Source organism: Myxococcus sp. AB036A, assembly GCF_006547355.1.
Taxonomy (GTDB): Bacteria; Myxococcota; Myxococcia; order Myxococcales; family Myxococcaceae; genus Myxococcus; species Myxococcus virescens.
Genome location: NZ_VHLC01000052.1, coordinates 1 through 57,671, shown reverse-complemented (window position 1 = coordinate 57,671; position 57,671 = coordinate 1). Strand labels below are relative to the sequence as shown.

Below are 57,671 nucleotides of genomic sequence, written 5' to 3'. Positions count from 1 at the left end.
GGAGCTGCACCGGCCGCGTCGTCTGGGAAATCTCCGGCGGCTCAGGCGGCCCCACCAGCGGGAGCTTCAACTTCAGCGGCAGCAACACCAACAGCGCGCAGCAGAACACCACCAACCACGACGTCGCCATCGCCGCGGGCAAGAGCATCACCGTGGCCACCTGCGGCGTGACAGGCGCGACCTTCACGGGCGACACCTACCTGCGCCTCTTCGCCGGCGCCACGCAGGCGGCGGTCAACGACGACGCGTGCAGCGGCCGTGGCTCCAGCCTGACGTACACCTCGTCCACGGCCACCACCCTGCAGATTCGCGCGGGCTGCTACTCCAGCGGGAGCTGCACCGGCACCGTGGTGTGGAACATCCAGTAGTCACCCCACAGCGGCGTTGAACCCCCGGGCCCGAGCCGTGGCAAGCGCCACCGCTCGGGCTCGCGGCGTCAGTAGGCGTTCTTCGACAGGAAGCCGCCCAGCGCCGTGCGAACGAGAATCTTCAGGTCCATCAGCAGCGACCAGTTCTCGATGTAGTACAGGTCGTACTCGATGCGCTTCTCGATGCACGTCTGGCCGCGCAAGCCGTTGATTTGCGCCCAGCCGGTGATGCCCGCCTTCACCTTGTGCCGCAGGTGGTAGCGCGGAATCTGCCGCTTGAACTCCTCGATGAAGACGGGGCGCTCCGGGCGCGGCCCCACCAGGCTCATGTCGCCGCGCAGGACGTTGAAAAACTGAGGGAGCTCGTCCAGGGAGTACTTCCGCAGGAACGTGCCAATCACCGTGCGCCGCGGGTCGTCCGGGCAAGCCATCATCGCGCCGCCGTGCTCGGCGTCGATGCACATGGTGCGGAACTTGAGGATGGGGAAGGTGCGCCCATCCATGCCCATGCGCTCCTGGCGGTAGAGCATGGGCCCGCGGCTGGTGAGCCGCACCGCCAGCGCGGTAGCGGCCATGAGCGGCGCGGTGATGAGGATGGCCAGCAACGAGAAGAGGATGTCGAAGGCCCGCTTGGCCACCCGGCTCCAGCCCTCCATCGGGTCGCCCTGGAGACGGATGATGGGCAGCCCGCCGAACTCCTCCAGGCCACCATAGAGGGTGATGTACTGGTACAGGTCCGGCACCACGCGCACGTCCACGGTGCGCAGGGCCAGCTTGTCCATCAGCGCCTTGACGTGGGCATGGCCCTCCAGCGGCAGCGCGAGGATGACCTGGTCCACCGGGTGCGCATCCAGCACCTCGTTCACCTGATCCACGAGCCCGATGACGCGCACGTCATTCACGTACTGGCCCACCTTCTCCGGGTGCAGCGTCAGCACGCCCATCACCCGAAAGCCCAGCTCGCGGTGGTGCTCCACCGTCTCGATGACCCGCTGCCCCAGGTCCCCCGCGCCGATGACGAGGATGGACTTGAGGTTGTGGCCCCGGCGCCGGATTTCACTCACCAGATAGCGAGTCACCAGCCGGCTGCATGTCACCAGCGCGAACGCATAGACGATGAAGATGGCCAGCGTGAGGCGCGAGTAGCGCTCGCGCACGAAGTACGTCACCGCCACGAGGATGAGCGCCGCGGTGATGGTGGACTTGAATACCTCGAACACCTCGCCCGTATTCGTCCGGGAACGGTTGGTGCCGTACAGGCGTGACTGGTGGAACGTCACCGGGAAGATGACGAGCACCATCAGCAGCGAAAAGAACGAGTCCGTCCAGGGAGGAATCCCCTCCGTGACGGGCACGATGCCGGAGAAGCGCGTGGCGTACGCGAGGACGAATGCCAGCGCGAGCATCACCATGTCGGCGACGACTTTGATCGACGTGTAGAAACGCTGGAGACGACTGAACACCGAAGTACTCCTGTGGCGTAATCAACGGGTGGCCACCCCTGTGCAAGACTCGCGCCCTCTTCATCCGGACACGCAGCTTGCCCATCACCGTTTGATAGCCGCGCTTGCTAGCACGAAAAAATTCGTGAAAACAATGGGTTGCGACTGCCCCGCCCCCCCAGCCAGGGGTGGTGTCCACCTGTTGCCCACAAAAGACCAAGACAGGAGCGACAGCGAAGTCACAGTCCCGCTGCGGGGCCTGGGGAATCTGGCAACACCTCCCCCAGCACCGAGCGAATCTCTCGAAGAATGGCACTTTGGAAATGCGCGCGACCGAAGCGCTCGGCCTGCGCGCGAGCGGCTTCAGGCCGAAAGCCTGCTTCCCATTCGTCGAACCGGCGCACGGCGGCGGCGAGCGATTCCGGTGTCTGTTCTGAGAAGAACATTCCCGTCCGCGCCGTCACCGTCTCGAGCGCGCCACCCTCCCCGTAGGCGATGACGGGCCGGCCCGCCGCCTGGGATTCCAGCGGGGTGATGCCGAAGTCCTCCTCGGGCGTGAAGATGAGCGCGCGAGCGTCTCGGTAGAGCGCCGGGAGAGACGCATCCAAGACATTGCCAAGGAAGCGGATATTTTCAGGCAGGTTTCCGGCGCCCAGGCGCGCGGCCTCCTGGCCCGCTCCCACCACCCAGAGCTGTGCATCCAGGCTTCGGAACGCCTCCAACGCCACGTCCAATCGCTTGTACGGCGCGAAGGCCCCTAGCCAGAGGAAGTAGCCGCCCTGGCCTCCGCCCTCTAGAGGGACCTGGGCGAAGCGCTCCAAGGAGACGGGCGGGTGGATGACCGATGCCTCGCGGCCCCAGAAGCGCTGCACCTTGGCGGCGATGTGTCGGCTGTTGGCGATGAAACGATCGACCCCCGCCGCCGTCCGGCGGTCCCACCGGCGCAACCAGGGCCGGACGGCATGGGCCGCCGCGCGCACCGGGAGGCCCGTGCGTCCGGGTCCGAAATAGTCGTCGAACAAGTCCCACATGTACCGCATGGGCGCGTGCACGTAGCTCAGGTGCGGCGTACCCCGCGGCGTGCGCAGGCCCTTGGCCACGCAGTGGCTGGAGGAGAGGACCAGGTCGTACTTCCCCTGGAGCTGGAGGGACTCGATGGCCTTCGGCATCAGCGGCAGGAAGTGCCGGTAGCGCGCGTGGATGCCGGGGATGTGCTGGAGGAAGGACGTGAAGATGCGGCGGGACTCGATGGCCGGCGACTGGGAGCCCGGCTTGTGGATGAGCGTGTAGATGTCCGCGTCTGGCAGGACTTCGCAGAGGGCATCAAGGACACGCTCGCCACCTCGGTGGGTAACGAGCCAATCGTGGACCAGGGCAACCTTCACGGCACGGCTTCTAGCACTGGGTGCACGCGGCGCGGCAAGCGTCGATGAAGCCCCGCGTGCCCGCCCGCCCCCCATGGAGGCCGCGCGTGTGGTACGCGGAGGCCGTGGCCCACGTCCTCCTCGACCTGCGCATGGTGCGCGGCCGGCTGCATGGGATTGCCCGTTACGCCCTGGAGCTGGCGCGGCGGATGCCCGTGCTCGCGCCCGACCTGCACTTCTCCGCGTTGGTGCCCCCCGAAGGGCTCGCGCCCGATCTGGGTGAGCTGACGCCGCGCATGCCGCTGCACCGCGCGCTGGCCGGGTTTCTTTCGCCCCTCGAGCAGCCGGCGCTCGCGGCGGACCTGGTGAAGCTGGCGCCGGATGCGTTCCACGCCACGTCCTTCTCACTGCCCCTCTTCTGGAACGGGCGGCTGGTGGCCACGCTCCACGACGCCAATCACCTGGCGCTGGCAGACCAGTACACGCCGGCCCAGTCCATCTACTACCGCGTGGTGGTGGGCCCTCGCGCGAAGCGGGCCACCGCGCTGGTGACGGTGTCCGAGTTCTCGCGCGACGAGCTCGCGAAGCACCTCAAGCTGTCGCCCTACCGCCTCCAGGTGATTCACAACGGAGTGGATACCCGCTTCCAGCCGCCGACCCAGGCCGAGGCCGCCGCGTTCCGCGAACGGTACGAGCTGCCAGCGCGCTACGTGGCGGCGGTGGGCAACGCCAAGCGCTTCAAGAACCTGGCGCTGCTGAAGGATTTCGCCGGGGAGCTGCCGGTGCCCGTGGTGCTGCTGGCGGGCAAGGGCGCGGTGGCGCACGAACTGGGGCTTCACGAGAACGTGGTCGATCTGGAGGAGCTGCCCGAGGACCAGATGCCGCTGTTCTACGGCGCGGCGGCGGCGCTGCTGCTGCCCTCGCGCTACGAAGGCTTCGGGCTGCCGGCCCTGGAGGCCATGGGCGCGGGCTGCCCGGTGCTGGCGTCGGATACGACGGCCCTGCCCGAGGTCGTGGGCAACGCGGCGTTGAGACTCTCCCCGGACGACGCGGCGGCGTGGCGTGAAGCGACGCTGCGCGTGCTTCGCGACGACGCGCTGCGCCGGGAGCTGGTGGAGCTGGGCCGGGAGCGCGTGGCGCGCTTCACCTGGGACGACTGTGCCCGGCGCACCCTGGCCGTCTACCGCCGCGTGCTGGAGTCCCCGGCGCCTGGAGGCTCGCGCGGGACGCCTCGCCGCTAGGGCGTGGGCCTGGACGCGCCTTCCATCTCCAGGAGCCCCTGACGGGCCTCCCGGCCGCGCAGGCGTTCACTGCCCTCGCACAGCCCCAGTCCCCAGATGAGCGAGAAGGACAGGTACACGCTGGAGTGGAACGGCAGGTAGTGCACCAGCGCGAGGATGTGGAAGCCCACCCAGGACAGCAGCGCGCCCGTGGCCGCGATGGAGCCCTCGCGGTAGCGCCGGATGAGGGCGCGCCCCAGCAGGGCGTGCATCGCCAGCATCAGCAACAGCCCCACCAGGCCCGTCTCCGCCCACACCGTCAGCCAGAGGTTGTGCGAATCAGTGGCCAGCAGGTCGGTGATGCCCGTCTCGTCCTGCGTGGCCAGGGCCGCTGGCTTGTGGTTGCCGAAGCCCACGCCCGTCAGCGGGTATTCACGCACCAGGCTCCAGCCCACGGCCATGGCGTGCTCGCGCTCTCCGCCATAGATGTTGCCCAGCGCCTTCTCCAATCGCGTGCGCCAGGCCGGGCTCATGGAGACGACGGCCACCAGCGCGAACAGGAGCGCCAGCCCCATCTTCCGCGCGGAGCCCTGGACCAGCAGCAGCAACGCCACCACGCTCACGAGCAACGCCGCGCCCAGCGCCGCTCGCGCGAAGGCGTTGTAGATGGAGATGAGCATCCCCATCACCACCGCTCCCGCCAGGATGCGCCGCCGCGCCTGGTCCGCGCTGCCCAGCACCGACAGCGCGGGCCCGAGCGCCGCGATGGCGCCGTGCGCGAAGCGAAGCCGGTGGGAGAAGAAGCCACCCGCCGCGTAGCGCGGAGACTCCTCGGTGCCGAAGTTCTCGTGCAGTCGCCCCAGGTTGAGCTTGAGGAAGGAGGGCAGCTCCACGGACCAGCGCACCCGGTTCTGGAACATGCCCAGCAGCGCGGCCAGCAGCCACCCTCCCGCGAGGACGCCCGCCAGCAGCAGCCACGGCACGCCCACGGCGCCAATGCACGCGGCCGCGGCGCCCGCCACCGAGTCCAGCACCTGGCCGTACCGCGCGCCGCGCGGCCACGACTCCGCCGCGCCCGTCAGCAGCGCCACCGCGGGCGACGCCGCCTGCCACAGGCACAGCACCCCACTGGCCCCGACGTAGGCGCGCACGTCCGGCGCCAGGCGGAGCCGCCCTCGCACCAGCAGAATCAACGCCAGCAACACCGCCGCGCCCGTCGCCACCTGGAGGACGACCTCCGCCAGCACCAGGCCCACGGTCCACAGCACGAGCACGGCGTTGATGGCGCGGCGCCAGCGCAGGTCCAGCGGAAGCTCGGACGCGGTTCCCATGAGCGCGGACACGCTATCTCACCAGCAGCGAACGCCGCGGCAGGTGCAACCGGCCCTCACGCTGCAACCACACGGCGCCCGCGATGAGGCCCAGCAGCACGGTGGGCGTCCACGCGGCGACGCCAGGAGACAACCGCTCCGTGAGCACCAGGGTCCGGCACACCATCATCAAGCCCCACATCGCCACCGCGGTCAGCAGTCCCTCGATGATGGCGGCCGTGAGGTGCCCTCGCCGGTTGGCGCGCAGGGCCAGCCCCACCCCCAGCAGCGCCGCGGGGAACGCCGCCATCGGGTAGGCGAAGCGGTTGTGCAGGGCCAGCTCGAACTGCTTCGTCGCCAGGCCCACGTCGCGGCGCGCGACAATCTGCTCGCGCAGCTCGGACGCCCGCATCTGCTCCGGACGCCCCGGCCGGATGCGGAATGCGGTGACGGCCACGCCCAGGTCGTACTCCGCTTCCGGGAGCTGCCGTACGGACGTCCTCCCCTCGCCGTCGAAGGTGCGCTCCACCACGTCCGTCAGGCGCCAGCGCATGCCCTCCACCGGGAACATGCCGGATGCGTCCAGGCGCCGCTGGAGGTCGAAGGACTCCGTCACCGTGAAGACGGACACGTCCTGGAAGCCCTCCTGCGCGCTGCCGCCCCGGAGGAAGAAGATGTTGTCCCCACGCCGGAACCACTGCTTCGGCGTGTAGTAGAAGCGCCAGTCGCCCCACTTGTTGAAGCGCTGGGTGGTGATTTCGTCCACGCGCCGGCCGGAGTACGTCGCCACCCGCTCGTCGAAGGCCACCAGGCCCACGCAGGCCACGAACGACGCCACGAGGATGGGCAGGTACAGCGCGGACGGGCCGAAGGTCAGCGCCCGGATGGCTGTCACCTCGCCCTGCTTGCGCAGCGCTGACACCGTGGTGCCCGCGGCCAGCAGCAGCGCCGCCGGCCCCAGTTGCTGCACCGACATCATCGCCTTGTAGAAGTAGAGCTCCGCCGCGTCCCGCACCCAGCCCGGGCCCGTGTACAGCTTCGCGCGGTCCACGAAGTCCACCATCACGAACACCAGCACCAGGCCCCCGAGGATGCCCAGGGCGAAGCGCAGGTACGTGCGCAGCACGTAGATGAAGAGCGTCCCCCTCACTTGACCGTCCCCGAGCGGCTCACCCGGTACAGGGCCACCAGCCCCACCGCGACGAACATCAGATTGGCCATCTGCCCCGCCAGGCCCACGGGCATCTGGCCCTTCTGCCCCATCTGCTCGAAGACGCGGCTCAGCAGGTAGTAGAGGACGTAGCCCCCCAGCGTCAGCAGGTAGCCCCACGCCCGGCCCGACTGGCGCCGGCCCATGGCCAGCGGCGTGCCCAGCAGCGCGAAGGCGATGGGCGCCAGCGCGCTCCCCAACCGGCTGTGCAGCGCCATCCGGTACATGCGCGCATCCTCGCCCTGCGCTTCCGCCTCGCGCGCCGCCTCCATCAGTTCGCCGGGCGTCAGCTCCTCGCGAGAGAAGGAGAAGCGGCTGCGCTTGCCCATGGAAGTGCCCACGCCCACGCTGATTTCGGCCTGGTCGAACCGGATGATGCTGTACTCCTCCGTCTCGCGGCCCGCGGAGCGGTGCACCTCCCCCGCCTCTAGCGCGAAGCGCAGCACCTCGCCGCTGGTGGACGTGCCCACCTGCCCCCGCTGCGCCAGCACCAGCAGCGGCGAATTCGCCTCCCGGTCGTCATGCAGGAGCACGTTGGTCCACTTCCCATCCGCGGACACCTGCTCCGCGTACAGCGTCAAGTTGCTGAGGTCCTCGTAGAAGACGCCGGACTTCACATCGCCCACGGCGTTCTTCCGGATGACCTCGCTCACCAGCACCTTCAAGCCCGCCAGGCCCCAGGGCTGCGCCGTGGAGGTGATGACCAGCATCAGCACGCTGAGCGCCACCGCGATGCCCATTGGCGCGGCCAGCAGGCGCACCGGCCCGATGCCCAGCGCCTGGAGCGCAACCAGCTCCCGGTCCTCGCCCAGCCGCCCCAGCCCCAGGAGGATGGCCAGCAGGAAGGCGATGGGCAGCGCCATCATCAGGAAGTGCGGGGCCAGGTACGCCAGCAGCCGCGCCATGTCCACCAGCGTCACCGACGAGCCCAGCAGCACGTCGGTGCCCCGCAGGAACTGCATGACGAAGAGCAGCAGGAACATGAACGCCACCCACACGCCGAGCGGGACCAGCAGCTCCCCGAGCAGGTAGCGCGAAAGGCGGTTCACGGGGCGGCCTTTATCCCTCGCGCGCCGATGTCCCGGCGGAAGTGCATGCCCTCGAAGCGCACGGCCGCCACCGCTGCGTAGGCCCGCTCACGCGCCTGCGCCAGGTCCTCGCCCCGCGCGCACACCGTCAGCACCCGGCCTCCGGCCGTCACGACGCCGCCGTCACGCGCCTCCGTGCCCGCCAGGAACACCGTGGCGTCGGGTGGCACCGCGTCCAGCCCTTCAATCCGCTGGCCCTTCTCCGGAGCGTCCGGATAGCCCCGCGCCGCCAGCACCACGCCCACCGAGGCACCAGGCGCGGACACCAGCGTCCGCGGCGCGAGCGTGCCTCGGGCACACGCGTCCAGCAACGGCAGCAGGTCCTCCCCCAGTTGCATCATCAACACCTGCGTCTCCGGGTCACCGAAGCGCGCGTTGAACTCCAGCACCTTCGGGCCGCTGCGCGTGAGCATCAGCCCCGCATACAGCACGCCCCGGAAGGGAATTCCGCGCCGGCGCAACACGGCCAGCGTCGGGGCGACCACGCGCTCGCCCACCTCGGCGAGCTGCGCGGCGGACAGGAAAGGCGCGGGGCTGTACGCGCCCATGCCGCCGGTGTTCGGCCCGGTGTCGCCTTCGCCCACGCGCTTGTGGTCCTGGGACAAGGGAAGCATGGCGTAGCGCTCGCCATCACACAGCGCCATCGCGGACACCTCTTCTCCCTCCAGCAGCTCCTCCAGGACCATCGTCTGGCCCGCCACGCCCATGGCCCCCACGGCGCGCACCGCCGCGCGCGCGGCCTCCACGTCGTGGGCGACGATGACGCCCTTGCCCGCCGCCAGGCCATCCGCCTTGACGACGATGCGGCCCTGCTCCACTGCGTAGGCTTCCGCCGCCGCCATGTCGGTGAAGGTCTGGAAGGCGGCGGTGGGCACACCGGCCTCGGCCATGATTTCCTTCGCGAAGGCCTTGGACCCCTCGATGCGCGCGCCCGCCGCCACGGGCCCGAAGCAGGCGATGCCCGCGTCGGCCAGCGCGTCAGCGACCCCCGCGACCAGCGGCGCCTCTGGCCCCACCACCACCAGGTCCACCGCCTCGCGCTTCGCGAACGCGGCGACTTCCTCCGGAGCATCCGCGCGCAGGGCCACGTTGGTGCCCAGCTTCGCCGTGCCCGGGTTGCCCGGACCGCACAAGAGCTGGGTCAACAAGGGGCTCTGCGACAGCTTCCACGCGAGCGCGTGCTCACGGCCACCGGAACCGAGCAGCAGGACCTTCACATCCACCTCACCGTTCCAACAGGTAGAGCATCCGCTTCGCGGGGAGGTATGCCGGATCCAACCCCACCACCTTCACCAGGGTGTCTCGCGCCACGTCCTTGCCCCGGGCCGACTCCAACTGCGCCAGTCGCGCCTGCGCCGATAGCAACGTGGGCGCCAGGGCCAGCGCGTCCCGCAGCGCGCGCTTGGCCGGCTCCACCTGCCGGGCCTCCGCCAACGCCAGGCCGTGCGCCAGATGCGACACCGGCATCTGCCGCCCCGCCGCCGCGGCGCGTTCGCCCAGGCGCCGGGCGTCCGCGGTAGCGCCTCGCTGCAGCGCGATGAGCGAGCGGTAGGCCAGGGCCCCCGCGTTGTTCGCGTCCACCTCCAACACACTGCGCAGGTGACGCTCGGCCGCGTCGAACTGGTGCTGGTGGAAGCGCAGCAGGCCCTCGTACAACAGTGGGGACGGGTCCTCCGGTCCCTCGGACAGCGCGAGGATGGCACCCTCCACGCCCTCCACCGTCTCGCGCGGGCGCAGCCAGTACGCGGACGTCGCGGGCCGCGGCTCCAGCCGGAGCGGGTCCGACTGCAGCGCCTGGTGCAACGCGCGGAAGGCATCGTCCCGTCGCCTCGCGCTCGCCGCGGCGACGCCCGCCAGCAGCTGCGCGTCCAGCCGCCGCGCGTCCAGCTTCACTGCTTCCTGGAACGCCTCCAGCGCCTCCAGCGGCTTCTTCTCCAGGAGCAGCAGCCGGCCTTCCAGCACCTTCTCCAGCGCGCCGTCCTCCAACTGCCCGCGGAAGCCCGGCAGATGGGTCCGTGCCTTCTCCGCGTCGCGGCGGCCCAAGGCCACCAGGAAGAGCTGGAGGTGCGCCTCCGGCAGCCCCTTCACGAGCTGCAGGGCCTCTTCCGCCGACTTCACCGCCGCGTCCTGACTGCCCGCGGTGCGCTCCGCGGCCGCCAGGTGCACCAGCACCTCGGCAACCTCGGGCCCGTCGTAGCGCGCCCGGTTCTTCATCAGCGCGCGCAAGTCCCGCACCGCGCCCGCGGCGTTGCCTTCCGCCTGGTAGCGCAGCATCGCCAGCGGCAACAGCGCGCGCAGTTCGCCAGGCTCCGCCTTCACCCGGGCCTCGTACAGCTTGCGCGCCTCCGCGGGCTCACCCACCTCCTGGTAGATGCGGGCGGTGAGCGCCAGGCTCTCCCAGTCCTTCGGGCTCGACTCCAGCCGCTTGCGCAGCGTGTCCAGCGCGGCGGAGTACTCACCTCCCGACACATGTGCGAGTGCGCGGTAGTAGTGCAGCCGCTTGATGTCCGGCGACAGCTTCTGCGCGGAGTCGAAGTGGCTGCGAGCCAGCTCGCGGGACGACGACAGCCACGTGCGGCCCAGCACCAGGTGCGCTTCGGCCTTCTGTGCGTCGGGGAGCTCCGCGCGGGCCAGCAACTCCTCCGCGAGCGGGCGCGCCTGCTCGGGCTGACCGGAGCGGGCCAGCAGGAGGTTCGCGTGCGCCAGCAGCAACGGCGCCGTGCGGCCGGACCGCGACTCCGCCGCCGACAGCAGCGCGCGGGCCTCCTGGAACGTCGCGTCGTCCATGCGCGCGCCGCGTCCCAGGGCCAGCGCCTGGACGTAGCCCGCGATGGCGGCATCGCTGGTCGGATCCAGCACCAGCGCCTGCTGGAAGGACTCCTCCGCCTCCGCGTACGCGAAGCGCTCGTCACGGGCGAGCTGCTGCTGCCCCTGCGCGAGCCGTTCCGCGCTGGTGCCCGGAATCTCCAGGTACTTCAACTTCCAGCGAGGCAGCACCGCCTGCACCGCGTCCGGAATGGCGGCCACGGGCGGAGGACCGGCCTGGCGGCGCGACGCCTCCTGCTGCTGTTGGTACAGGAAGTAACCGCCCACGCCTCCGCCCACGACGACGAGCCCCACGAGGCCCGCCACCAGTCCGCCCTTGCCCCCACGGGAGCGCCCATCCGTGACGAGCACCGGCGCGGAGCGCGAGCCGCTGCGAGGCTCCGCTCCCAGTTGCGGCGAGGAGGCGCGGAGGCCACTGCGAGGCTCCGGCCCCATGTCCGGAATGATGTCGGTGCTGATGGGCACGCGCGCGCCACTACGGGGCTCGGCACCGGGCGCTGGCTCCGAGGCTTGCGCCACCGATGCGGAGCCCCCACCCAGGTCCGCCATGGGCGGCAGGAAGTCCGAGCTCCCAGCCGGAGCGGCCGGACGGCTCGCGGCGGGTGGCGCCTGGGCGGAACCCGGCTGGCGGCAGTCATCACAGATGCCGAGCGCCTGGTCGAAGGAATCCGTCAGCGGCTTCTGGCAGACGCGGCAGCCGGAGGTCGCGGGCTTCGCGGCGGCGGGCTTCGCCAGGCGCGAAGGCTGGGACTCCAGCCCCTGCGGCGCGGAGGGCGGCGGTCCCAGGAAGTCGAGCAGCGGGTCCTCCGCACCGGCCCCACCGCCTCCCGAAGCCGGCGCCCCCACGTTCGCGAAGGGGTCCACGGGCGGCGCGGACGCGGGAGCAGGCGAGGGCATCGCCCCGAAGTCGCCGAACAGGTCCGAGGCCGAGCGGCCCTCCCCCCGGGCGGGCTTGGGAGCCAGAGCAGCGCCAGGTGCGGGCGCGGCGGGCGGCGGCGCCCCGAAGTCGCCGAAGAGGTCGTCCGCGGGATTCGCCGCGGGCGCGGCGCCGGAGACAGGCGTCAGCGTGACGGGCGCCGCGGGCTGTGATGCCGGCGCGCCAGCAGCGGGCACGGCCGAGGGATCGCGCCGGACCAACTGCAGGTTCCGGCAGCGAGGACACTGCGCGCGAACGCCCTTGGCGGTGATGAGCTTGTCATCAATCGCGTAGGCGGCCGCACATTTCTGACAGACGATGCGCATGGCTCAGTGCCGGAAGTGTCGCACTCCCGTCAGCACCATGGCCATCCCATGTTCATCCGCGGCGGCAATCAACTCCGCGTCACGGACCGAACCGCCGGGTTGTACGACACAGGTGGCCCCCGCCCGGGCGGCCTCGTCCAGCCCATCCCGGAACGGGAAGAAGGCGTCCGAGGCGACCGCGCTGCCCCTGAGGGCCGCTCCGCCGCGCTGCATCGCGATGCGGACCGAGTCCACCCGGTTCGTCTGCCCCCCACCCTGCGCCAGGAGCTGGTCACCGGAGGCGAAGACGATGGCGTTGCTCTTGACGTGTTTGCACACCTTCCAGGCGAAGCGCATGGCCCGCTCCTCCTCCGGCGTGGGAGCCCGCTTGGAGACCACCTTCCACGACAGCGGCGGCTCCACCGAGTCCCGGTCCATCAGCAGCATGCCACCGGACACGCTGCGAGCGTCCAGCTGGGCACGCGGCCGGGCCTGGGGACTGGCCAGCGCGGGGCCCGCCTCCAGGAGCCGCAGGCTCTTCTTCGCCGCCAGCACCTGCAAGGCCTCCGGGGAGTAGGACGGCGCGATGACCGCCTCCAGGAACGTCTCCGCCATGGCCTGGGCCGTGGCCGCGTCCACCTCGCGGTTGAGCGCGACGATGCCCCCGAAGGCGGAGACCTCGTCCACCGCGCGGGCCGTGCGATAGGCCTTCACCAGGGCGGCATCCACCGCCACGCCGCACGGCGTGTTGTGCTTGATGATGACGGCCGCGGGGGCCTCCGGGAACTCCAGCAGCAGGCCCAGCGCCGCGTCCAGGTCCAGGATGTTGTTGTACGAAAGCTCCTTGCCCTGCAGCACCTTGGCGAAGGCGACCGTCGGCTCCTGGGGCGCGGCGTGCTCGCGGTAGAAGGCGCCGCGCTGATGCGGGTTCTCCCCGTAGCGCAGGTCCTGCGACTTCTGGAACGCCAGCGACAGCTCCCCCGGGAACGGCTCGCCCGCCTGCACGGACAGCCACGCGGAGATGGAGGCGTCGTAGGCCGCCGTGTGCGCGAAGGCCTTGCGCATCAGCCGGCGCCGCGTGTCCTCGCTCACCGCCTTCTGCTGCTCCAGCTCCGCCAGCACCGCCGGATAGTCGTCCGGGTCCACCACCACCGAGACGTGCCGGAAGTTCTTCGCGGAGGCGCGCACCATCGCGGGCCCGCCGATATCAATCTGCTCGATGACCTCCGGCTCCGCGGCGCCCGAGGCCACCGTCTGCCGGAAGGGATACAGGTTCACCGCGACCAGGGAGATGGGCTCGATGCCGTGCGCCTTCATCTCCTCCCGGTCGGCCTCCAGCTCCAGCCGTCCCAGGATGCCGCCGTGGATGCGGGGGTGGAGCGTCTTCACGCGGCCACCCAGAATCTCGGGGCTCTGCGTGTGCTCGGACACCTTCTTGACGGGCACCCCCGCGCCCTTGAGCGCCTCCAGCGTGCCCCCGGTGGACAACAACCGGAAGCCCAGGCGGACGAGCCCCTGGGCGAAGGGAACCAGACCTCGCTTATCAGAAACGCTCAGGAGAGCCAGCACGTGTGGGCCTCGGTGTGCGGGAAGCGGCGGTAGTAGCAACCACCCCCTGGGGTGTCAACGCAACACGTCGGCCCTCCGTTGGCGGGTGGAAACCACCCGCGAACATCAGGGCTTACGAGCCGAAACCGGCGGCTCGGCTTCGGTGGCTTCGCGCAGCTTCATCAGCCCGCGCGTCTCCACCTGGCGGATGCGCTCACGGGTGAGGTTCATGATCTCTCCCACCTCCTCGAGCGTGATGCCGCCCTTCTCCGCCACGTCCAGGGCGCAGGTGTGCTCCAGCTCCCAGATCTCCTTGTCCGGGAAGTTGAGCTTGATGGACCCCGTCTCCGGGTTCACGTCCAGGTAGAGATTGTGCTTGCAGGAGACGAAGTTGCACGGCCGGGGACCGTTGATGCAGTCCGCGCGCGTACGCGGCCGCGTGTCGTCCATCTGCTTCAGCAGGTCGGCCTCTTCGGGGTCCACCTGACCTGTGAGGCGACGCCTCCGCAGGTCGCGCGCCATCTCCTTGCGCGACATGGTCTTGGAACGGCGGCGCTCCTGCGCCTGGTCCGATTCCTGGTCCCCCCCCTCCTCCTGTAGCTGCTTCACTTCCGACATGTCCCCTCCACGTGAGGCCAGTCTACCCGGTTCCCGGGTATTCTATTGCGAACGGATGGTTTCGTCTGCGCGTGCGGTCACGGCGCTACCGAGCCGGGCGACATCCCGGACCAGATCCTGCGCTCTTTGCCGCAAGGTTGCTAGCTGTGCCTCAAGCGTACGCCGATGCTCCCCCCCAAAGGCGCGGTCCCCCAGTTCCTCCTGGAATCCGTTCAGGAGGCCTGCAAGGTCCCGTTCCAACTGGTCGATGTAGTTGCTGTGGAAGACATAGGACCGCTTGATGTCCTCCAGGGTGTGCCCCTCCGCCATCATCTTCTTGATGACATTGATGCGGCGCACCGCCTCCACCGGGTAGAGCCCAACGCTCCCCTGATGCTTCCCCTTCCGGCCCACCCGACGGCTCCTGGGTAGCAAGCCCGCCTGCACGTACTTCCGGAACGTCGCCTCCGACAGGCGCACGCCCCGTGGCCGAAAGATTTCCAGGATGGCGCTCGCGGGCAGACCGCCCGCGTTCTCGCGCTCAATCCGAGCAATCTCCTCAGGAGCCAGCAGGTCCATGGATTCCATTGAATATAATCCACTGAGTGGGGGCCACTGAGTGCCAGAACGGGCGGTTGGGTGTCAAGGCAGACCACCAGGCAGGCAAGCGGCGACGGACGAATCGCGCGCCTTTGAACAGGCGGAGCGGCAGGTGGGACGAGGTAGGCGTGACAGCCCGAAGGCAGCCCCGCTGAGTGCGAGGCAGCAGCGTTCAGGAGTGGACGTTGGGGGTGCTCAAGCGGAAGCGAGCACGGGCACGGCGGGTGACTTCGGACCTGGGCTCAGGTTGCGGCACGGCTGCCGGTGAGGCCGCCGTGCCGGAAGCCAGCCTGGTTCAGCGGCCCCTGGGGGCGCGGAACTCGCGGCTGACGGTGCCGCCCGCGGTGACGGTGACGTCGTAGCGGCGCTCGCCGGACGGGTGCTGGAAGACGAGCTTGTGGTTGCCGACGGGCAACCGGTACGACGCCCGCCCCGTGACTTCGCCCATGCGCTTGCCGTTGATGAACACGGTGGCATAGGGCGCGGCCTGGACCTGGAGCGTTCCGCTGGCCGGCGCCGCGCGCACGCGCTCCGGCTCCTGGTGGGTGCCGGCCGCACTCGGCGCGGGGTCGGAGGCCGGGGGGGTGGCGGCAGCGGCGAGCACCTCCTCGCGCATCAGCCCGTCCACCTCGGATTCGGTGTCGGCGGTATCGGCGGGCCCGGTCTCCCCGCCCTCGGCGTTCCCAGGGACCGCGGAAGGCGCGGGCTGCGCGGTCGGCACGGGTTCATCCACAGCGGGGGCGGGAACCACGGGCTCTGCTGGCACCACCGGAGGAGCCGCTTCGGTCCCCCGCATCACAGCAACGCCGCCTCCGACGACGGCGAGCCCCAACGCCACGGCCAGTCCCAGCGCCCACGGACGGCGCGCCGCCGGCACGCCCACCGAGGCCACGGGGCCGGACGCACGGGCACCCGCCTCGAGAGCCTCGGGGCCGGACGCATGGCCACCCGCCGCAGGCACTTCGGCTCCGGAGCTCCGGGCACTCTTCCCGAGTCCCCCGGATCCGGACGCATGGGCGCCCGCCGCAGGCACCTCGGCTCCGGAGCCCCGGGCACTCATCCCGAGAACCCCGGATCCGGACGCATGGCCACCCACCGCAGGCACCTCTGCTCCGGCGCTCCGGGCACTCGTCCCGAGAACCCCGGATCCGGACGCATGGGCACCCGCCGCAGGAACCCCGGTTCCGGACGCATGGACACCCGCCGCAGGGCCCTTGAGGCCGGATGCACGGGCACCCGCCTCAACAGCCTCGGATCCGCCAGGCACGGCTGCCCACATCCCGGGATGCGCCTCAGGCTCCGTATTCGACGGGGTACCTTCCTCGTCGTCGTCCTCATCGTCCCAGGCGCTGGCCAGCTTCAGACTCCCGGATGGCCCTGACGGTGACGCGACGGCGGCGATTCCTTCCGGACGACTCGGGGTCCGCGCGCTCCCGGACACCGCCGGAACGCCTGAGCCCCTGCTCGGCGTCTTCTCGGCCCGTGCATCCTCGCTGGAGGCGGCACCGCGAAAATCCTCGGCCCCGCCAGAGGGCGGCCCCGACACCGCGACCACGCCCTCCGGACGGCTCTGCCGGCCCGAAGTGGAAGGCGTGCCTTCGAAAGAAGCACCGCGAGGCACCGGCGACGACGCCACCGCCGGCAGCGGCATCATCGGCGTGGCCATGGGCGGCAGTGGCGCCACATCCAGCGCGGCCTCCTCGCCCCTGCGCGGCAACACGAAGGTCGGCGCATTGACGTCTTCGTCCGGAGACGTCGGCAACGCCAGGCCGCTGCGGCCAGCAGACACCATCACCGCGGTGGGCTCGCGCGGCACGGGCGACGCCTCCGCCCCAGGTGCCGGCTCCCCTTCCACGACGTGTGTGCGCTCCTGCACGGTGGGAATCGCCTGGGTGAGGCTGGTGGGGAACAAGCGGCGCATGAAGGCGCTCAGGTCCGTGTCGTCCAAGGACCTCGCATGCGTCAGCACGCACTGGGCCAGGGCGCGCTCGAACTCCGCGGCCGTCTGGAACCGGAGCGCGGGGTCTCTGTCCAGAGCTCGCACCACGGCGGCATCCAGGTCCGCAGGCACGTCCGGATTCAGCCGGGCCGGAGGTGGAATGGTGCTCTGCTGCACCGCGCGCAGCACCGCCACCTCGGAGTCCCCGTCGAACAGGCGGCCTCCGGTGAGCATCTCCCACAGCACCACGCCCAGCGCGAAGATGTCCGTGCGCGCATCCACGGCCTCGCCCCGGGCCTGCTCGGGCGACATGTACGCGAACTTGCCCTTCAGCACGCCCGGCTGCGTCAGCTTGTTGCCGGCCTTGGCGATGCCAAAGTCCGTCAGCTTCACCGCGCCATCGAAGGACAGCAGCACGTTGTGCGGCGTGACGTCCCGGTGCACCAGGTCCAGCGGCTGGCCATTCACGCGGACGCGGTGCGCGTAGTGCAGGCCCCGGGCGACCTCCGCGCCGATGTGCGCCACCAGCATGGGCGGCACCGGCTCCATCAGCTCCTTGCCGCGCTTGCGCAGCTCCCACAACGAGCAGCCGCGCACGTACTCCATGGCCAGGTAGTACGTGTCCTCATGCTTGTCGAAGTCGAATATCTGCACCACGTTCGCGTGGTTCAGCCGCGAGGCCAGCCGGGCCTCGGCGATGAACATCCCCACGAACTCCGGGTCGCTGGCGAGGAAGGCGCGCACCCGCTTGATGACGACTTCCTTCTCGAAGCCCTCCGCGCCGCGCGCCGTGCACAGGTAGATTTCCGCCATGCCGCCCTCGGCGAGCTTGCGGCGGACGACGTACTTGCCGATGTGAGTGCCGGCTTCGAGCGTCACGGGAGCATCCAAGGCATGTGCTATTCGAACTTCACGCTCACGACGTTGAGGTCGATGGGCTTCACCTCGATACGTCGACTGAGCGTCTTCTTGAGGTCGGGGTTGACGAAGCGGCAGTCATAGCTGCCCACGCGCAGCTCCACGGCCTCGAAGGGCGTTTCGCCCAGCCGCTTGCCACCGCACGTCACCTCCGCCCAAGGGTGCACGATGAAGCGCACCCGGGCCAGTCGCCCCTCCTGCCGGGGCTCGGGCCGGGCCGGACGCTCGCGTACCACCGCCGCCACGGGCGCAGCAGCCACCGCCCGGGGCTCGGGCGCCAGCGTGAAGCGCGCCACCTGCTCCGCGTCCTCACTCAACGTCACCGTGCGCGTCTGCGCCTGGTGCCGGTCGGCCTCCACCCGCACGGCGACCTGCTGGCCCACCGCCGCTTCGAGCATCACCGGCCGCTCGTCGTGGCGTTGGCCATCCACCAGCACCACCGCGTCCGCGGGCTGCGTCTCGATGCGCAGCCGCACCGGCGCCGGCGCGGTCTCCGCGGGAGACTGGGGCACCACGGGCGGGGGCCGCAGCTCCGTCGGAGCCTGGACCGGCGCCTCAGCCTTCATGGGCACGGGCGCGGGCACCACGGCCTCCGGGTCCAACGACACCGGCATGGGCTCCGGCGACCGCATCGACCAGAGCACCACGCCCACCGCCACGACGACCAGCAATACCAGCCCCACGTACAGCCACGTCTTGCTACCCGCGGCCGCCACGGGGCGCTTCGCCGCGCGTGACATGCCCAGCGACAGCGTGGGGGCGTCCTCCTCGAGCGGCTCCCCGTCCCGCAGTGGAATCACCACCCGCGCAGGCCGGCCCGTCTCCATCATGGCGATGGTGGGCGCGTCCTCCTCCACGACGAACCCACCCCGCGCCTGCGAGCGCGCGCCAGCGCGGGCATCCACCGTGGGGGCGTCCTCGTCATCCATGGGGAGGACCGGCGCACCCAGGTCGAAGCGGCCCGTGCCGCCGAAAGGCCGCGGAGCGCCACGAGGCTCCGTCGGCGCGGCAGCAGCGGCCCCGCCCAGCTTCACGTCCGTCCGAGTCACGGACGCGGGCGCGCGCGCATCCACCGTGGGTGCGTCCTCCTCCACGGGCGGCGGCAGCGGAGGCGTCACGTTCATGCCGGAGCGCGAGGGCCGCTCGGGCTCCACCGCCCGGCGCTGTCCCGTCAGCCGCGGCGCGGGCTTCTCCGGCTCCAGTTCGAAGCGGCCTGTACGGGACGCCGGTCGCGGACGCAGCGCCGCCGTCGCGTCGTCCTCCGGAGACATCGACGGTGGACGCGGCGGCAACGCGGGCCGCAGGCCGGTGCGGCGCGGCGGAGCCTCCTGCCTCGACGTCCCCGAATCCAAGTCCTCGCCCAGCACGTCGCCCGCCCGGGCCTCCTCGGCCAGCCGCTCCGCGAAGACCTCCTTCATGAAGGCGGACAGGTGCGCGGACGTGGCGGGCGCCTGGTGCACGCGCAGCCACTCCTCCAGCGCGTGTTGGAGGTGCGCCGCTTCCTGGTACCGGTCCGGCAGCTCCTTCGCGAGCGCCTTGAGGACGATGGCGTCCAGATCCGCCGGCACGCGCGACGTCACGTGCGAGGGCGGCAACACCCGGCACTCCGACACCGCCGTCAGCGTCTGGATGTCGTTGGGGCGCTTGAACAGGCGCGTGCTGGTGAGCAGCTCGTACAGGACGATGCCCAGCGCGAAGATGTCCGCGCGGCAGTCCACCCGCATGCCTGCCGCCTGCTCCGGGGACATGTACGAATACTTCCCCTTCAGCACGCCGGAGCGGGTCACCGTGGCCTGGTCCGCCGCCTTGGCGATACCGAAGTCCACCACCTTCACCCCGCCCTCGAACGTCACCAGGATGTTCTGGGGGGACACGTCCCGGTGGACGATGCCCAGCGGACGGCCCGTCGTCGGGTCCGTGCGCTTGTGCGCGTAGTCCAGGCCGGCGCAGGCCTCGATGAGGATGCGGCACACCAGCGGCACCGGCAGCGGCTGGCCCATCAGCTCCGACTGCCGCCACAGCCGGCGCAGGTCGTCGCCGTGGATGTACTCCATGGCGATGAAGAAGGAGTCGTCCTGGGCGCCCAGGTCGAAAATCTGCACCACGTTGGGGTGGTTCAGCCGGGCGGCGATGCGCGCCTCATCCAGGAACATCTTGACGAAGTCGTCGTTCTCCGCGAGGTGCGGAAGGATCCGCTTGACCACCACCCGCTTGTCAGGCTCCGCGCCCTGAGGCCGCGCAAGATAGATCTGCGCCATCCCGCCCGTGGCGAGACGACTCAGGAGCTGATACCTGCCATAGGTTTCGATGGACACGGCGACCTGACCGGCCCCTGGACAACCACCCTTGGAGTGGCCCCGAGTTCCGGGCGCGGGATGGCCCCGAGCGTAAGCGCACCGGGAAGGAGGGTCAAACCCCCAACTGCTCCGGAAACGGCCTTTGTGGCTACCTCCGGGCGGCCCGCACCTCGCGAGTCTCTCGCATCAGGGCCTCCAACTCGTCCAGGTGCCGCTTCAGCACCGGCATCAGTACCGGCGCCACGTCCACCCGGTCGAACAGGTCCAGGACCCGGTCCACCTTCCGCTCAATCTCCCCCGCCCGCGCCGGGCTGATTCGCCGCAGCAGCAGGTCCGCCCCGGCCTCCATCAGCACCCGGGCCACGGCGTCCCGGGAGGCGAGCGGCTCCTCCCTCCGCTTCCCTTCTCCCTTGATGACGCGCAGTCCTGGAGCCCGTCCAGAGGGGCGGGCCGCGCTCGTCATCGTTCCTTCAAAATCCTGGGAGTTCACCGGGTGCCTCCTCGGCAGCTGCAGGTACGACCTCAGGGTACACACCGCGAGGTGACCTCCAATTTTCTGGTCATCCGCACAGGCGGAAGCAGACCTGTAGCACCGGGGACTGACACCACTGTGGAGGGCCGGATGTCCGGCCCTCCGGGTGCGTTCGCTACATCGCGTCGCACGAGCGGCGGTAGTTGATGGCGATGCGGGTGCCCGCTGGCGGCACGACGTCGAACACCACGCTGTTGGTGGCCGCGTCGTAGGTCCAGCCGGACGCGGACGGCGTGCCATTCACCGTCACCGTCACGGTGCCGGGCTCCGGCATGTCGCTCAGCGGGAAGCGCTCCTGCGCGGAGAAGGCCTTGTCACCCACTGCCTGCAACAGCGGCCGGTAGTCTTCCGCGCAGACGCTCACCACCTCGCCTCCTGTGCGGGAGGTGGCCTGCGCGTAGCGCGTACCGGCGCCGCCCGCCGTCGCGCAGCCTTCAGCCGGCGGAGCGATGGCATAGAAGGTCGCGCGCTGCGGCTGGTTCTGCCCCTTGAGCTGCTGGGCCCAGTCCACATAGGTGTCCACCGCGTCGGGCGAGTGGTCGTCCTCGTCGCTGACGAACAGCACCACCAGCGCGGCCTCCTCGCGCAGGAAGCCCACGTTGCCGTCGTTGGGCAGCGGCGTGCGCGGATCATCCGCGCTGTTCACCAGCGGCCGGGACAGCGCGCGGCGCATCGCCTCGAAGCCCTGCTCCACCTCCGCGCACCGGCCTACCTGCACGTTCTGCTGGAGCTGCTGGGCCAGGTTCGGCGTCGCGCTCGTGAGGATGCGCGGCAGCGAGTTGTCCACCGGGAAGAAGCGGCCCGCCTCGCCCCCCTCCGCACCGCCCGGGCACGCGTTGGCCGGGTCCGTCGGCGTTACCGGATGGATGCCCGTCGTCGTCACCGCCACGTTGAGGCTGACGCCCCGGTCCAGCGCCGTCTGCACGAAGGTCGGAATGGCCTCCACCAGTCGCGGATGCTCCACCGCCATGGAGGCGGTGTTGTCCACCACCAGCAGCACGTCCACCTTGCTGACGTCCTGCTGGATGAAGTTGTCCGTCTTCTCCACGCGCATCGACGACTCGCCCACCAGCGGAACCATCAGCGGCGCCGGCAAGTCACTGGAGCCCACGTACAGCGGCGACAGGTTCATGCCCGGCACCAGGCCGAAGTACTCCACGCCCACCGTGAAGGCCTCGTTGGGCGGCAGCACGAAGGGGATGGAGGCCGGCACCGCCGAGAACCCGAACTCCGAATCCGTGGTGCCCGGCCCAATCCACACGTCGTTCACCGTCACCGGCGCGGCGCAGGCATTGAGGAAGTTCACCTCCATGGGCTCGGCGGGGCAGTCCGGCCGGGCCACGCCCCAGTCCATGTAGCGGCGCGAGGCCACCAGGCACACCGCCTGCGTGTTGGCCACCAGCGGCACCAGCAGCACCGGGTTGGCCGGCTGCATCTGTTCAATCTGCACGGTGCCGGTGAAGTGGCCGCCCGCCACGGGCGCCATGAAGGCCACCTGGAAGCTGAACCAGTCGCCGGGGTACATGATGCCGCCGTAGATGTCGCCGCCCGGCAGCGTGAAGACGCCGCCGCCGTCGTCTCGCAGGCGGAGGTTCTTCACCGGGCACAAGTCGGTGCCGCGGTTCTCCAGCTTGAGTCCCAGCACCGCGCCCTGCCCCGGCGGAATGGTGCCGAAATCCAGGGCCTGCGGCGTGAGCGTGAGCTCGCAGGGCGCGTGTGCCTCCGGGTTGCCGCGGAAGTCCATCTGCACCATGGCCGCGGAGAAGGCGTTGGTCGTCATCACCAGCGAGCCCTCCGCCGCGCGCAGCTCGGTGGGCTCGTAGAAGACCTCCAGGTTCACCTCGCCGCCGGGCGGCAGCGTCACCGGCAGCGCCAGCGGCGTGTGGTTGAACTGAGGCGCCCCACCTTGCTGTGGCAGCCAGTCCAGCGTGTTGATGGTGAGCCCGCCCTCGTTGGACGCGCCGCAGTTCTTCACGTTGATGATGACGCGCACCTTCGCGCCGAGCGGCTGCGTGCCGAAGTCGTAGAACGACGGGGACACACACAGCTCCGGCGCGCCGCCGTAGCCGCGCAGCTGCACGGGCGTCGTCGGATGGCGGCGGCTCTCCACGTGGTACAGCGCGGTGTCCTGCGCTGCCCCCTGGTGGTCCGGGCTGTAGCGGAACGTGAAGGTCCGCACCTCGCCCGGCTGGAGCACGAAGGGGAAGCCAGCGTTGTTCTGGGTGAAGGACGCGTCACGGCCCTCCAGCGTCAACTGCGTCACCGTCACCGGCTCCGTGCTGATGTTGCGGATGCTCGACTCGCGCACCGCGTCCCGGTCCACGGGCACCGCGCCGAAGTCCAGGACCTCCGGCTCGGCCACCACCGCGCGCTCCAGCGCCTCGGCGGCCACCTGCACCGTCACGTCAGCGCAGCCGCGGCAGGGCGACACCGCCAGCGCCACCTGCTTGCGGCCCACCCGCACCGGGTGGAACGTCACCATGAGTTCGCGGCTCTCACCGGGCGCCAGCGTCACCGGCTCCACGCTGAATTCGTCGCGGTCCGCGCCCACCAGCCGCGGCGTCACCTCCACGGATAATTCCGTGGGGTTCTCCAGCCGCAGCGGCAGCGTCTTCGTGGCGTCCGCTTCAATGCGGCCGAAGTCCAGCCGACGCGGCGACACGCGGGCCCAGGCATCCACACCGGTGCCCGTCAGGGGAATGCGCAGCAGGGGCTCGATGCGCGTATCCGAGCGCACCACCAACACCCCCGGCAGGGAACCTTCGGCGGGCGGCGCGAAGCGCACGCGCAGCGAGCACGCGCTCCCGGGTTGCAAGCTGTGCGGCCCCTCATGGGTGAACTCGGCGCGGTAGGCCCCCTCGGGGCCCTCCACCCAGACCTCGTTCACGTCAACGGGTGCGCGACCCACGTTGCGCAGCGAAATCTCCGCTTCGCGCGCATCGAAGATGGCCACCCGCTCGAAGTCGACGCCACCCGGCGTCGCCGTCAGCCGTCCGTCCGCCAGCGCCGAGCGCTCGCGATCCGCACAACCGACCAGCAACCCCACCACCGCGAGGGCGACCCAGCCCAAGCGCCCTGTCATGGCCCACCCCTTCCCCACTACCGTCAACCTTGGCCGCCGCGCGCCCCACATGGGGGACGGCGGAAGGAACGGTGGCGAAGCTAGGCACCCACTTCAGGGTGGGCAACCGGCCATGCGTGGGTAACCCCGCGCCCAGGGGTGGGTGGGTGTCCGCTATCAAATCTTCGGGATGCGCAATGTCTTGCTGATCATCGCGCTTCCGCTGGCCACGTACATCAGCGCCAACGGGTGCAGCACCAAGGGTCCCAGGCGCCACTCACCACCCCACAAGTCAGGACCGATGCGCCCCGCCCACGTCGCCGCGGCCATCACCATCACCAGCGCCAGGCTGGTGGGAATGGGGGTTCCCTCGAAGTACTTCACCTTCCCGGACTCGTCCGACAGGTCCGCCGACGTGACGTTGAAGCGCGCCAGCCGGCTGATGCCGCACGCCACGAAGTAGAGGAGCGCCGCCACGTCCAGGGAGCCGCGCATCCCCACCGCGAAGGCCAGCGCCGCCGGCGCCATGCCGAAGGAGATGACGTCCGCCAGTGAGTCCAGGTCCGCGCCCAGAGGCGACTTCTTGAAGCGCCAGCGCGCGATGCGCCCGTCCATGACGTCCATCACCAGCGCCACCGGCATCAGGCCGAAGGCCACCCACAGCCAGCTCACGTCCCCGGAAGCCAGGTACTGCATGGAGGAAAGGATGGCGCCCGCGCCCGCGAAGCCGTTGCCCAGCGTCACGAAGTCAGCGAGCACGAACGTGCGAATCATCGAAAAGTGACGGCGCGGGCGGCGGGCACGGGACGGCTCGGTCGACATATGCGCGATTTCCTACCACACCCCTCCCGCTCGGCCGGAAGCTCGTTCTTGCCACACTGCGTTGTGCCCGGCGGTGTGAGAAACCATTCCAGTTTCAGAAACATTTTGACGGTGTGATCAGCCACTCCCTACGCTCGACGACTGTCATGCACCCCAAATCTCCCTCGCCCCTCCGGCGCGGTGTGCTCCGGCGTACGCGGAGCACCCGCTGGCAGTTCTCCCTTCTCGCAGGCGTGAGCCTGCTGTTCAGCTCCGCCTGTGGTGACGACGACGAAGGCACGCCTCCGACCCCGACGCCCACCTACGAAGTCACCATCCGCCGCACCGCCCACGGCGTCCCCCACATCACCGGAAAGGACATGGGCAGCGTGGCGTACGGCAATGGCTATGCCTTCGCCCAGGACCACGTCTGTATCCTCGCGGATCAGATCCTCAAGGTGCGCGGCGAGCGCGCCCGCTTCATGGGCATGGGCCCCGGCAGCACCTACGCGGGCAGCGACTTCGCCTACCGCTCGCTGGGCCTCCACGCGCGCGCCACGGAGCGCTTCAGCACGCAGCCCGCCACCCTCCAGGCCATGCTCAAGGGCTACGCGGCCGGCTTCAACCGCTACCTCGAGGAGACGCCCAAGGATCAGCTCCCCGCGCCCTGCACCGGCGCCAAGTGGGTGCGCCCCATCTCCGAGGTGGACCTGCTGGCCTACGCCTACAGCGTGGCGCTGACGGGCAGCAGCTACCAGGTCGCCCTCGCCCTCGCCGCGGCCACGCCGCCCGACGTGACGGCGACCACCGTGGGCACGCCGGACCGCGACTACGTCAAGGTCCAGCGGCCCGAGCTGCACCAGGTGGGCAGCAACGGCTGGGCCATTGGCCGCGACCGCTCCGCCACCGGCCACGGCATGGTGGTGGCCAACCCGCACTTCCCCTGGGAAGGCGAGCTCAAGCTGTGGGAGAGCCACCTCACCGTCCCCGGTGAGCTGGACATCTACGGCGTGGGCCTGCTGGGCGTGCCCGCGGTCCTCATCGGCTTCAACAACGACGTGGCCTGGACGCACACCTTCTCCTCCGGCCAGCGCATGACGCTGTACGGGCTGCGCCTGGTGCCGGGCAAGCCGACCTCGTACTACTACGACAACGAAGAGCGGGAGATGACCTGGAAGGACATCACCATCCTGGTCCTGCTCGACAACGGCACGCTCGTCAACGTCACCCGCCGCATGTACAGCAGCCACTACGGCCCCATCATCTCCATCCCCGGCACCGCGGAGTGGACCGAGCAGTCCGTGCTCACCTACCGCGACGCCAACCTGGAGAACGACACCCTGCTGGCGCAGTTCCTGGGCATGAACCAGGCCCGCAGCATGGATGAGTTCAAGGCCGTCTACGCGCGCGAGCAGGGCATCCCCTGGGTCAACACCATGGCGGCCGACCGCGCGGGCAACACCTGGTACACGGATGCCACGCCCACGCCGAACCTGTCCCAAGCGGCCCTGACCACCTGGAACATCGCCCGTCAGGGCGCGGACCTGGCCACCACCGCCATCTGGCAGCAGATGGGACTGGTGCTGCTCGACGGCAGCAACAGCCAGAACGAGTGGCAGGACGAGCCCGGCGCCCGCAGCCCGGGCCTGGTCCCCTTCAGCAAGGTGCCCAAGCTGGACCGCACCGACTTCGTCTTCAACGCCAATGACAGCTACTGGCTGACCAACCCCGCCGCGCCGCTCAAGGGCTTCTCGCCCCTGCACGGCCTGGAGGACGTGCCCCAGACGCCGCGCACGCGCCTCAACGCCGTCATGCTCACCGAGCAGGGCGAAGGTGGCGCGTCCGGCGCGGACGGCCTCTTCACCCGCACCGAGCTGCAGGACGCCATCCTCAACAACCGCGGCATGATCGCCGAGCTGCTCGTCGACGACGTGGTGGCCCGCTGCACCGGCCACACGACGGTGCCCTACGGCGCGGACACCGTGGACATCAGCCAGGCGTGCTCGCTGCTTGCCCAGTGGGACCGCCGCTATGACTTGGACAGCGTGGGCGCCATCGTGTGGCGCGAGTTCGCGGGCACGTTCACCATGGGCGAGCTGCAGGCGAGCCCGGCGCTGTACGCCACGCCCTTCGACCCGGCCAACCCCATCGCCACGCCCCACACGCTGGCGCCCGCGCCCGCCCAGGGCACCGACCCCGTCCTGACCAAGCTGGCCCAGGCCGTGACCACGCTGACGCGCGCGGGGCTGGCGCTGGACCTCCCGCTGGGCGAGGCGCAGTTCACCCCCCGCGTGAGCGGCGAGCGCATCCCCATCCACGGCGGCGGCAACTACGATGGCGCGGCGAACATCGTCGGCTTCGGCACGCTGAAGTCCACCACGCCCAAAGCCGAGGTGGGCAGCGCCACGCGGACCGTCGTCAACGGACGCACGGCCCTGGCCAACGGCGGCTACGTCATCAACAACGGCAGCAGCTTCATCATGGCCATGGAGTTCACGCCCACCGGCGTTCAGGCCAGCGCCCTGCTGACCTACAGCGAGTCCAGCAACCCGGCCTCGCCGTACTACGCGGACCAGACGCGGCTGTTCTCCCAGAAGCAGTGGCGCCCCATCCTCTTCACCGCCGAGGAAATCGCCGCCGCGCCGGCTGAGCAGATCACCCTCACCGGCAACTGATGTCCCCGCCGGCCCCCGATTCGTCGGGGGCCGGACACCTCGCGGCCCGGCGGGGCAATGTCGGGCCGCGGATGTCCGCCCTCCAGTCTGATTCCGTCTGCTCCAGGGACGCGCGCCAATGGGTGCGCAGACCGCCAGGCGCCGCCGTTCGTTCCTGGCGAAGGGGCACCGGGATTTCCCGGTGGAATCACCGCGGCAGCAGCAGGGGGACATCATGGCCACATCCGTCTACAAGACCGCCATCATCGGCAGAGTGTTCTTCCTCCGCTGGGAGGCACCACCCAGTCAGGAAGAAATCCACACCGTCTTCCAGCAGATGAAGGGCGCGCACGAGCAGCTTCAGCACCCGCTCGTCCTCGTCGCCAGCCTTTCACCGAAGTCTTCCGTGCCCAATTCGGAGCAGCGGCGCAACCTGTCCACCTTCCATTCGGACGCGCGCCCCCTCTTCACGGAGATTCACGCCATCGTCGAAGGCAATGACCTGCAATACAACCTGCAGCGGGTCATCATCTCTGGCATCAACCTGGTGACGCGCACCTTCGACGAGGCCTTCCACCGCGTGCACAAGCACGCCGACCTCGTCGCCCCCTACCTGGGCAAGAGCCTGGGCGTGGACGGCGTGAAGGTCATCGAGGAGGCCCGGGCGCGCGGCGTGGTGTGAGCGCGGCCCGTCCTTCCGTCCAGCGACGTCAGCTCGCGGCCGGGGCACCTCCGGCCCGCGACGCCGGGACCGCCCGCCGCGCCAGGGCCGACGCGGCGGTGCCCCGGACGAAGCTGTGGTCGAAGAAGTCCACATAGAGGTACTCCGGCCACGACACCATGGACCGGGGGCCCCGCATCACCGCGCGCGTCAACTCCGTCACCATCATCCCCGCAGCGCTCGTCGCGCCCACCACGCAGGTGGGGGCGTGGCCCTGGCCCTGGAAGCACGCGTCCATGTACTCGCGGAGCATGTAGCTTCCCAGGTGGGGGATGATGGCCGGCAGGTCGATGCGCCCATCCGGCAGGATGTAGAGCGCTTCGTACAGCGGCGCGTCCGGCTGGAAGACGTGCAGCGCCGCGCCGAATCCCAACATCAGCCCCGTCATCACCGGCACGCCACGCTGGCGGCAGGCGCGGTGGAGCACCTGCTTCTCATGCGCCCCCGCGATGTCGATGACCTCCACCACGTAATCCACCGGCCCCAGCGCACCGCCCCCGCCAAGCACGTCCTCCACGTTGGCCTCGGTGATGCCCTCCGGCACTTCCCGCAGCCGCAGGGCCGGGTGGATGTCCCGGCACATCCGCCCCACCACCTCCACCTTGGAGCGGCCCAACGTGCTTTCGAAGCAACCCACCTGCCGGTTCATGTTGTGGCGCTCGTAGACGTCGAAGTCCGCCAGCGTCACGCCGCCGAACCCCAGCCGCGCCAGGTCCACCGCGCACTGGCCACCCGCGCCGCCCACGCCCGCCACCAACACATGCGTGCGTGACAGTTTGTCCAGCGTCTCCGCATCCACCACGCCCAGATTGCGCTGGAACCGCTGCTCGAACATGGGCCGCCTCACGTTGAAGTCTGGCTTCCATGTGCCCCCCACCCAGGAGGGTGGCGAGAGCCCCACGGGCGCGTGTGTTCAGCACCCCTCCCACGTCACCTGGTGCCGTTCGGACCCCGTCAGTCCACCCGTACTGGAGAGCTAATCGGTTCTTGCCCGTTCTGGTCGCCTGTGGTCATTTGCGCGCGCTCGTCACCCACGCCTCTCAATCCCTGCTGGGTTCCTCGTGACGCCCCGGAAGCCGCACCGGTGATGCGCGGGCTTCAGCGATGAAGCACGCGCCGAAGTACCCCACCTGGCAGGGGATGTCAGAGGTTCGATCCACAGTGGCATTCACCCATGAAGTCCCTGTCTGGATAACACTCCAGGAGTTACAGGGGTTTAATGATTGGCGTGAATTCTGCTCGGGGGGGCGACACGTCAGGGGCGTCATGGGCCGGCGTAACTCGACTCCCCCGAACCTCTTCAGCCGATCCGAGGTCTGTATGCGTTCCGTGTTCTTCCTCTGCGTCTCGTTGGCATGTCTGTCGTTGGCTCGAACCGCCGAAGGGGCTCCTTCTGATGACATGCGACACGCTGTCTCACGGGCCGCGGCACTCCAGGGCGTGGCGCTGGCGGAAGGCGCGCCGGTCAGCGCCGCGCTCCTCGGTTCCAGCAATCTGGGAGGCAGTGAGCGGGTGGCGCTGTTCGGCGACGTGGCCCACTACCGCCACCGCCTGCAGGTGGGGCCGTCGCAGCAGGACGTCATCACCCTGCACCGGGTGGTGCGGGAGGACCGGGCGTGGCGGCCGGCGCGTGCGACGCGCGCGGTGTTCATGGTGCACGGCGACGGGTGGGGATTCGAGGCCGCGTTCCTCTCCAGCATCGGCTCCGCATTCGTTCCGCCGGAGCAGTCCATCGCCGCGTACCTGGCGAAGGAGGGCGTGGACGTGTGGGGCATCGACCTGCGGTGGGCAGGCGTGCCGCAGGACACGCAGGATTTTCGCTTCATGAAGAACTGGACGCTGGAAACGCATGCGGCCGACGTGGGCGTGGCGCTGGGGGTGGCGAAACTGCTGCGGCTGGCGGGCGGCAACTTCATGGGCACCATGCACCTGCTGGGCTGGAGCCGGGGCGCGGTGGTGGGCTACGCGTACCTCAACCGCGAGGCCCGGCTGCCGCGCGCGCTGCGCCTGGTGGACGGCTTCATCCCCATGGACATGGCGGTGCGCTTCTCTCCAGAGGACGCGCAGCAGCAGGCGTGGGCGTGTGAGCGCTATGAGGCGCTGAGCAATGCCCGCCAGGAGGGCCAACTGGAGGGGGGCCTGCTCGGGCCGGCGCCGGGCATCATGCTGCAGGCCATTGGCCAGCTCGCCGCGGTGCAGCCGGCCGCGCCGTCGCCGCTGGTGCAGGACGACATCTTCGGGCCGGGCACGGGCCGGCCCTCGAACCGCAAGCTGGCCCTGGTCGCGGCGGGCGCGACGAGCGTGCTCTTCGCGCCGTTGCAGCCGGTTGTCCCGGCCTACCACCTGATGGGCAGCACCCCGGACACCCTGGGCCTGCCGGAGCGGCTGGCCTTCACCCACGAGGGCTACCTCTTCGAGTTCGGCCAGCGCGCCGCCCCGTACCAGAGCATCAACGAGGTGGTGGAGACGGAGGCGTGGGCCTGCGGGAAGCACGTGCCCTACGGCGACCGCCTGCGTGACGTGAAGGTGCCGGTTCTGTACGTGGGCGCCGCGGGCGGCGTGGGCCGCTACGGCGAGCACAGCGTCACGCTGCTGGGCAGCCGGGACGTCACCCTGCTCAACATCAGCACGCTGCCGGAAACCGCGCGCGCCCTGGACTACGGGCACGCGGACCTGTTCCTGGCGGACGACGCGCGCGTGCGCGTCTGGAAGCCCATGCTCCAGTGGATTCGCGCCCACTGAGGCGCAAGTGCTAGGTGTCTCCCTTCCACAAGCCGTGGCGCCGGACCCGCCGGCCCAGCGTCACCGGGTCCATCCCCAGCGCCACGGCCGCGCGCCGCAGCACCCCGCCGTGGCGCTCCAGGGCCTCGCGGATGAACTCCCGCTCCACGCGATCCAGCCGCGCGCGCAGCGAGCCATCCCCACCCGGCTCGTTGCGCAGGGCCAGGGTGGAGCCCAGCACCGGCGGCAGCAGCCGCCGCGACACCACCTCGCCCGGGCGGGAGAGCAGCACCGAGCGCTCCATGACGTTGCGCAGCTCGCGCACGTTGCCCGGCCAGGCGTAGGCCCGCAGCGCGTCCACCGCGTCCGGCGCGATGCCGCTGGCTGAGCGGCGCAAGGTGCGGTTGAACAGCTCCAGGAAGTAGAGCGCCAGCTCCGGAACGTCCTCCGGCCTGTCCCGCAGCGGGGGAATGTCCACGGTGAAGCTGTTGAGCCGGTAGAAGAGGTCCGCGCGGAAGCGGCCGGCGCGCACTTCCTCGCCCATGTCCTTGTTGCTGGCGGCCACCACGCGCACGTCCACGTGGCGCACCTGGGTGCCGCCCACCGGACGCACGTCTCCCGTCTCCAGCACGCGGAGGAGCTTGGCCTGGAGGTTGGCGGTGGTGTTCTCGATTTCGTCCAGGAAGATGGTGCCGCCGTTGGCGAGCACGAAGAGCCCGGGGTGGTCCGCCACCGCGCCCGTGAAGGAGCCCTTCACGTGGCCGAAGAGCTCGCTCTCCAGCAGCGTCTCCGACAGCGCGCCGCAGTCCTGCACCACGAGCGGCACATCCCCCCGGCCACTCAGCCGGTGGAGGATGCGCGCCAGCACCTCCTTGCCCGTGCCCGTCTCGCCCTGGAGCAGCACGGCCACGCGGTGGGGCGCCACCAGGCGCACCAGCTCCATCACCCGCTGCATGGCGGCGCTGCGGAAGCCCACCTCGTCCCCGCCGCGCCCACCGGGGGCCGGCGGCAGCTTCTGCGACAGGGCGCGCTCGCGCAGCAAGCTGCGCTCCAGCTCCAGCGCCATGCGCCACTGCTCGGTGCGCACGCCGTGCTCGCGCCCCGCTTGAAGCACCGCCTGGTGCAGGGCCTCCCGCGTGGGTGAAGGCCCGAGCGCGCGGAAGATGCGCCCGGCGTTGAAGAGGGCCACCAGCCGCTCCGGCGCGGCCGGCGCGCAGTAGACGATTCGCGATGCCAGGTCACTGGGCGGCCCCGCGCCGGAAGGGTCCGCATCCGCGCGGCGGGCGGCCAGGGACTCCACCAGGGCCAGGGCCTGCTCCTCGTCCTGACCGCACACCACCAGGCACGCCGCGTCCCCGCGCGTCACCAGCGCGTGGGCGTCCGACGGGCTGGCGGCGAAGTGGAGCTTGGCCACCCCGTCCAGCGCGGCCGTCACCGCGCGCGCCTCCTGCTCCGTGGCGAAGGCCACCACCACCTGGAGGTGCGACGAGGCGAGGTAGCGCGCCAGCTTCACGCCGTCCGCTTCCTCGAAGGCGCGGAAGCTCACGCCCATGGCCGCCACCGCGCCGGACGCGTCGTGACGCCAGCGCACCACGCCGCGCACGCGGATGTGCTCACCGGAGTCCGGAAGGGAGAACGACAGCTCCACGTCCTCGCCCTCACGCGGCCCTTCGGACGGCGTGTGCGGCGTGGCGATGAGCCCGATGCCCGTCTCACTGATGTTGACGGCCCAGCACCCATGGAGCGCGGGCTGCGTCACCACCTTCACGTACAACGGCTTGCGTTCGCTTCGAGGGGCGTAGGCGGACACAGGCCGCGTCATGACCACCACAGTCTACTTGAGGGATGAAGCGGCGTTGACAATTTGCGACGCGAGAAGATTCGCCAGCCATCACTCGACCTGGATGTAGGTACAGGTCATGAACGACCGGGCGGCGGAAGGTATCAACAAGCAAACGAGCCCGTCTCGCGGCATGAGACACGTCCTCGCGCTCCCCCTGCGCCGCCGCTGCTGGCATGCTGGAGCCGTCTTCATGGCCATCGCCGCAGGCACCCCCAGCTCCGGCCCGACGCTCCGGATTGCCCAGCGAGTCCCCCGCACGGAAGCGGAGGGCCCCGGTGTGCGCTACGCCCTCTGGGTCCAGGGCTGCCCCCTGCGCTGCCCGGGGTGCTGCAACCCGGAGATGTTCGCGACCGAGCGCGGCACCGTGGAAACGGTGGAGGCACTGGCCCAGGCAATCCTGGCCACGCCCGGTATCGAGGGACTCACCCTGCTGGGCGGCGAGCCCTTCTCCCAGCCCGGTCCCGCCGCCGCGCTGTGCGAGCGCGTCCGCGCCGCCGGGCTGAGCATCATGGTCTTCACCGGCCACACGCTCGCGGAGCTGCGGGCCCAGGCGCGAGACGACGTGGACCGGCTCCTCGCGACGGTGGACCTGCTGGTGGACGGCCGCTTCGAGAAGGACCAGCCGGAGACGGCGCGGCGGTGGATTGGCTCGCGCAACCAGGTGATGCACTTCCTCACCGGCCGCTACGCTCCGCACGACGCGTGCTTCACCGCCCCGAACACGGCGGAGGTGCACTTCGTCGGCGGCAAGCTCGTCATCAACGGCTGGCCCGCGCTCGCCGACCGGCTCCGTCCATGATTCGCGTCGCTCCGTCCGAGCTCGAACTGCTCACGCTCGCCCGCGCCATCGTCGGCCTGGGGCAGTACGCCCCCGTGGAGGACCTGCTCCGCAACCGGCACGCCGTCCCAGCGAAGCTCAGTCCCGGCGCGATGCAGGTACTGCGGGACACGCTCGCCAAGGGCAGCGTGATGGCGCTCGCCCGATGCGGCGGCTGGCGCCAGCAACTCACGGTGCGCGACGGGCAGGCACGCACCGGCCGGCTCTGGGAGCGGCATGCTCCGCCCCTCCTGCGCTTCTCCCCCCTCACCTTCCACGTCCTGAAGTGGCTTCTGGAACAGCCCCTGACGAAACACGGAGCCATGCCGCTGGAGGTGGACGGAACCCCCACGCTCGCCGACGAACTCATCCTCTTTCTCTGCTGCCGTCTGGTGGCGGGCACCCCCTGTGCGCCGGCCCTGGGCGCACAGCACCTCTTCCGCCGCTCCGCCCTCTGCTGGCTGGGCTTCCCGGAGCAGTTCGGGACGCACCGTCCGGAGTTCGATGCCACCGCCTTCGCGCCACTGCTGGCGGACGGCGCGTGGCTGCTGGAGGCGCTGCGGCTGGAGCTCGTGCTGCGTTGGCGTGGGTTGGAGGAGTCCAAGCGTCACATCGCGTCTCCCGAGGAGGCCCTGGCCCTGGGCACCGCGCAGGAGGCCGTGCTCGCCGCGTTCCTCGACGCGGTGGATGGCGCGGGCCGAAGGGACCTCGCGGGCTTCCTCCTCGAAGCGGCGCGCCCGTTGCTGGAGCAGCCCGCCACGCGCTGGGTGGAGGGGCTGTCTTCCTCGACGACGTTGTCCTCGCGGGCCGCGGCGGCTCGTGCCGCCGCCGCCTTCCTGCGCGCGCTGGGACGGATGTCGCGCTGGGACGCGGAGCACCGCGCCGTGCGTTTCTTCGACGACGACTACGACGCCGCCCAGCACCTGCTGTCTGAATGGAACGCCTTCGGTGAAGCAGGCTTCCGCCGCGCCGAGGACCACGCCCGGCAGTTGGCCACCGCCCTCACCAGCGCCAACGGCGCCTCCGCCACACCTCCACCTTCCTCCGCCGGGAGCGCTTCATGAGCCGCGCCTACCGAGTCTCCGTCTCCGAGTCCCTCAACCGCGTGGTCCAGGCCGAGGACGGCCTCTGCTCCAAGCTGGAATTGCTCCCCCTCCTGTCGCGCGAGGAACTGGCCGGGCTGCTCGCGGCCGAGCTGGCGAACCGGGGCTTCACGCAAGAGGGCGACGTGGCCCTGCGCACCGAGGCGGATGGTGTCCGCATCGCCATCGACGTCACCACCGGTGACGTCAGCGTCACCCTCAGCGGCGAGCAGGAGGTGGAGCTGAAGGCGCGTGGCGAGCTGGCCGTGGAGAGCCCTCACGAGGTGGAGCAGGCGAAGCTGCGGGCCCAGGACCTGGCGCGCGCGCGGCTGGAGGACGCGGCGGACGCCGCCACGGACACGCTGCGACAGCAGGTCACCCAGAAGCTCGAAGGCCGGCTGAAAGACCTCAAGTCGGAGCTGGACTCCATCTCCAACAAGGTGACGGCGGAGGCGCTCAAGGTGCGCGCCGGGCAGCTCGGCACCATCGAGGAGGTCCACGAGGACGCGGCGACGGGCTCACTCACCATCAAGGTGCGCGTATGAGTCAGCGCATCCCCGAGGAGTCACTGCCCACGGAGCTGTCGCCCTTCGCCGCCGTCGAGGCCGCCTACCCCGCCGAGCTGAACCGTGTCTGCGAGGCGCTGCTGCGCGGGCTGCCCGTCATGGTGGAGGCGGACAAGGAGCTGACGCCCTACTTCTACAAGTGCCTGCGAGACAGGCTGAAGAAGGACGGCAAGCAGTTCCTCTACCTGGACGGCCGCACCGCGCAGGAGCCTCCACCGGGAATGCCCGCGCCCAGCATGATGGCCACGCTCATCGCGCAACTTCGGGACGCGGTGCGTGGCGCGGTGCGCGAGCGCATCGTCGTGCTGCCTCACCTGGACCTGCTCACCACCAGCAGCGGCGGGCTCACCAGCGAGGCGCGCGAGGTCATCCCCCTGCTGTACGAAAACCCGGAGATGGTCTGGGTCGGGTTCAAGGACCCGTCCTTCCCCGTGCCGCGCGTCATCGAGAACCTCTTCCCCCACAAGGAGAGCATCCTCGGCGTGGGGCGCGACCGGCTGCGCTACCTCATCACCCAGCGCGAGTGCCGCAAGTTCGGAAGGGGCCTGCAGCCCTACGCGCTCTACAAGCACGTCTCCGGCGTCAACGCCGTGCGGCTGCGTCGCCTGCTGGGCGCCATCACCGGCGAGGACTACCCCGCCAACCCGAAGCCCGCGTATGCGCAACTGCGCTCGGCCACGCTCACCGGTTCGCTCAGCGTGCCGGAGCTGGAGCTGCACGCGGACATCGGCGGCTACGCCAAGGTGAAGCAGCGGCTCCAGCAGGAGATTCTGGACGTCCTGGCGCACAAGGACACGCTGAGCGACCCGGAGGCGGTGAAGCGCGTGGAGGCGCTGTTGCCGCGCGGGATGATTTTCTGGGGCCCTCCCGGCACCGGCAAGACGCTCTTCGCCAAGGCCATGGCCTCGTCGCTGGGCGCGGCCGTCCAGGTGGTGAGTGGCCCCGAGCTCAAGAGCCGCTGGGTGGGCGAGAGCGAGGAGAACCTCCGGCAGATTTTCGTCCGCGCGCGGCAGGCGGCGCCCAGCATCATCGTCTTCGACGAATTGGACTCCTTCGCGTCGGCGCGTGGCACGTACACGGGCTCGGGCGTGGAGCACTCCATGGTGAACCAGCTCCTCACGGAGATGGACGGCTTCCGCAAAGAGGAGCTGGTCTTCGTGGTGGGCACTACCAACTTCGTGGAGTCCCTGGACCCCGCGCTGCTGCGCCCGGGCCGCTTCGAGTTCCAGCTCTGCATCCCCTACCCCAACAGCGCGGACCGGCGCGCCATCCTGTCCATCTACAACCAGAAGCTGGGCCTGGAGATGACGGAGCGCGCGCTGGACTACGCGGTGAAGCGCACGGGCGACCGGGTGGAAGGAACCGGCACGCGCTTCTCCGGCGACCACATCCAGGCCCTGTGCCGGGCACTCGCACGTCGGCGGTTGCGCGATGGCGCCCAGGGCCCCACCGAGGCGGTGGACGTGGAGCGCGCCCTCACGGAGTTCCTGGACCGGCCGGAGCTCACGCCCATGGAGGAGCGCGTCGTGGCCACACACGAGGCGGGGCACGCGGTGTGCGCGCTCTTCTGTGAGCACGCGCCCGCCATCGACCGCATCAGCATCCGGGGTGACCTGGCGGGCTCGCTGGGGCACGTGCAGTACGCGGACCCCGCGCACCGGTACGTCGTCACGCGAGGCCAGTTGCTGGACAGCATCTGCATGCTCTTCGGCGGCCGGGAGGCGGAGGCGCTGCTCCTGGATGACCTCTCCCTGGGCAGCGCACACGACCTGGAGCGTGCCACGGAGATTGCGCGCGAGCTGGTGGAGGACCTGGGCATGGGCGGAGACGGCGTGCCCGTGCGGCGCTTTGATGCACCGGGACGGCAGGGGGACCGGCATGCCCTGTCCGACGCGACGCGAAGCACGCTGGAGGCCGCGATACAGGAAGTCCTGGCCGTCCAACGGGCCCGGGCCCGCGATATCCTCCAGCGCGAGAAGGAGCGGGTCGTGGCCCTGAGAGATTTGCTCATCGAACGCAAGGTGTTGGACCGCGAGGCCTTCACCCATCTGGTGCCCGCGCCCGTGGCGCCGAAGAAGGAGCCCGCGCTTGGCTAGCCTCATCCTCCGTCTCCAGGTGGACCCGGCGACGGGCCGCAAGGACGTCATCATCCAGTACGAGAGCGACGCGGACGCGCTGCCCATGGAGCACGAGGACGAGCACCGGCGGCTCGTGGACTCGCTCATCCAGGGTGGCACGCTGAAAGCCTCCGAACTGGGCCGCGTCATCGTCCAGCGCGACACGCCGTCGGGCAAGGCGGCCGAGCCCACCTCCACCGCCGAGGATGCCTCCGAAAAGGTCGGCCAGAAGGCCTGATGTCCATGCTCGTCTTCACCAGTGAGGAGGCGCTCCACCTGGCGCTGACCTCCGGACTCGTCCCCGCCGAAGTCCAGGCCGCACCCGCCCGCTTTCATCGGACGCCCGACGGCGCGCTTCACGTCCTGCCGGAGGTGATGCCCGCGAAGGAGGTGCTCGCGCACCTCGCGTCCCTCGGCGTGCAGGCGACGCGGAGCCGCGCGAAGGAGGCCACACCGGTCCTCTGCTGGGCGGAGCTGGTGACGGCGCGGCGCGTGCCGCTGGAGAGCGCACCGACCGGCCCGGTGCTGTTCCTGCCCCCGAGCGCCGATGCACTCCTCCCCTTGGCGGGCGAGATGCTGCGCCTGGGGTGCGACCGGCAGGAGGTGTGCTTCGCCCAAGCCTCGGGGGGAAGCGGACAGCGCGCCTTGCTGCGCGCGATGGCGCCGCCCTACTTCACCCTCACCAGCGCGCTGGACGCCTCGGGTCCGCTGCGCGCCTTCGTTCCCGCTGTCCCAGGGCAACACTCCGTCTGGGTCGAGGTGGGCTACACGCATCCACTCGCGCGCACGCTGCAAGCGCCCGCGGGGACGTTGCTGCTCGTCCGCGGCGAAGGCCCCTGGCTGACCGCGCCGGACGGCCCGTGGACGGACCTGTACCAACACACCGACCTGCGGCTCCCAGCCCCGGGCGAGGACTGGACGCCCGCGCCCACCCCGGGCCGGCTGACGGTGCCGCTGCGCCTCACGCGAGCCGCACGTACGGAACCCGCGAGCCTCTGGGTGCTGCGCGAGAATGCGCTCGCCCAGGTGGAGTCCCTGGTCCACACGGTGCCAGAGCCGCTGCTCGCGCAACTTCGCTTCGCCGTCACGGGGCCACCGGAGGCGCCGTGCATCGTGCTCCGTGCCCGAGCGGGCCGGGAGCGGCCCCCGGAGCTGGGCCTGTCGGGCATGGCGTACGCGCCGCTACCTCAGCTCGCGGACCTCTACCTGCCGTGTGACGGACTGCTGGAGCCCCCCGTGCGAAGGGACCGCCTGCGCGCGCTGCTCGTGCCCCAGGCCGATACCGTGACGTGGCTCCACCCCACCGGGGGTGGAGGCTTCCGCGCGGAACGGCTGCCGGAATCCGCGTTCCAGCCGCTCGACACATGGGTGGACTACGTCGTGGATGCCGACGCCGACGCACTCATGCCGTGGGTCCGGAGCGCCAGCTTCGACTTCGCCGCCTTCGAGGCCGCGGAGGGTGAATGGCAGAGCGCGGCCCGCGCGATGCAACCGGACGAAGACGACGACCGGAGCCCGCGAGGCGCGCGCCGTAGCCGCCGTGAAGTGCCGGCGCCCCCCGTGACGCCCGCGAGCCCGCCCCCCATTGTCGCGGTCCGCGTCGCCCAACCCGTGCCCACCGGCGTCCGCCTGGCGCCGCTCACGCCCGCGCAATCCAGCGCGGTGGAAGAGGAGCTGAGTTCTCTGGAGAAGGCGTTCCTGGCCCTGGAGGTGCCCGCCGATTCGCCGCAGCGGCAAGAGCTCTGGACTCGCATGGCGGAGCTGAACGGACGGCTGGGCCGCAAGCGCGACGCGAGCCTGTGCTGGACGCGCGCGCTGTGGTCCGCGTCCGACGCCGAGGCCACCGAGCTTGCTCGGCGCTGGTCCGATTCAGAAAACGAAGGAGGCGCCTCCCCTGCCGAACGGATGGCGTCACCCGCGCCCACGGGCGATGACGTGCGCGGCGTCGCCAGCAGCCTGGTGCGCGCGGTGTGCGTCCCAGGTGCGCCCGCGCCTGTCGATGTGGCGGCACTTCAGCGGTGGTTGGACAGGCACGACGCGGAGCTCGACGTCCGGGCGCTCTGGCTCACGCGGACGGCGCTCGACACGCTGGCGGGTGGCGATGCGCTCGGACTTGCGCGAGCGGGCGACCGGCTGCTGGAGCTGCTTCAGCGAGGCCTTTCCCTTGCGAGAGACGTGCCACGCTTCCTGCGAGGTGGCACCGATTCGGCCCATGCGCCCCGGGTGCTGGCCCAGCTCGAAGCCTTGCTGGAGCGGTTCGAGCACACGCCCCGCCGCCGCTCGTCCATCGAAGCGGCGCCCGCCCTCACGCTGGCCTATGTCCGCTATGTCTTCGCCGTGGGACTCGCGCGGCTCGGGCAGGCGGACCGTGCCCGCACCCTGGCGTCCGCGGCGGCGGAGGCAGTCGATGCGAAGGAAGCCATCCACGGCTTCCTTTCCCGAGCGTACGGCGCGCGCGTGGCCCAGTCCCTGGAGGGCCAGCCGCCCGAGACACCGCTGCCCTCCGACATCGCCGCCGAACTGAATGCCCTGGGGACCTTCCAGCGGTACAAGGTGGATCGGCTGCGGCAGGCCTCAGCGCTGTTGGAGCCCAGCGAGCGGCTCGACCCCGCGAGGGCCTTCGGGCGCGGTGCGAGGGACTTGCGCGGAGAGGAGTTCGCCTCCCTCCGCGACTTGAAGGACCCGGCGCAGGTGGCGGCGCAAGTGGAGGCACTGACGGGTCGGGCCACCGATGCGACGCTGCCCGCCGAGGAACGGCAGCGGCTCATCGGAGGACTGCTGGACACGCTGCCCCGCGTCGCGCCGGCGCGTGCGCTTCCACTCCTGAACCGGCTCGTCTCATCGATGGAGGCGCTTCCCGGTGAAGCCCAGGCCGTGATGCTGGGGGATGCCCTGACGCTGGCGGCCCTCTTCGGCCGCGCGGACCACGCGATGACGCTGGCGGCTCGGCTGCGCAAGGTGCTCACGGCGCTGGCTCCCACGTCGCCCGCATGGGGTCAGGGCATCCTGGGGGTGAGCCTGCGCGGCCTGCGCCGGGTCGGCCTGTCTCGCGAAGCCGCCGAGCTGGTGGACGCGGCGCAAGAACGCCTGACGGGGCCCAAGACACCGCTGACGGCGCGGCTCGGCGTCGCGGCGGGCCTGTCCATGCAGGGGCGCACGGCCGAGGCCGTCGACGTGTTCGACGCCGCCTTCGAGTCACTGGGCGCGGCGAAGGGCGGACTCCCTGAGCGGCTGGCGCTGATGCGCAGCCTCGCGAGCGCACTGGCACATGCCCCCGTGGAGCTGGCGCTTCCGGGGCTGGCGCGCATCTCGGAAGGGCTGCCAATCATCACGGACAGCTACAACACCAACAGCCACTTCTGCCTCTCCGTGGTGGAGCTGGCGGACGCACTGGTGCAGGGCCACGTGGAGGTGGCGCAAGGCACCGGAGAGCGCGCACGAAGCTGGCTCGACGAAGACGAATTCCTGGTGCGACGGCGCATCCATCGGGAGCTGGAGGAGCGCACATGAGCAGTCTTCCCGCCATCTCCGAGCTGACGCTCGACGCGCTCTCGAGCGAGGCCCACGGCCTTCGCGAGCGCCTCAACCGCTTCCGCCTGGCGCTGGGCCGTCACTTCGTGGGCAAGCAGACGCTGGTGGACCTGATGACGGTGGCGGCGGTGGCGCAGGAACCGCTGCTGCTGGTGGGCCCACCAGGCACGGCCAAGTCGGACCTGGTCCTCAAGTTCCGGGACGCGCTGCGCATCCCCAACGAGGATTACTTCGAGTACCTCCTGACGCGCTTCACCGAGCCGTCGGAGGTGCTGGGCCCCATCGACATCAACCTGCTGCGCCAGGGCCGCTACATCCGGCGCGAAGGCGGCAAGCTGCCCACCGCACGGCTCGTCTTCCTCGATGAGGTCTTCAAGGCCAGCTCCGCCATCCTCAACGCGCTGCTCACCGTCATCAACGAGCGCAAGTTCTACCAGGACGGCGCGCCGCAACCGGTGAAGCTGAAGGTGCTCTTCGCCGCCACCAACGAGCTGCCCGAACACGCCGAGCTGGGCGCGCTCAAGGACCGCTTCTGCCTCAAGGCCGCGTGCCGTCCGGTGCAGGACCGCTACTTCCTGGAGCTGCTGGACTCCGGCCTGGATTCGCAGACGCACCGGGAGATGAACCAGAAGCCCTGGGCGGAAGGACACGCCACGCTGGACGACGTGCTCAAGGCCCACCGATACCTCACGCTGATGATGGGCAAGCGCGAGACGGGCCCGGACGGCCGCGAGCTGCGCGACCGCGACCTGTTCTTCCGTGACGACCTGCTGCGAGAGTTCCGCCGCGTGGTGCAGACGCTGACGCGCGAGGACGGCGTGTTCATCAGCGACCGCAAGCTGGTGAAGCTCTACCGCCTGCTCCGGACGCGGGCGTGGATCTTCCACGGCGGCGCGGTGGAGCGGCAGGACCTCCAGCTCCTCTCGTACCTGGGCGAGACGCGGGAAGAAGTCGACCTGCTGGAGGAGAAGGTGCCCCGGCTGCTGGGCCTCTCGTGAGTCGCGGATGAGCACGGAGCTGAGAAGCCCTCAGGACACGGAGCGCTGGCTGTGCGCGGGGCTGTGCCTGATTCGGCACGAGGACCTCACGGCCGACGCGTTGCCCTCGGCCGTGCCGTGGCTCCTCGCCACGCTCGCGGAGTCGCCTGCCCTGCCCCCACCCGCCTTCATCGCGGACCTCGGCCGGCTCATCGCGGGCGTTCCGCTCGCGCCCTCCGCGCCCGTTCCCGATACCCAGCCTCGGCTGCGCGCGGCGGTGCGCGCGTATGACGACCACGTGCTGGCGCGCCTGGCCGCGGAGCCCCACCTGGAGGCGGTCTCCGCCGCCCTCGCACGGTTGCCCGAAACGCTCCGGCCGCGAGGTGTCGCCTTCCTCGTCGCGCGCGTCCTGACCCGAATGGGCTTCAACGCGGGAAGCCCGGTGAGCCCCGCCCTGGCCCGGCGCGTCCTGGAGCGTCCGCCCACGGAGCTGCTCCAGGCGGGCTACACGGCCCTGCGCGAATCAGGAACCAGCGCCGCGTTGGAACGGCTCACGGAAGGCTACGAAGCCCTGGCGAGCGCGGCCCGGCGCGCCCATGCCCTGCTCGGCGACGCGGAGTCCTTCACGCTGGAGAACCTGGAACACCTCCAGGGCAAGGCGCAGCGGATGGCCTTGGAGCAGGCAGTGGAGGCGGCCGAGGCCCTGTCGCGAACCCTGCCGCCCAAGCTCCGCGCCCGTCCGGTGAGCACCGCACCGCTCCCCATGGCGTTGGAGGACGAGGCCGCCTTCCCACAAGGTGGATTCTCCTCCGTGTCCAACGTGGGCAGCCTGGAGAACCTCGTCACCTCCGAGCTGGTCTACATGGAGGACGAACCCAACCTCGACCTCTTCGACGTGCGCTATGTGGAGGGCGAACTCCTCTACTACACGCGCGACGAGAGCATCTCCGTTCGCCGCCGGCGCGTCATCACCTTCGTCCTGCCGCCGGACCTCGTGGATGCGCGCGTGAAGGACGCGGGGGTCCGCTGGCAGCGCGTCGTGGTGTCGATGGGCCTGCTGCTCTGCCTCGTGCGGCGGCTCTCCCTCTGGCTGGGCAGCGAGGAACTCCACTTCCGCGCCGTCTTCCTGCACGCCCATGACGGCTCGGCGCCCCTGGAGGCTGAACGCGGCCTCTGCGAGCTGCTGCTGCGCGAGTGGCGCGCCCGTGGCACGGCGGAGGTCCTCACCGCCGCCACGCTCGACGACGTCCTGACGGATTCGGAAGCGCGTGCGAAGCGCGCGCGGGTGGACCTGGTGCTGCTCGACGCAAGTAGTCAAGTCGAGAAGGTGTTTCATCCCGGCGCCTCCCGCGTCGAGCGGCACGTGCTCGACCTCAGCGGCCCCTCCCCCCGTGTGCGGACCATCCGAGACAAGCGAGAAGACCTGGATTCTCGAAAGTCGGAAGCGCCGCTGGGCGCCGCCCTCGGCAGCGCGCATTGGGAGGCATGGGTCGGCGTAACGCTTGAGCTTGCGCAAGGGCTTCTCTAGCGTCCGTCTCACAACGCGCCCCACCCGGCGCAACGGACGAAGGACGGGCCATGCCGCGGTACGAGTTCAAGGAAGGCAGCTCCAGCAAGTTCTGGGAAATCAACCTCTCCGGCAACAGCTTCACCGCGCGGTGGGGCCGCATCGGCACCGACGGCCAGGAGAAGACCCAGACCTTCGGCTCTCCCGCCGAGGCCCAGAAGGAGCACGACAAGCTCGTCCGCGAGAAGGAGAAGAAGGGCTACGTCCTGGCCGACAAGAGCGACGGTGACGATTCCGAAGGCGGTGGGGGTGAGGAGCCTGCATCCAATCCGGAGCTCGAGGCCGCCATCCTCAAGGACCCGGACAACGTGGACGCGTACCTCGTCTACAGCGACTGGCTCCAGGGCCAGGGCGACCCGCGCGGCGAGCTCATCGCCATCCAGCACGCGGCCTCCCAGGCCAGCGGCACGGAGGCCAGCGACCTCAAGCGCAAGGCCACCGCGCACATCAAGAAGTACCAGACGCTGCTGCTCGGCGAGCTGGCGGCCGGGGTGAAGTCGGAGGAGCTGTCCCTGGAGTGGCACCTGGGCTTCATCCGCTCCGCGCGCGTGGGCCAGAAGGAATACGACTCTGACTTCAACGTCCCGGAGATGGCTGGGGCGCTGCTCAAGCACCCCTCCGCGCGCTTCATCCGCAGCCTCACCATCGGCATGGCGAGCTTCGACGGTGAGAACGAATACGGTGAGACCATCCAGGCGCTCGTCGAGGCCGGGGGCTCGAAGACGATTCAGGAGCTCTTCATCGGTGACTTCGAGTACCCGGACGACACCGAGATTTCCTGGACGCACCTGACCGACATCTCCGCCCTGCTCAAGGTGCTGCCCGACCTGCGCAAGCTGCGGCTGCGCGGCGGTGAGCTGGAGCTGGGCGCCATCGACCTGCCCGAGCTGCGCGAGTTCACGGTGGAGACGGGCGGCCTGCCGCTGGCGGCCGTCAAGTCCATCGCCAACGCGAAGTGGCCGAAGCTGGAGCGCCTGGAGGTGTGGTTCGGCAGCGACAACTACGGCGCGGAGGGCGGCGTGGAGGACATCCAGCCCATCCTCGACGGCAAGGGCCTGCCGAACCTCAAGCAGCTGGGCCTGCGCAACTCCGAGTTCACGGACGCGCTCGCCCAGGCGCTGCCCACCGCGAAGGTGCTCCCGCAGTTGGAGACGCTGGACATCTCCATGGGCACCCTGTCCGACGAGGGCGCGCGCGCCTTGGCGGACAAGGCGGCGGCCTTCGCCCACCTCAAGCAGCTCGACGTCACGGAGAACACGCTGACGGACGAAGGCCAGGCGCTGCTGCCCAAGGCGATTCCCCAGGCCAACGTGGGCAACCAGCGCGACTACGAAGAGGAGTACCGCTACTCCGCGGTAGGCGAGTAGCGTCGCGGCGAACTCCAGGGGGACACACCATGCCGCGCTTCGAGTACACCGAAGGCACGTCGAGCAAGTTCTGGGAAATCGAACGGAAGGACACCGTCGTCACCACCCGCTGGGGCCGCATCGGCGCGGAGGGCCAGGAGAAGACCCAGAAGTTCAAGCAGATGTATGAAGCGCGGCAGGCGTACCAGAAGCAGGTTCTGGAGAAGACGAAGAAGGGTTACACGCGCATCAAGCCGAAGGACACGGCGCCCGCGTCCAAGACGAACCCGGAGCTGGAGGCCGCCATCCTCCAGGCTCCGGAGTCAGACGACGGCTACCTCGTCTACGCCGATTGGCTCCAGGGCCAGGGCGACCCGCGCGGCGAGCTGATGGCCCTCCAGCACGCGCAGCGTCAGGCGCAGGGCGCGGAGGCCACCCACCTCAAGCGGAAGGTCGCGGCCCTGTACAAGAAGCACCAGGGAGCACTGCTGGGCGTGGGCCTCACGTCGATGCTCGGCGAGAAAGCCCTGACGCTGGAGTGGCACCTGGGCTTCATCCGGGGCGCGCGCGTCGCGGCGCCGGGGTTCGACTCGGACGCCGACTTCGACGTCGTCGAAACCCTGACGATGCTGCTCCGCAGTCCCTCCGCGCGGTTCCTCCAGGAGCTGACGCTCGGCCTGCCGGACAACGACGGTGACAACGAGTACGGCGACCTCATCAAGGTCGTCACCAGGCTGGCGCCGAAGACGCTTCAGCGGCTGTTCATCGGTGACTTCGTCTTCCCGGACGAGTCGGAGATCTCCTGGGTCAAGCTGGGGAACCTCGCGCCCCTGCTCAAGGCCCTACCCCACCTCACCACCTTGAGGCTGCGTGGCGGCGAGGTGCGCCTGGGGCCGGTGGAGCTGCCGGAGCTGCGGCGCTTCACGATGGAGTCAGGCGGCCTTCCTCGGCCCGCGGTGCAGTCCATCGCCAGTGCGAAGTGGCCGAAGCTGGAGCAGTTGGAAGTCTGGTTCGGCAGCGAGGAGTACGGCGGACGGTTCCGCCCGAGTGACATCCAGCCCATCCTCGACGCCACGGGGCTGCCGAACCTGAAGCACCTGGGCCTGTGCAACGCGGCCTTCTCCGACGAGCTCGCGACCGTGCTGCCGAAGGCCAAGGTGCTGAAGCAGTTGGAGTCGCTGGACTTGTCGAGGGGCACGCTGATGGACACCGACGCGGAGGTCCTGGCGGCGAACGCGGCGGCGTTCAAACACCTCAAGAAGCTGGATGTGTCGCAGAACCAGCTCACGCGCAAAGGCGTGAAGCTGCTGGCCTCGTTGTGTCCGGACGTGGCGGCGGGGAACCAGCGCGACATCTACGACGATGGCGAAGGCGGCCGATACGTCGCGGTGAGCGAGTAGTCCGGCCTCATGGGCGCGCCTCCGTTCATCCTCATCGGCAACCCGGAGAACCGGCGCGTCACGCTGTTCCAGGACGCCCTCGCTAGACAGGGGCTTCCCTCCGCGCACGTCGTGCCCTGGCGCGAGCTGCTGGCGGCGCCGGGCCTCCTGGCGGACCTGCCAGACTCGGAGGCGCTCGTCCGCATCGACTCCACGGGCGAGAACTGGGACGTGGAGAAGGCCCTGCTCAAGCGGGGCTACGCGGACGCCGTGGGCCAGGGCTGCTCCGTCCTGATGCCGGAGCAGGTGGACCGCCTGCCCGTGGACCGCGGCCGCATTCTCAGCCCCCGGCAGCACCACCTGGGCTTCCTGCGAGTCCTGGCGGAGCTGGAGCCCATCTTCGCGGCGCATCCCCGCTGGCGCATCCTCCAGAAGCCCTCCGCCATCGCGGACCTCTTCGACAAGCGCATCACCTCCCGCCGCTACGCCGCCCTGGGCGTGCCGGTTCCCGAGCCGCTGGACGGTGTCACGGACGTGGAATCACTCCGCGAACGGATGCGGGAGGAGGACTGCCGCGAGGTGTTCGTGAAGGTGTCGTGTGGCTCCTCCGCGTCGTGCCTCGCCATCTACCGGCGGGGGCGCTCGGCGGACACGCTGACCACCACCATCGAAGTGGCGAAGACGGGCTGGTACAACTCGCTGAAGGTCCGCCGCGTCGAGGCCCCAGCGCAGGTGGATGAAATCCTCACGTATCTGCTGGGCGAGGGCTCGCAGGTGGAGCGCTCGATTCCCAAGGCCCGGCTGGGTGGCGACTACTTCGACTGCCGGGTGCTGATGGTCCGAGGCGAGCCAGCCTTCACGGTGGTGCGGCAGAGCATGCGGCCCATCACCAACCTGCACCTGGGCGGCTGGCGGGGAGACCTGGACGACTTCCACGCGGCCGTGCCCCCCAATGAGCTCGCGGATGCCATGCAGAGCTGCCGCACGGTAGCGCGGGCCCATGACTGCCTGCATGTTGGCATCGACCTCATGTACGAGGAGCACTTCACCGGGCACCGGGTGCTGGAGGCCAACGCCTTCGGCGATTTGCTCCCCAACCTCCGCCGCGATGGGCTCACCGTCTACGAGTGGGAAATTCAAGAAGCCCTCCGCAAGAATCCATAGAGGCAACCGCAGCACCATTCACAAAGCCAACAAAGGCACGAAACCGACCACAATGACAGACTTCAGAAAAACAAAAACCTGGCTCCGCACACTTGCTCCACAGCAAAACGACCAACATGCCAACGAACGAGACCACCTGCGCACTGCCTTCGAACAATTCCGCGAACGCGCAGGCACCATTGCCGAAGAAATCAAACTCGCATATCCATCTCTCACCGAGCACGGAATAACACACCTTGACGCCCTATGGGAGATGACGGACCTGATCACCGGGGATGACTACCCAATAAATCCAGCCGAAGCCTTCGTTCTAGGCGGAGCATTCCTAGTCCACGATCTGGGAAATGGCTTAGCAGCATTTCCCAACAAAGAATTCGAACTGCGATCAACACACGAGTGGAAAGATGCCTTCGCCGTCTTTTTTAGACGAGAAGAAAATTCCACCCCCGAAACATACGACTTCGACAACCCACCACCGCACATTGCCCAGCGCGCAACAGAGGAAGCACTAAGAGTCCTGCACGCTAGGCAAGCAGAAAAACTCGCACTAATCTCCTGGACAGGAAACAACAGCCAAAAAAACTACCTCATAGAAGACTCTTCTCTCCGAAGTCACTTCGGAAAGACAATTGGAGAAATCGCCTACTCCCACTGGTGGGATATCTCCGAAGTTGAAGCAAAATTCAATCGACGACGACTAGGCGCCGCAACATCCACGCCTCCGGACTGGTCAATTGACGCCCTTAAGCTGGCTTGTATTCTCAGAGCAGCCGATGCGGCCCATATCGACAGCAGACGCGCGCCGAAGTTTCTAATGGCACTCAGGACACCCACTGGATTGTCAAACGCCCACTGGACATTCCAGAGCAAGATATCCAAGCCAATACTTCAAAACAACAGACTCACATACAGCACAGGAGAGCACTTCAGCCCCAACGAGATCAATGCATTCTGGCTCTGTTTCGAAACACTAAAAATGATCGACCGTGAACTACACAACGTCGACTCACTTCTCTCCGAAACGGGCCGCCAACGCCTCACGGCCATAGGTGTGTCAGGAGTTGAAGACGCAGCGCGCCTATCTAAATCACACATACCAACCGACGGCTGGACGCCAGTTGACACCCAAGTACACATTTCCAACATCCCCGCAGTAATTCAAAAATTAGGTGGCTACGATCTCTACGGTGATGAACCAACCGTGCCATTCCGCGAATTAATCCAGAACGGAGCCGATGCTATTCGCGCAAGGCGCATACTCGAAAACAGGCCAGTCGACTGGGGAGCCCTCACCATCAGTCTCGGCCGAGATGAAGAAGGCAACTGGATCGAATTCGAGGACACTGGCATAGGCATGTCGGAGAAGGTGCTCACACGCTACCTTCTAAATTTCGGAACTAGCTTCTGGTGGTCTGACGACATGCGACGAGAACAACCAGGACTCGCCGCTCGTCGTTTTGAGCCGACTGGAAAGTTCGGAATCGGATTTTTCTCGGTCTTTATGTGGGGCGATCACATTCGCGTCACCTCATGCTCTCACATCGAAGGCGCATCAACAAATGTCCTTGAATTCAACGACGGCCTACACACCAGACCACTCCTCCGAAAAGCAACAAAGAACGAACAACTCCATGACGGCGGCACACGCATTCGCGTTTGGTTCTCAGAAGAAGCGACCTTAAACAAGCTACTCGAAATGGAAGGCAACGAATTCCCCCGAGCCAAAAAGCCACTCTCTTTGAAAAAATTATCACAACGCATTGCGCCTTCCATCGACATAGAGATCCGCACTTGCGAAAACGAACGCCCCATCGAAACCGCAATAAAGCCCAATGACTGGAAAAAACTCCCCATCAAAAAGCTTCTTGAGCGAACAGACACCATCAACTCACACGCGATTTCGCAGTTCATCCGCCCAATAGCAAATTCAGACGGAACGCAAACTGGAAGAGCATGCCTTTGCTATGGCGGAGGCGGCTTGGCGACCATCGGAGGATTACGATCCGGCGGCTCGTTATCCCACATGGCAGGGTTCCTTCAATGCGACACCGACACAATGCGACGCGACTCCACATACACAATCGCCGACAGCCACGCATTGACCAACTGGGCCTCAGAGCAGGCGATACTTTGGACTAAAGCGACGGCGGAGGGAAGAGCCCCCCAACATGCGCTGGAACTTATAACGGTAGCCCACATGGCAATAAGGCTTGGCGGCGAACCTCATGGACTCCCCATAGCTTGGCTCAACGGAAACACGATAACGCTTGCAGAACTCTGCACGTGGGCCAAGAGCCAACGCGAAATAACACTATCAAGCCTATATCCAACAAGCCTCCTTTTTTCAGAGCCAATTTCCGAAGAAATACTGAGAGAAATCTCAAGCAAAAACATTAACTCTCCGATCCTCCCGGAAACACATGCAAACAACTACGTCGGAAACATGTTCTACACTAGCGACATCCCTGAACTGAAGCCATCTGTCACAGCACTGATCGCAGAGCACATATGTTCGTCCTGGTCCATAGACTCACACGATCTTCATATAACACCAGCCCACATAGCCATCCCGTCCAATACAGCGCGAAACATCAATCACGGAACGGCCTGGAAACTGCGGCCGAAAATTCAGCCAAACCACCTGCAAATAAAAACTCGCACCGGCAAGAACAGCTAACCCTGCAACTGAAGCTCAAAGAAACCGAAATCCTCCTCTTGTTGAAGGAATAAGAGGGGCAGCGCGAGGCTTACTAGGCACGGACCAACAGTCTGTGTAGCACGGAAGCCGAAAATATGGCTGGTGGGCTGCCCCCGTCCAGCTAATGACGTGCCGTGGGAGATTGTCGAGGTGGCGGAGTACAGCAGACGCTTCTGGACATGTCGGCGCAGATGGAGAAAACGAGGTGGGCGCGCTGCGTGGAAGCGCTCAGGGCCAGCGAATTGACACAGAACGAGTTCCCGAGGCAGCGAGGAGTGAGGCTGGGCACGTTGCAGTAACGGGTGTACCGTCCCCGGTAGCATTTGGCGGCTCAGTCCGAACCGGTCCGCCCGCTACCAGTCCAGGTGACAATTCCTGCGGAGCCGAGCGTCAGCGTTTTCGAAGTCATCGCGGTGGGCGGCGCTCGCCTGCGCGTTGCCGTGGGTGCGGCCTGACGCGGTGCTCTCGCTGGTGTACGCCAAAGTGATTGCATTGGCCCTCTCGCGCCTGCCGGAACTGTCGACGTGGCAGAAGGCAGGCGAGTCGGGCCAACAGCAGGCGATGGGGCGGCTCACACTGGTGCTGGCATTGACCCGCTGCGCCCCTTTGCTGCTGTCTCATACGATGATGAGCCGGGGCGTAACGCTGGAGTACTTGGAGAAGTGCATCCTCCGCATCGCGGAGGTGACCGCCCGTTCACGGCAGCAACCCCTCGAGCGTGAACGACGCAGGCGCGAGGCTTCCTCGGGAGCGGCCGCTAAAACGAAAGCGGATGCATGTGCGCACAGGGCCGGCAGGAGGATGATGTACCGGGCCATCCCCACCCGCGCCTATCCCACGCAACGTTCAACGCGATCCAGAGCTGACGCGGAGTCCCATCTCGCCACTCAATGATATCCAGCAGGAAGTCGAAGCCCTCTCGCTTCAGCGAGTAGAACGAACGCACATCAATCCGTCCGTCCTTGCGATTCAGCTCATTCCTGAGCCGACGCTGCGACGTTGGGAAAATCACGCGTCCCCCTCCACGCCTGCCTTCCACAAGGGCGTGGCCGGGACGCGCTCCAGGATTCCAGAGCCGAAGACGCGGTCCAACTCCAGGTACTCCAGATGGACGTACCCGATATGGCACCCACAGGTCTGCTTCGCGCACGGCCGGGGTCTCAGCGCGGAGTCGAAGTCCGGCGCGTAGATGTTGCCAATCGCCTCCTCGATGAAGTGACACCGCCGCGCCGTGCCCTCTCCATCCACGGAGATGACGGACTCCCCGCCTCGGCACGCGCGGCCCAGGCTCGGGTGGCGCGTGTTGTTCACCGGGAAGAGCGGGTCCAACCGCGTGAAGCGCGCCACGTCTTCCGCCGTGTATGGCTCCTCCTGCCCGTCCTTCACCGCGTTGATCCACAGGTAGGTGTCCGCGGGAAGCTCGGCACGCAGGGCCTCCGCCTCTTCCGTGAAGCGGAGAAACCCCACCACGCCCACGCTGTGCCGCACGCCCAACTCGGTCAGCTTCGCGCACTGGGCCACGAAGCGGTGCCGCCTGGTCCACTCCGGGTGGTACGTGGCCCAGATGCCCAATTTGTCCGCTCGCGCCTGAGCCACCCAGTCCAGCTTGCACGACAGGTTCGTCTGGATGGCCAGTCGCTCCACATGCGGCAGATGCGACAGGCGGGCCAGCGCCTCTTGATACCAGGGCCAGATGAGCGCCTCGCCCCACGGCGTGAAGAACACCGACACCGTGTCCTGCGTACGCGCCTCCACCCACGCGACGAAGCGCTCCAGGTCCGCGCGGTCCTTGGCCAGCTCCTCGTCGGTGTGCTTCCACTTGCCGAAGGGGCAGTACTCGCAACCGTAGTTGCAGCTCGACAGCGGGCCTCGATAGAGCACGGTGAGCTTCATCGCCAAGCATACTCCTTCATCATCGCCTGCACCTGGTCGGAGAGCAGCCAGGGGCCAATCATGTCGGAGCGCTCCACGCCCGCCGCGGTGAGCTGCACCACGCCACCGTTCTTCCGCGCCAGTCCGTGCGCCTCCAACTCCTCCAGCTCCGGGAAGTCCTCCAGCGCGTCGGTGCAGAAGCGCTGCCGGTACACGGCGAGGTCCACGCCATCCGCCAGCAGCGACAACAGCATGTAACGGCGCCGCCGCTCCTCGGAGTCCAGGCGGAAGCCGTAGCCCACCTCGCCGAACGACGCCTCGGTCCGCTCGCTGTACGACGAGATGATGGAGCGCACCTCGCGAGAGCCCACCGCGTACTCAGACGAGTAATGCACCCCGCCCGTATACGAGCGCGCCCCGCAGCCCAACCCCACCATGCCGTCCTCCTGGCAGCGATACACCGGACCGCCCGCGTCCGGCGCATGGCGCGCACGGAACATCCGCATGGAGACCTGCGTGTAGCCCTCCGACAGGAGGAAGTCGCGGCCCACGCGATACAGCGAGAGGCGCAGGTCGTCCCACGCTCGCGCCTTCTTGCCCAGGAAGGTCAGCGGCCGGACGTAGAGCGGGTAGAGATAAATCTCCTCCGGCGAGTAACGGAGCGCCGTGCGCAGCGAGTAGAGGAAGCTCTCCTCCGTCTGCCCCTCCATGCCGTAGATGAGGTCCAGGTTCAGCGTGGGGAAGCCCGTGGAGCGGATGAGGTCCAGCGCGGCCTCCACCTGCGCCGTCTTCTGGGGCCGCTTCACCGCGGCCACCTCCGCCTCGATGAAGCTCTGGATGCCCATGCTCACCCGGTCCGTGCCGCGCGAGCGCAGCACCTGGAGCTTCTGCGCGTCCACCGTCTCCGGAGACACCTCCACCGACACGGGGATGTTCTTCATGTCCGCGCCCATGACGCCTTCGGCCATGTCGAACACGGTGTTCAACCCCGACACGTCCAACAGCGTCGGCGTGCCGCCGCCAATGGCGGCCCGGGCGAAGCTCGCCGTCCCCAGCGCCTCCTTCACCCGCTTCGTCTCGCGCACCAGCGCGCCCAGGTACCCGTCCACCACATCCTGCTTGGGCCCGGCGGCGGTGAAGAGATTGCAGAAGCCGCAGCGCATCTCGCAGAAGGGCACGTGGATGTAGAGGAACAGCGCGTCGCGCCGCTCCTCCGCCCAGACGGACTCCAACGGGAGCGCGGGCGTGAAGGGCCGGTAGGCCGTCTTGTGCGGGTAGCCGTAGAGGTACGCCACGTAGGGCGACCCTTCGAGCATCTGCTCCAGACGCGTCATGGTGCGGTTTCTCGAGGTAGCAGGAATTCAGCGTAGGGCACCGTCCACACCACGGGGTGGGCCAGGCGATGGCCGGTGAAGCCATCCTCGCCGTAGGTAGTGCCATGGTCCGAGCAGACGATGCAGAAGGCGGGGCCCCGGCGCCGCAAGGCGGCGAACAACGGAGGGAGCTGCGAGTCCACGTACGCCAATGCCGCGGCGTGCGACTCGCGCGAGTCCTGGATGGCGCCGGGCACATAGTGCCGGTTCGGCTGGTGGAGCGCCGACACGTTGATGAAGAGGAAGACGCGCTGCTCACGCGGCAGCGCCTCCAGCCGCTGGACGGCCAGTGTCACCTGGTACTCGGTGGACCGAGGGTCCGTCACGCCCAGCTCGGGGCTCCAGTGGCTCTCCTTGAAGAATCCGGGGAGCACGTTGCCCAGCGGATTGCGCTTGTTGAAGAAGCCCACGCCACCAATGCAGACGGTGTGGTACCCGCGGTCCGCCAGTCCGGTGACGAGGTCCGGCGCGTCCAGCACACAGGTGTCCGAGGCCGTCGTCTCGCTACCCTCGAAGCGCATCGAGAACAACCGGGGATGCAGCCCCGGCGTCGCGGGCGTGGGCAGGAAGCCCGCGAAGAAGGCGTGGTGCGCCGCGTACGTGAAGCTCGCGGGAGAGTGCCGCTGCTCCCACCGGCCTCCGGGCAGCAGCGCGGAGAGGTTTGGCGTGCGCCCCTGGGCCGCGAGCGCCTCGGCGACGTCGTAGCGCAGGGTGTCCAGGGTGATGAAGAGCAGGTCGTGCGTGCCGACCACGGCGTTCATGTCCATCGCGTGAGCACTCCGGCGATGTCGTCGATGCGCGATGGAATGCACTCCACCGTGAACATGGGCGGAGGCAGCGCGGAGGGCCACGGGCGGCCGTGAGACACCCAGCAAGTGGCCATTCCCAGCCGCGCGGCGCCCACGACGTCCCGCGCCGGGTCGTCCCCCACGTGCAGCACCTCTTCCGGCGAACGTCCGACGTGGGCCAGCGCGGCCTCGAAGATGCGGGCATCCGGCTTCGAAGCGCCCACCTCGCCGGAGAGGAAGACATCCGGCAGCACCTTCGCGAGCCCCGCGCGGGCCAGCTTCGTGCGCTGCACCCGCGCCGAGCCATTGGACACCACCGCCACCGGCCGGCAGCGGGCCACGGAGGCCACCCAATCACAGACGCCCGCGTCCTCCTGGACGAGCAGAGGCAGGCGCGACGCCATGTCCTCCCAGAGCGCGTCTGGCGTGAGGCCCAGGCATGGGAACGCCTTCGTCACCTGCTGGCAGAACGCACTCCGGGACGCGCCGCCACGCCCATCCACCTCGTGCATCCAGGCCACGGCTTCGGCACGCCGAGCCTCGGGGAGCAACGACAGGTAACGGGAGACGAGCGTGTCCACGTAGCGCGAGAAGGCGCCCGCGCGGTCAATCAGCGTGTCATCCAAATCAAAGAAGACGGCCCGGGGCCGCATCCGAGCACTCCTTCCCGAGGCGAAGATACGCCGCCCCGGCTGCGTCGAACAGCGACAACGCAGTGGGGCGACCGCATCCAGGCGGATTCGCCGGGCCCCTGCCCCCGTGCCTGCCCGTTGGAAGGCGGGGGACTCGGAGATTCCCGGCGAAGCAGCGGACGTTCAGCGGGACGGGTGCGCCTCGCGATCGAACGCCTCCAGCGCCCGGACGACCTCTTCCTGCGAATCCGTGAGCATGAGGTAGCGCGCGTAGTCGTAGCCCTGCGCGAGCTGGTGCACCAGCGGGTACACGGGCCGGGTGCGCGTCCAGAACTCGGTGCCCAGGAAGATCATGGGGCTGATGACGCCCACCGAGTTGTAGTGGTTCTGGCACGCGTCCTGGAACACTTCCTGGATGGTGCCCGCGCTGCCGGGTGAGTAGATGATGCCGCCCTTGGCGATGGTCAGCAGACCGTCTTCCCGCACGCTGTTGGCGAAGTACTTCGCGATGTGCGTGGCGAAGGGGTTGGGCGGTTCGTGCCCGTAGTGCCACGTGGGGATGCCCAGGCTGGAGCAGTAAGGCAGGTCGTCCTCGCCCAGGGGAAACGCCCGGCGAACGTCGAAGGCGCGCGAGAGCCACTCGCGATCGGTGTAGCTGGGCGCCTGCGCGAGCAGGGCCAGTCCCGCGTCCAGCTCCGCCTCCGTGCGCCGCGCGAACCACACACCCACGTGCGTGGCCTCCATGGCGCCCGGGCCACCGCCGCTGACCATGAAGAAGCCACGGCGCGCCAGCTCGCGCGCCAGGGAAGCCACCGCGCGATAATCCGACTGGCCGCGCTTCATGGAGTGACCGCCCATGATGGCCACCACCTTGCGCACGCCCCCGGACCGGTACAGCAGCCCTTCCATGGCCGCCGTCACCGAGTGGTCGTGGAGCCGCTGCGCCAGCGTCTCCAGCAGCGTGGGAGGACTGCCGCGCCCGTTCGCCGCCCAGTGCGCGTAGATGCGCGCATCGGGCGTGTCCGCGTAGGACTCCGGCCGAGCCGGGTCGAAGCCCGCGTACAGTTCCTCCGGCGTGTACAGCGCGCCACGGTAGGGCTGATAGGGCACGCCGGAGATGGGCGGGAACACCATGGCCCCGTGCTCCACGGTGGCCTTCAGCGCATCCTTCTCCAGCTCACAGCCCAGGAAGACGGCGCCCACGAGCTCAGCGGAGGCCAGCTCCTGGGTGTACCGCCGCAGATCCAGCCCTTGGATGATGACGTTGGCGAACCCGACGCCCGCCGCGAGGTGCCGCTCGAATGCCTCGATGGTCTCGATTTCGATCACGCATGAACAATTTCATGCCTCGCGGCCCTGTGGGTAGCGAGGAGTGCAGCTCAAGGCGAATGTGCATCTTCGCGGGCCCATGGGCCCCTGACGCTCAGCGCCGCGCCTCCAGCACCCGCAGGCACGCCTCCGCTTGAAGCAGCTCCAAGCGGGCTCCCGCGGCGGACGCATCTCTCGCCGCGAGCTGGAGCTGACGTCCGGCTTCATCCAACTCGCCCAGCTGCAACTGGGCCCGCCCCAGCACGCACCGGAGCAACGATTGGAGGCGCCGGTCCTCCAGCATGGATGCCAACTGAAGCCCTCGCAGCGCGTCTTCCTTCGCCAGCTCGGGAGCGCCCGCGCGCGTGTGCAGCAGGGCCAAGCCATGGTGCGTGTAGGCCATGCCCCGGCGGTCTCCCGTGCGGGAGTCCAGCTCGAGCGCGAGCTGGAAGAAGTGCGCCGCGCGCTCCCTGTCTCCCGCCCGCGAATACGCATCGCCCAGGTTCAGCAGTGCGGTGGAGTGCTCCCACGTATCCCCCGCGCGCTCGCTCCAGCGCAGGACCTGGGCGTATTCGGACGCCGCGGCCTCCGGGAATCCCAGCCCGAGCTGCACGCTGCCCATGGCCCGGTGGAGCAGCGCCTCCACGCCCGCCCACGCGGGGCCGTCTTCCCGGACCGCCTGCTGCAACTGCTCGCGGGCCAGGACAATCCTCGCGCGCGCCTCCTCGTACCGCCCCAGCGCGGACAGCGCCAACGCGGACAGCGCGTCCTGCGACACGGACAACAGCGGCGCCGCGGACAGACAATCCCGGCGCCCCTCCCTGTCGAGCCCCAGCACCTCCTCATACCTGCCGAGCGCGAGCACCACCGACGCCCGCTTGAACAGACGCCGGGCCCGGTCCCCCGCGGGAGACGCCAACCCCTCATCATCCAGCTTCCGCGCCGTATGCCACGCGGCATCCGCTTCCGCGGGCTCGCCCGCCAGTCGGTGCGCGTCGCCCATGTATTCCCAGAGCCGGCGTTGCCACTCTCGCGCGGCATCTGGCTTGAGCGCATCCGCCAGTCCCAACGCGAAACGATACACCGCCATGGCGGGCCCCGGCTCCAATGCCGCCAGGTTCCAGCCTGCCAGTGATACCAGATAAGGCAGTGCCCGGGAGGATTCCTCCGCTGACAGCCATTGCCGCGTCAACTCCATACAGGCGCGTTGGCGCAGCGGCTCCGGAAGGGCCTCATAGGCTTCCGCGGCCCGCCGATGTGCCGCGGGCAACTCCGCCTCCGGCAGCTCGTCGACGCCCGGGGCGGGCTCCACCGCCCATGTGTACCGGCCTCCCGCGACGGAGCGCAGCCAGCCCCCCGTCTCCAGCAGCGCCAGCGGCCCTACCCCACCCGCCAACGCCACCAGCACCGACCGGGGAAACGACGGGCCCAGCACCGACGCCGCCCGCAGCACCTCCCGCTGTGCCGGGGGCAGCAAGGCCTGCCGCGCCGCATGTACCGCCTCGCCCGTGAGTGGTACCTCCCGCTCGGGCTGCTCCTCGTGCAGGGTCACCGCGTGCAGCAGGTGCAGTGGGTGTCCGGCACTGCCGCGCAGCAGCGCCACCCGGGCCTCGGGCGTCAGTGTCCCCCGGTTCCGCAGCCGGCCCTCCAGCAGCGCCGCGGACTCGGCGGGCCCCAGCCGCCCCACCGTCAGGACTTCCGCCGTGAGAGGCGCTGGCGCCGTGCCACTGGGGCGCTGGAGCGCCAGCAACAGCAGCGGCGTGTGCGACAGCCGCGACACCAGCTCCTCCACCAGCGCATGGCTGAGCGCGTCCCCATGCTGCCAGTCCTCCAGCACCAGCAGGCGCGGGCGGCGGTGGGGCATCAGCGCGTGGCACAGGGAGTCGAAGAGGGCGGTGCGCTCGGAGGCGAGGCTCGCCGGAATGCCCTGGCGCTCGCGGCCTTCCAGGAAGCGCTGGATTCGCTCCGCGTCCGCGCTGGACACGCGGCCCGTCCCGGCGGGCGGGCTGAGCGCCCGCGTGGCGTCCAGCAACTCTCGGAAGATGCCCGCCGGTGCGCCCGGCAGCGCCAGGCCACTGCCTTCCCAGACTTCGAAGCCATCCGAGGCCAGGCGCTCCACGAAGGCGTCCTTGATGCGCGTCTTGCCCATCCCCGCCTCCCCCATCAACCACAC

The 57,671-nt window shown here is 69.2% G+C and carries 40 protein-coding genes (1 of these 40 running past the window's edge); 17 read left to right on the top strand and 23 right to left on the bottom strand.

The window, feature by feature from the left end:
- On the top strand, nucleotides 1-368 hold part of the coding region annotated (locus tag FL344_RS21390) for a PPC domain-containing protein (protein WP_194863198.1) (this coding region is incomplete at its 5' end). 294 nt of the annotated region lie to the left of the window's left edge; 368 of 662 annotated nt are visible.
- 68 nt (nucleotides 369-436) lie between these two features.
- Here the strand turns inward: FL344_RS21390 and wbaP are convergent.
- Both wbaP and FL344_RS21380 read right to left on the bottom strand, forming a co-directional pair.
- Nucleotides 437-1,831 carry an undecaprenyl-phosphate galactose phosphotransferase WbaP gene (wbaP, locus tag FL344_RS21385; protein ID WP_141592610.1) on the bottom strand — a complete coding sequence of 465 codons (1,395 nt, stop codon included), beginning with the start codon at nucleotides 1,829-1,831 and terminating at the stop codon, nucleotides 437-439.
- Nucleotides 1,832-2,049: 218 nt separating this feature from the next.
- On the bottom strand, nucleotides 2,050-3,195 hold the full coding sequence (locus tag FL344_RS21380) for a glycosyltransferase (protein WP_141619838.1): 1,146 nt from the start codon (nucleotides 3,193-3,195) through the stop codon (nucleotides 2,050-2,052).
- A gap of 86 nt (nucleotides 3,196-3,281) precedes the next feature.
- Here FL344_RS21380 and FL344_RS21375 point away from each other — a divergent pair, with 86 nt between their 5' ends.
- Nucleotides 3,282-4,415, top strand: a complete 1,134-nt coding sequence (locus tag FL344_RS21375) for a glycosyltransferase family 1 protein (protein WP_228565247.1) — start codon at nucleotides 3,282-3,284, stop codon at nucleotides 4,413-4,415.
- On the opposite strand, the gene waaL is transcribed toward FL344_RS21375, so the two are convergent.
- The 13 genes from waaL to FL344_RS21310 form a co-directional block, all read right to left on the bottom strand.
- Nucleotides 4,412-5,737, bottom strand: coding sequence for an O-antigen ligase WaaL (gene waaL / locus FL344_RS21370; protein ID WP_141619836.1), 1,326 nt, complete (start codon nucleotides 5,735-5,737; stop codon nucleotides 4,412-4,414). The genes FL344_RS21375 and waaL overlap by 4 nt on opposite strands.
- 1 nt (nucleotide 5,738) lies before the next feature.
- Complete coding sequence (locus FL344_RS21365; RefSeq protein WP_141619835.1) at nucleotides 5,739-6,854, bottom strand: LptF/LptG family permease; 1,116 nt, start codon at nucleotides 6,852-6,854, stop codon at nucleotides 5,739-5,741.
- Nucleotides 6,851-7,963, bottom strand: a complete 1,113-nt coding sequence (locus tag FL344_RS21360) for an LptF/LptG family permease (RefSeq protein ID WP_141592605.1) — start codon at nucleotides 7,961-7,963, stop codon at nucleotides 6,851-6,853. Before FL344_RS21360 ends, FL344_RS21365 begins: the two co-directional genes overlap by 4 nt.
- Nucleotides 7,960-9,225 (bottom strand): phosphoribosylamine--glycine ligase, encoded by a 1,266-nt coding sequence (gene purD / locus FL344_RS21355; RefSeq protein WP_141619834.1) that lies wholly within the window; start codon nucleotides 9,223-9,225, stop codon nucleotides 7,960-7,962. Before purD ends, FL344_RS21360 begins: the two co-directional genes overlap by 4 nt.
- Before the next feature lies 1 nt (nucleotide 9,226).
- Nucleotides 9,227-12,070, bottom strand: coding sequence for a zinc-ribbon domain-containing protein (locus FL344_RS21350; protein WP_141619833.1), 2,844 nt, complete (start codon nucleotides 12,068-12,070; stop codon nucleotides 9,227-9,229).
- Nucleotides 12,071-12,073: 3 nt separating this feature from the next.
- Nucleotides 12,074-13,618 (bottom strand): bifunctional phosphoribosylaminoimidazolecarboxamide formyltransferase/IMP cyclohydrolase, encoded by a 1,545-nt coding sequence (gene purH, locus FL344_RS21345; RefSeq protein WP_141619832.1) that lies wholly within the window; start codon nucleotides 13,616-13,618, stop codon nucleotides 12,074-12,076.
- Between the two features lie 105 nt (nucleotides 13,619-13,723).
- The gene (locus tag FL344_RS21340) at nucleotides 13,724-14,215 is read right to left on the bottom strand and encodes a sigma factor-like helix-turn-helix DNA-binding protein (RefSeq protein ID WP_002635080.1); all 492 of its coding nucleotides are present in this window, start codon (nucleotides 14,213-14,215) and stop codon (nucleotides 13,724-13,726) included.
- Nucleotides 14,216-14,257: 42 nt separating this feature from the next.
- On the bottom strand, nucleotides 14,258-14,782 hold the full coding sequence (locus FL344_RS21335) for a MerR family transcriptional regulator (RefSeq protein ID WP_090492740.1): 525 nt from the start codon (nucleotides 14,780-14,782) through the stop codon (nucleotides 14,258-14,260).
- Nucleotides 14,783-15,089: 307 nt separating this feature from the next.
- On the bottom strand, nucleotides 15,090-17,612 hold the full coding sequence (locus FL344_RS21330; protein WP_141619831.1) for a serine/threonine-protein kinase: 2,523 nt from the start codon (nucleotides 17,610-17,612) through the stop codon (nucleotides 15,090-15,092).
- 20 nt (nucleotides 17,613-17,632) lie between these two features.
- Complete coding sequence (locus FL344_RS21325) at nucleotides 17,633-19,966, bottom strand: serine/threonine-protein kinase (protein ID WP_141619830.1); 2,334 nt, start codon at nucleotides 19,964-19,966, stop codon at nucleotides 17,633-17,635.
- Nucleotides 19,967-20,096: 130 nt separating this feature from the next.
- Nucleotides 20,097-20,483, bottom strand: a complete 387-nt coding sequence (locus tag FL344_RS21320) for a hypothetical protein (RefSeq protein ID WP_141619829.1) — start codon at nucleotides 20,481-20,483, stop codon at nucleotides 20,097-20,099.
- 112 nt (nucleotides 20,484-20,595) lie between these two features.
- A complete protein-coding gene (locus FL344_RS21315; RefSeq protein ID WP_194863197.1) occupies nucleotides 20,596-23,562 on the bottom strand; it encodes a choice-of-anchor D domain-containing protein in 2,967 nt (988 codons plus the stop codon).
- A 156-nt stretch (nucleotides 23,563-23,718) separates the two neighbouring features.
- Nucleotides 23,719-24,363, bottom strand: coding sequence for a phosphatidylcholine/phosphatidylserine synthase (locus FL344_RS21310; protein ID WP_141592598.1), 645 nt, complete (start codon nucleotides 24,361-24,363; stop codon nucleotides 23,719-23,721).
- Between the two features lie 233 nt (nucleotides 24,364-24,596).
- On the opposite strand from FL344_RS21310, the gene FL344_RS21305 reads away from it, so the two are divergent.
- A complete protein-coding gene (locus FL344_RS21305) occupies nucleotides 24,597-27,017 on the top strand; it encodes a penicillin acylase family protein (RefSeq protein ID WP_305021764.1) in 2,421 nt (806 codons plus the stop codon).
- Nucleotides 27,018-27,231: 214 nt separating this feature from the next.
- Nucleotides 27,232-27,678: a hypothetical protein gene (locus tag FL344_RS21300; RefSeq protein ID WP_011552966.1), complete on the top strand. Its 447-nt coding sequence runs from the start codon at nucleotides 27,232-27,234 to the stop codon at nucleotides 27,676-27,678.
- Between the two features lie 28 nt (nucleotides 27,679-27,706).
- On the opposite strand, the gene FL344_RS21295 is transcribed toward FL344_RS21300, so the two are convergent.
- A complete protein-coding gene (locus FL344_RS21295) occupies nucleotides 27,707-28,552 on the bottom strand; it encodes a ThiF family adenylyltransferase (protein WP_228565245.1) in 846 nt (281 codons plus the stop codon).
- Nucleotides 28,553-29,118: 566 nt separating this feature from the next.
- Between FL344_RS21295 and FL344_RS21290 the strand changes: the two genes are divergently transcribed.
- A complete protein-coding gene (locus tag FL344_RS21290; RefSeq protein WP_228565244.1) occupies nucleotides 29,119-30,459 on the top strand; it encodes a hypothetical protein in 1,341 nt (446 codons plus the stop codon).
- 10 nt (nucleotides 30,460-30,469) lie between these two features.
- On the opposite strand, the gene FL344_RS21285 is transcribed toward FL344_RS21290, so the two are convergent.
- The gene (locus FL344_RS21285) at nucleotides 30,470-32,260 is read right to left on the bottom strand and encodes a sigma 54-interacting transcriptional regulator (RefSeq protein WP_194863196.1); all 1,791 of its coding nucleotides are present in this window, start codon (nucleotides 32,258-32,260) and stop codon (nucleotides 30,470-30,472) included.
- A gap of 211 nt (nucleotides 32,261-32,471) precedes the next feature.
- On the opposite strand from FL344_RS21285, the gene FL344_RS21280 reads away from it, so the two are divergent.
- Genes FL344_RS21280 through FL344_RS21225 form a run of 12 tightly spaced genes read left to right on the top strand, consistent with a single transcriptional unit; the run spans nucleotide 32,472 to nucleotide 49,504 of the window.
- Entirely contained in the window at nucleotides 32,472-33,080 is a 609-nt protein-coding gene (locus tag FL344_RS21280; RefSeq protein ID WP_228565243.1) for a 4Fe-4S single cluster domain-containing protein, read from the top strand.
- Nucleotides 33,077-34,162 carry a hypothetical protein gene (locus FL344_RS21275; protein ID WP_141619823.1) on the top strand — a complete coding sequence of 362 codons (1,086 nt, stop codon included), beginning with the start codon at nucleotides 33,077-33,079 and terminating at the stop codon, nucleotides 34,160-34,162. Before FL344_RS21280 ends, FL344_RS21275 begins: the two co-directional genes overlap by 4 nt.
- A complete protein-coding gene (locus FL344_RS21270) occupies nucleotides 34,159-34,725 on the top strand; it encodes a hypothetical protein (protein WP_141619822.1) in 567 nt (188 codons plus the stop codon). The genes FL344_RS21275 and FL344_RS21270 overlap by 4 nt, the downstream gene beginning before the upstream one ends.
- The gene (locus FL344_RS21265) at nucleotides 34,722-36,842 is read left to right on the top strand and encodes an AAA family ATPase (RefSeq protein WP_141619821.1); all 2,121 of its coding nucleotides are present in this window, start codon (nucleotides 34,722-34,724) and stop codon (nucleotides 36,840-36,842) included. Before FL344_RS21270 ends, FL344_RS21265 begins: the two co-directional genes overlap by 4 nt.
- Nucleotides 36,835-37,101, top strand: a complete 267-nt coding sequence (locus tag FL344_RS21260; protein WP_141619820.1) for a hypothetical protein — start codon at nucleotides 36,835-36,837, stop codon at nucleotides 37,099-37,101. The genes FL344_RS21265 and FL344_RS21260 overlap by 8 nt, the downstream gene beginning before the upstream one ends.
- Entirely contained in the window at nucleotides 37,101-40,373 is a 3,273-nt protein-coding gene (locus FL344_RS21255; protein ID WP_141619819.1) for a hypothetical protein, read from the top strand. The genes FL344_RS21260 and FL344_RS21255 overlap by 1 nt, the downstream gene beginning before the upstream one ends.
- Nucleotides 40,370-41,392: an AAA family ATPase gene (locus FL344_RS21250; RefSeq protein ID WP_141619818.1), complete on the top strand. Its 1,023-nt coding sequence runs from the start codon at nucleotides 40,370-40,372 to the stop codon at nucleotides 41,390-41,392. Before FL344_RS21255 ends, FL344_RS21250 begins: the two co-directional genes overlap by 4 nt.
- Nucleotides 41,393-41,399: 7 nt before the next feature.
- Nucleotides 41,400-42,899, top strand: a complete 1,500-nt coding sequence (locus tag FL344_RS21245; RefSeq protein ID WP_141619817.1) for a hypothetical protein — start codon at nucleotides 41,400-41,402, stop codon at nucleotides 42,897-42,899.
- 50 nt (nucleotides 42,900-42,949) lie between these two features.
- Nucleotides 42,950-44,305: a WGR domain-containing protein gene (locus FL344_RS21240; protein ID WP_141619816.1), complete on the top strand. Its 1,356-nt coding sequence runs from the start codon at nucleotides 42,950-42,952 to the stop codon at nucleotides 44,303-44,305.
- Between the two features lie 29 nt (nucleotides 44,306-44,334).
- Nucleotides 44,335-45,684 carry a WGR domain-containing protein gene (locus FL344_RS21235; protein WP_141619815.1) on the top strand — a complete coding sequence of 450 codons (1,350 nt, stop codon included), beginning with the start codon at nucleotides 44,335-44,337 and terminating at the stop codon, nucleotides 45,682-45,684.
- Nucleotides 45,685-45,693: 9 nt separating this feature from the next.
- Nucleotides 45,694-46,827: an STM4014 family protein gene (locus FL344_RS21230; RefSeq protein ID WP_141619814.1), complete on the top strand. Its 1,134-nt coding sequence runs from the start codon at nucleotides 45,694-45,696 to the stop codon at nucleotides 46,825-46,827.
- Between the two features lie 52 nt (nucleotides 46,828-46,879).
- Entirely contained in the window at nucleotides 46,880-49,504 is a 2,625-nt protein-coding gene (locus FL344_RS21225; RefSeq protein ID WP_194863195.1) for an ATP-binding protein, read from the top strand.
- 1,029 nt (nucleotides 49,505-50,533) lie between these two features.
- Here the strand turns inward: FL344_RS21225 and FL344_RS21220 are convergent.
- The 6 genes from FL344_RS21220 to FL344_RS21195 all read right to left on the bottom strand — a co-directional run.
- Nucleotides 50,534-51,418, bottom strand: coding sequence for an STM4011 family radical SAM protein (locus FL344_RS21220; RefSeq protein WP_141619839.1), 885 nt, complete (start codon nucleotides 51,416-51,418; stop codon nucleotides 50,534-50,536).
- Nucleotides 51,415-52,731 carry an STM4012 family radical SAM protein gene (locus FL344_RS21215; RefSeq protein WP_141619812.1) on the bottom strand — a complete coding sequence of 439 codons (1,317 nt, stop codon included), beginning with the start codon at nucleotides 52,729-52,731 and terminating at the stop codon, nucleotides 51,415-51,417. Before FL344_RS21215 ends, FL344_RS21220 begins: the two co-directional genes overlap by 4 nt.
- Nucleotides 52,728-53,537 carry an STM4013/SEN3800 family hydrolase gene (locus tag FL344_RS21210; protein ID WP_194863194.1) on the bottom strand — a complete coding sequence of 270 codons (810 nt, stop codon included), beginning with the start codon at nucleotides 53,535-53,537 and terminating at the stop codon, nucleotides 52,728-52,730. The genes FL344_RS21215 and FL344_RS21210 overlap by 4 nt, the downstream gene beginning before the upstream one ends.
- Complete coding sequence (locus FL344_RS21205) at nucleotides 53,528-54,211, bottom strand: HAD family hydrolase (protein ID WP_141619810.1); 684 nt, start codon at nucleotides 54,209-54,211, stop codon at nucleotides 53,528-53,530. Before FL344_RS21205 ends, FL344_RS21210 begins: the two co-directional genes overlap by 10 nt.
- Before the next feature lie 162 nt (nucleotides 54,212-54,373).
- Nucleotides 54,374-55,519: an LOG family protein gene (locus FL344_RS21200; protein ID WP_141619809.1), complete on the bottom strand. Its 1,146-nt coding sequence runs from the start codon at nucleotides 55,517-55,519 to the stop codon at nucleotides 54,374-54,376.
- A gap of 94 nt (nucleotides 55,520-55,613) precedes the next feature.
- Nucleotides 55,614-57,671, bottom strand: a 2,058-nt coding sequence (locus FL344_RS21195; protein ID WP_141619808.1) for a tetratricopeptide repeat protein, incomplete at its 5' end; no start/stop codon positions are given.

Coding starts and splice junctions, on each gene's coding strand:
- FL344_RS21210 (WP_194863194.1), bottom strand. CDS start 53,537: ATGGACATGAACGCCGTGGTCGGCACGCACGACCTGCTCTTCATCACC.
- FL344_RS21270 (WP_141619822.1), top strand. CDS start 34,159: ATGAGCCGCGCCTACCGAGTCTCCGTCTCCGAGTCCCTCAACCGCGTG.
- FL344_RS21250 (WP_141619818.1), top strand. CDS start 40,370: ATGAGCAGTCTTCCCGCCATCTCCGAGCTGACGCTCGACGCGCTCTCG.
- FL344_RS21205 (WP_141619810.1), bottom strand. CDS start 54,211: ATGCGGCCCCGGGCCGTCTTCTTTGATTTGGATGACACGCTGATTGAC.
- FL344_RS21295 (WP_228565245.1), bottom strand. CDS start 28,552: ATGTTCGAGCAGCGGTTCCAGCGCAATCTGGGCGTGGTGGATGCGGAG.
- FL344_RS21215 (WP_141619812.1), bottom strand. CDS start 52,731: ATGACGCGTCTGGAGCAGATGCTCGAAGGGTCGCCCTACGTGGCGTAC.
- FL344_RS21240 (WP_141619816.1), top strand. CDS start 42,950: ATGCCGCGGTACGAGTTCAAGGAAGGCAGCTCCAGCAAGTTCTGGGAA.
- FL344_RS21235 (WP_141619815.1), top strand. CDS start 44,335: ATGCCGCGCTTCGAGTACACCGAAGGCACGTCGAGCAAGTTCTGGGAA.
- FL344_RS21310 (WP_141592598.1), bottom strand. CDS start 24,363: ATGTCGACCGAGCCGTCCCGTGCCCGCCGCCCGCGCCGTCACTTTTCG.
- FL344_RS21285 (WP_194863196.1), bottom strand. CDS start 32,260: ATGACGCGGCCTGTGTCCGCCTACGCCCCTCGAAGCGAACGCAAGCCG.
- FL344_RS21300 (WP_011552966.1), top strand. CDS start 27,232: ATGGCCACATCCGTCTACAAGACCGCCATCATCGGCAGAGTGTTCTTC.
- FL344_RS21220 (WP_141619839.1), bottom strand. CDS start 51,418: ATGAAGCTCACCGTGCTCTATCGAGGCCCGCTGTCGAGCTGCAACTAC.
- FL344_RS21230 (WP_141619814.1), top strand. CDS start 45,694: ATGGGCGCGCCTCCGTTCATCCTCATCGGCAACCCGGAGAACCGGCGC.
- FL344_RS21290 (WP_228565244.1), top strand. CDS start 29,119: ATGCGACACGCTGTCTCACGGGCCGCGGCACTCCAGGGCGTGGCGCTG.
- FL344_RS21265 (WP_141619821.1), top strand. CDS start 34,722: ATGAGTCAGCGCATCCCCGAGGAGTCACTGCCCACGGAGCTGTCGCCC.
- FL344_RS21255 (WP_141619819.1), top strand. CDS start 37,101: ATGTCCATGCTCGTCTTCACCAGTGAGGAGGCGCTCCACCTGGCGCTG.
- FL344_RS21225 (WP_194863195.1), top strand. CDS start 46,880: ATGACAGACTTCAGAAAAACAAAAACCTGGCTCCGCACACTTGCTCCA.
- FL344_RS21280 (WP_228565243.1), top strand. CDS start 32,472: ATGGCCATCGCCGCAGGCACCCCCAGCTCCGGCCCGACGCTCCGGATT.
- FL344_RS21340 (WP_002635080.1), bottom strand. CDS start 14,215: ATGTCGGAAGTGAAGCAGCTACAGGAGGAGGGGGGGGACCAGGAATCG.
- FL344_RS21350 (WP_141619833.1), bottom strand. CDS start 12,070: ATGCGCATCGTCTGTCAGAAATGTGCGGCCGCCTACGCGATTGATGAC.
- FL344_RS21245 (WP_141619817.1), top strand. CDS start 41,400: ATGAGCACGGAGCTGAGAAGCCCTCAGGACACGGAGCGCTGGCTGTGC.
- FL344_RS21315 (WP_194863197.1), bottom strand. CDS start 23,562: ATGACAGGGCGCTTGGGCTGGGTCGCCCTCGCGGTGGTGGGGTTGCTG.
- FL344_RS21335 (WP_090492740.1), bottom strand. CDS start 14,782: ATGGAATCCATGGACCTGCTGGCTCCTGAGGAGATTGCTCGGATTGAG.
- FL344_RS21275 (WP_141619823.1), top strand. CDS start 33,077: ATGATTCGCGTCGCTCCGTCCGAGCTCGAACTGCTCACGCTCGCCCGC.